Origin of the sequence: Paraburkholderia bryophila, from assembly GCF_013409255.1 — a bacterium.
Classification (GTDB): Bacteria; Pseudomonadota; Gammaproteobacteria; order Burkholderiales; family Burkholderiaceae; genus Paraburkholderia.
The window spans coordinates 2,070,324-2,127,994 of sequence record NZ_JACCAS010000001.1; the positions used below are offsets into that span (position 1 = coordinate 2,070,324).

Annotated in this window: 43 protein-coding genes and 2 pseudogenes (2 of these 45 cut by a window edge); 18 read left to right on the forward strand and 27 right to left on the reverse strand. The window is 63.1% G+C overall.

Annotated elements, in window-relative coordinates:
* On the forward strand, positions 1 to 578 hold the 3' end of the coding sequence (locus GGD40_RS09210) for a glycosyltransferase (protein ID WP_179743442.1). Its footprint begins 643 nt before the window's first position; the window shows 578 of its 1,221 coding nt (coding positions 644–1,221); its start codon lies off the left edge, out of view; it ends in the stop codon at positions 576 to 578.
* Positions 579 to 678: 100 nt separating this feature from the next.
* Here the strand turns inward: GGD40_RS09210 and GGD40_RS09215 are convergent, their stop codons facing one another.
* Positions 679 to 2,421 carry an FAD-dependent oxidoreductase gene (locus tag GGD40_RS09215; protein WP_179743443.1) on the reverse strand — a complete coding sequence of 581 codons (1,743 nt, stop codon included), beginning with the start codon at positions 2,419 to 2,421 and terminating at the stop codon, positions 679 to 681.
* Positions 2,422 to 2,650: 229 nt separating this feature from the next.
* Entirely contained in the window at positions 2,651 to 3,271 is a 621-nt protein-coding gene (locus tag GGD40_RS09220; RefSeq protein ID WP_179743444.1) for a DapH/DapD/GlmU-related protein, read from the reverse strand.
* Positions 3,272 to 3,456: 185 nt separating this feature from the next.
* Here GGD40_RS09220 and GGD40_RS09225 point away from each other — a divergent pair, with 185 nt between their 5' ends.
* Complete coding sequence (locus tag GGD40_RS09225) at positions 3,457 to 3,957, forward strand: hypothetical protein (RefSeq protein ID WP_179743445.1); 501 nt, start codon at positions 3,457 to 3,459, stop codon at positions 3,955 to 3,957.
* Positions 3,958 to 3,989: 32 nt separating this feature from the next.
* Here GGD40_RS09225 and GGD40_RS09230 read toward each other — a convergent pair whose 3' ends face one another.
* The 9 genes from GGD40_RS09230 to GGD40_RS09270 form a co-directional block, all read right to left on the reverse strand.
* Positions 3,990 to 5,333 (reverse strand): glycosyltransferase WbuB, encoded by a 1,344-nt coding sequence (locus GGD40_RS09230; RefSeq protein ID WP_179706638.1) that lies wholly within the window; start codon positions 5,331 to 5,333, stop codon positions 3,990 to 3,992.
* 55 nt (positions 5,334 to 5,388) lie between these two features.
* A complete protein-coding gene (locus GGD40_RS09235; protein WP_179706640.1) occupies positions 5,389 to 6,531 on the reverse strand; it encodes a glycosyltransferase family 4 protein in 1,143 nt (380 codons plus the stop codon).
* Positions 6,532 to 6,625: 94 nt separating this feature from the next.
* Positions 6,626 to 7,582: a GDP-L-fucose synthase family protein gene (locus GGD40_RS09240; RefSeq protein ID WP_179706642.1), complete on the reverse strand. Its 957-nt coding sequence runs from the start codon at positions 7,580 to 7,582 to the stop codon at positions 6,626 to 6,628.
* Positions 7,583 to 7,587: 5 nt separating this feature from the next.
* Positions 7,588 to 8,706 (reverse strand): GDP-mannose 4,6-dehydratase, encoded by a 1,119-nt coding sequence (gene gmd / locus GGD40_RS09245; protein WP_179706644.1) that lies wholly within the window; start codon positions 8,704 to 8,706, stop codon positions 7,588 to 7,590.
* 81 nt (positions 8,707 to 8,787) lie between these two features.
* Positions 8,788 to 11,022 (reverse strand): polysaccharide biosynthesis tyrosine autokinase, encoded by a 2,235-nt coding sequence (locus GGD40_RS09250; protein WP_179706646.1) that lies wholly within the window; start codon positions 11,020 to 11,022, stop codon positions 8,788 to 8,790.
* A 49-nt stretch (positions 11,023 to 11,071) separates the two neighbouring features.
* Positions 11,072 to 12,211 (reverse strand): polysaccharide biosynthesis/export family protein, encoded by a 1,140-nt coding sequence (locus GGD40_RS09255; RefSeq protein ID WP_179743446.1) that lies wholly within the window; start codon positions 12,209 to 12,211, stop codon positions 11,072 to 11,074.
* Between the two features lie 71 nt (positions 12,212 to 12,282).
* Entirely contained in the window at positions 12,283 to 13,668 is a 1,386-nt protein-coding gene (locus tag GGD40_RS09260; RefSeq protein ID WP_179706650.1) for an undecaprenyl-phosphate glucose phosphotransferase, read from the reverse strand.
* Positions 13,669 to 13,800: 132 nt separating this feature from the next.
* Positions 13,801 to 15,405 (reverse strand): sugar phosphate nucleotidyltransferase, encoded by a 1,605-nt coding sequence (locus GGD40_RS09265; RefSeq protein WP_179743447.1) that lies wholly within the window; start codon positions 15,403 to 15,405, stop codon positions 13,801 to 13,803.
* Positions 15,406 to 15,493: 88 nt separating this feature from the next.
* The gene (locus GGD40_RS09270; protein WP_179743448.1) at positions 15,494 to 16,507 is read right to left on the reverse strand and encodes a helix-turn-helix domain-containing protein; all 1,014 of its coding nucleotides are present in this window, start codon (positions 16,505 to 16,507) and stop codon (positions 15,494 to 15,496) included.
* A gap of 789 nt (positions 16,508 to 17,296) precedes the next feature.
* On the opposite strand from GGD40_RS09270, the gene GGD40_RS09275 reads away from it, so the two are divergent.
* The 4 genes from GGD40_RS09275 (at position 17,297) to GGD40_RS09290 (ending at position 22,971) form a co-directional block, all read left to right on the forward strand.
* Positions 17,297 to 19,603, forward strand: coding sequence for a hypothetical protein (locus GGD40_RS09275; protein WP_179743449.1), 2,307 nt, complete (start codon positions 17,297 to 17,299; stop codon positions 19,601 to 19,603).
* A gap of 119 nt (positions 19,604 to 19,722) precedes the next feature.
* Positions 19,723 to 19,869 carry a hypothetical protein gene (locus GGD40_RS09280; RefSeq protein ID WP_179706655.1) on the forward strand — a complete coding sequence of 49 codons (147 nt, stop codon included), beginning with the start codon at positions 19,723 to 19,725 and terminating at the stop codon, positions 19,867 to 19,869.
* A gap of 99 nt (positions 19,870 to 19,968) precedes the next feature.
* A complete protein-coding gene (locus GGD40_RS09285) occupies positions 19,969 to 20,421 on the forward strand; it encodes a GDP-mannose mannosyl hydrolase (protein WP_179706656.1) in 453 nt (150 codons plus the stop codon).
* A gap of 168 nt (positions 20,422 to 20,589) precedes the next feature.
* Positions 20,590 to 22,971: a PIG-L family deacetylase gene (locus GGD40_RS09290; RefSeq protein WP_179743450.1), complete on the forward strand. Its 2,382-nt coding sequence runs from the start codon at positions 20,590 to 20,592 to the stop codon at positions 22,969 to 22,971.
* Positions 22,972 to 23,030: 59 nt separating this feature from the next.
* On the opposite strand, the gene GGD40_RS09295 is transcribed toward GGD40_RS09290, so the two are convergent.
* Positions 23,031 to 24,116: a glycosyltransferase family 4 protein gene (locus GGD40_RS09295; protein ID WP_179706659.1), complete on the reverse strand. Its 1,086-nt coding sequence runs from the start codon at positions 24,114 to 24,116 to the stop codon at positions 23,031 to 23,033.
* A gap of 853 nt (positions 24,117 to 24,969) precedes the next feature.
* Here GGD40_RS09295 and GGD40_RS09300 point away from each other — a divergent pair.
* Complete coding sequence (locus GGD40_RS09300) at positions 24,970 to 26,913, forward strand: hypothetical protein (RefSeq protein ID WP_179743451.1); 1,944 nt, start codon at positions 24,970 to 24,972, stop codon at positions 26,911 to 26,913.
* Between the two features lie 52 nt (positions 26,914 to 26,965).
* On the opposite strand, the gene GGD40_RS09305 is transcribed toward GGD40_RS09300, so the two are convergent.
* A complete protein-coding gene (locus GGD40_RS09305) occupies positions 26,966 to 28,504 on the reverse strand; it encodes an amino acid permease (RefSeq protein ID WP_179743452.1) in 1,539 nt (512 codons plus the stop codon).
* 68 nt (positions 28,505 to 28,572) lie between these two features.
* A complete protein-coding gene (locus GGD40_RS09310; RefSeq protein WP_179743453.1) occupies positions 28,573 to 29,349 on the reverse strand; it encodes an SDR family NAD(P)-dependent oxidoreductase in 777 nt (258 codons plus the stop codon).
* Between GGD40_RS09310 and GGD40_RS09315 the strand changes: the two genes are divergently transcribed.
* Together GGD40_RS09315 and GGD40_RS09320 are read left to right on the forward strand one after the other, a co-directional pair.
* Positions 29,348 to 29,503, forward strand: a complete 156-nt coding sequence (locus GGD40_RS09315) for a hypothetical protein (RefSeq protein ID WP_179743454.1) — start codon at positions 29,348 to 29,350, stop codon at positions 29,501 to 29,503. The two genes, GGD40_RS09310 and GGD40_RS09315, sit on opposite strands and share 2 nt — an antisense overlap.
* 107 nt (positions 29,504 to 29,610) lie before the next feature.
* Positions 29,611 to 30,594 carry a helix-turn-helix domain-containing protein gene (locus GGD40_RS09320; protein WP_179743455.1) on the forward strand — a complete coding sequence of 328 codons (984 nt, stop codon included), beginning with the start codon at positions 29,611 to 29,613 and terminating at the stop codon, positions 30,592 to 30,594.
* Between the two features lie 464 nt (positions 30,595 to 31,058).
* Here GGD40_RS09320 and GGD40_RS09325 read toward each other — a convergent pair.
* The 3 genes and pseudogenes from GGD40_RS09325 to GGD40_RS09335 form a co-directional block, all read right to left on the reverse strand.
* A pseudogene (locus GGD40_RS09325) lies at positions 31,059 to 32,188 on the reverse strand (IS110 family transposase).
* Positions 32,189 to 32,602: 414 nt separating this feature from the next.
* Positions 32,603 to 32,959, reverse strand: coding sequence for a hypothetical protein (locus GGD40_RS09330; protein ID WP_179706676.1), 357 nt, complete (start codon positions 32,957 to 32,959; stop codon positions 32,603 to 32,605).
* Positions 32,960 to 32,966: 7 nt separating this feature from the next.
* Positions 32,967 to 35,390, reverse strand: coding sequence for a colicin E5-related ribonuclease (locus tag GGD40_RS09335; protein ID WP_179743456.1), 2,424 nt, complete (start codon positions 35,388 to 35,390; stop codon positions 32,967 to 32,969).
* An 834-nt stretch (positions 35,391 to 36,224) separates the two neighbouring features.
* Here GGD40_RS09335 and GGD40_RS09340 point away from each other — a divergent pair.
* The 3 genes and pseudogenes from GGD40_RS09340 (at position 36,225) to GGD40_RS09350 (ending at position 38,035) form a co-directional block, all read left to right on the forward strand.
* On the forward strand, positions 36,225 to 36,566 hold the full coding sequence (locus GGD40_RS09340; protein WP_257030384.1) for a hypothetical protein: 342 nt from the start codon (positions 36,225 to 36,227) through the stop codon (positions 36,564 to 36,566).
* A 287-nt stretch (positions 36,567 to 36,853) separates the two neighbouring features.
* Positions 36,854 to 37,330, forward strand: a pseudogene (locus GGD40_RS09345) (transposase); the annotation flags it as partial.
* A 567-nt stretch (positions 37,331 to 37,897) separates the two neighbouring features.
* The gene (locus tag GGD40_RS09350) at positions 37,898 to 38,035 is read left to right on the forward strand and encodes a hypothetical protein (RefSeq protein WP_179706682.1); all 138 of its coding nucleotides are present in this window, start codon (positions 37,898 to 37,900) and stop codon (positions 38,033 to 38,035) included.
* A 65-nt stretch (positions 38,036 to 38,100) separates the two neighbouring features.
* On the opposite strand, the gene GGD40_RS09355 is transcribed toward GGD40_RS09350, so the two are convergent.
* The 4 genes from GGD40_RS09355 to GGD40_RS09370 all read right to left on the reverse strand — a co-directional run bounded on the left by GGD40_RS09355 (position 38,101) and on the right by GGD40_RS09370 (position 43,278).
* Positions 38,101 to 39,585, reverse strand: a complete 1,485-nt coding sequence (locus tag GGD40_RS09355) for an MFS transporter (protein ID WP_179706684.1) — start codon at positions 39,583 to 39,585, stop codon at positions 38,101 to 38,103.
* Positions 39,586 to 39,736: 151 nt separating this feature from the next.
* Positions 39,737 to 40,981, reverse strand: a complete 1,245-nt coding sequence (locus tag GGD40_RS09360) for a CaiB/BaiF CoA transferase family protein (protein ID WP_179743457.1) — start codon at positions 40,979 to 40,981, stop codon at positions 39,737 to 39,739.
* On the reverse strand, positions 40,978 to 42,030 hold the full coding sequence (locus tag GGD40_RS09365; RefSeq protein WP_179743458.1) for a hydroxymethylglutaryl-CoA lyase: 1,053 nt from the start codon (positions 42,028 to 42,030) through the stop codon (positions 40,978 to 40,980). Before GGD40_RS09365 ends, GGD40_RS09360 begins: the two co-directional genes overlap by 4 nt.
* A gap of 357 nt (positions 42,031 to 42,387) precedes the next feature.
* Positions 42,388 to 43,278: a LysR substrate-binding domain-containing protein gene (locus GGD40_RS09370; protein ID WP_179743459.1), complete on the reverse strand. Its 891-nt coding sequence runs from the start codon at positions 43,276 to 43,278 to the stop codon at positions 42,388 to 42,390.
* A 282-nt stretch (positions 43,279 to 43,560) separates the two neighbouring features.
* Here GGD40_RS09370 and GGD40_RS09375 point away from each other — a divergent pair, with 282 nt between their 5' ends.
* Positions 43,561 to 44,202, forward strand: a complete 642-nt coding sequence (locus GGD40_RS09375; protein ID WP_179743460.1) for a LysE family translocator — start codon at positions 43,561 to 43,563, stop codon at positions 44,200 to 44,202.
* A 244-nt stretch (positions 44,203 to 44,446) separates the two neighbouring features.
* Positions 44,447 to 45,235, forward strand: coding sequence for a sulfite exporter TauE/SafE family protein (locus GGD40_RS09380; RefSeq protein ID WP_179743461.1), 789 nt, complete (start codon positions 44,447 to 44,449; stop codon positions 45,233 to 45,235).
* 36 nt (positions 45,236 to 45,271) lie between these two features.
* Here the strand turns inward: GGD40_RS09380 and GGD40_RS09385 are convergent, their stop codons facing one another.
* The gene (locus GGD40_RS09385) at positions 45,272 to 45,520 is read right to left on the reverse strand and encodes a hypothetical protein (RefSeq protein ID WP_179706694.1); all 249 of its coding nucleotides are present in this window, start codon (positions 45,518 to 45,520) and stop codon (positions 45,272 to 45,274) included.
* Positions 45,521 to 45,846: 326 nt separating this feature from the next.
* On the reverse strand, positions 45,847 to 46,194 hold the full coding sequence (locus GGD40_RS09390) for a BON domain-containing protein (protein ID WP_179706698.1): 348 nt from the start codon (positions 46,192 to 46,194) through the stop codon (positions 45,847 to 45,849).
* A 646-nt stretch (positions 46,195 to 46,840) separates the two neighbouring features.
* Between GGD40_RS09390 and GGD40_RS09395 the strand changes: the two genes are divergently transcribed.
* The 3 genes from GGD40_RS09395 (at position 46,841) to GGD40_RS09405 (ending at position 50,342) form a co-directional block, all read left to right on the forward strand.
* A complete protein-coding gene (locus GGD40_RS09395) occupies positions 46,841 to 48,334 on the forward strand; it encodes a TAXI family TRAP transporter solute-binding subunit (RefSeq protein WP_179743462.1) in 1,494 nt (497 codons plus the stop codon).
* Positions 48,335 to 48,430: 96 nt separating this feature from the next.
* Positions 48,431 to 49,108, forward strand: coding sequence for a 2-hydroxychromene-2-carboxylate isomerase (locus tag GGD40_RS09400; RefSeq protein ID WP_179706702.1), 678 nt, complete (start codon positions 48,431 to 48,433; stop codon positions 49,106 to 49,108).
* A 259-nt stretch (positions 49,109 to 49,367) separates the two neighbouring features.
* Positions 49,368 to 50,342, forward strand: a complete 975-nt coding sequence (locus GGD40_RS09405; protein WP_179743463.1) for a LysR substrate-binding domain-containing protein — start codon at positions 49,368 to 49,370, stop codon at positions 50,340 to 50,342.
* A 72-nt stretch (positions 50,343 to 50,414) separates the two neighbouring features.
* Here GGD40_RS09405 and xdhC read toward each other — a convergent pair whose 3' ends face one another.
* The 3 genes from xdhC to xdhA form a co-directional block, all read right to left on the reverse strand.
* Positions 50,415 to 50,981, reverse strand: a complete 567-nt coding sequence (xdhC, locus tag GGD40_RS09410) for a xanthine dehydrogenase accessory protein XdhC (RefSeq protein ID WP_257030385.1) — start codon at positions 50,979 to 50,981, stop codon at positions 50,415 to 50,417.
* Positions 50,982 to 51,032: 51 nt separating this feature from the next.
* On the reverse strand, positions 51,033 to 53,399 hold the full coding sequence (xdhB, locus tag GGD40_RS09415) for a xanthine dehydrogenase molybdopterin binding subunit (protein WP_179743464.1): 2,367 nt from the start codon (positions 53,397 to 53,399) through the stop codon (positions 51,033 to 51,035).
* A 67-nt stretch (positions 53,400 to 53,466) separates the two neighbouring features.
* Complete coding sequence (gene xdhA, locus GGD40_RS09420) at positions 53,467 to 54,996, reverse strand: xanthine dehydrogenase small subunit (protein WP_179706708.1); 1,530 nt, start codon at positions 54,994 to 54,996, stop codon at positions 53,467 to 53,469.
* Positions 54,997 to 55,385: 389 nt separating this feature from the next.
* Between xdhA and GGD40_RS09425 the strand changes: the two genes are divergently transcribed.
* Entirely contained in the window at positions 55,386 to 56,597 is a 1,212-nt protein-coding gene (locus GGD40_RS09425) for an MFS transporter (RefSeq protein ID WP_176059949.1), read from the forward strand.
* An 83-nt stretch (positions 56,598 to 56,680) separates the two neighbouring features.
* On the opposite strand, the gene GGD40_RS09430 is transcribed toward GGD40_RS09425, so the two are convergent.
* Positions 56,681 to 57,671, reverse strand: partial view of a pyridoxal-phosphate-dependent aminotransferase family protein gene (locus tag GGD40_RS09430; RefSeq protein ID WP_179743465.1) — the 3' portion only. It continues 248 nt past the right edge of the window; only the last 991 of its 1,239 coding nucleotides appear in the window; its start codon lies off the right edge, out of view; it ends in the stop codon at positions 56,681 to 56,683.

A 57,671-nucleotide genomic window follows, 5' to 3' on the forward strand; every position in this document is an offset into this window, starting at 1 on the left:
AGAAAGGCTGCGATCTGCTGATCGACGCATTCGCGCGCGTCGCCGGCCGCGACCCGGCGCTGCATCTGGTGATCGCCGGTCCCGACGAAACCGGTTGGGGCGCGACGCTGCGTGCGCGGGCCCAGGCGGCCGGCATTGCGCATCGGCTAAGTTTGCCCGGCATGTTGCAGGGCGATCTCAAGTGGGGCGCATTCCATGCGAGCGACGTGTTCGCGCTGCCCTCGCATCAGGAAAACTTTGGCGTGGCGGTGGCCGAAGCGCTCGGTTGCGGACTGCCCGCGCTGATCTCCGACAAGGTCAACGTGTGGCGCGAAATCGAAGCGGACGGCGCGGGCCTGGTGGCGCCCGACACCGTCGACGGTACCGAGAAGAATCTGTTGCGCTGGCTCGATCTCGACGACGCCGCGCGCGAACAGATGCGTGCGCAAGCGGCTCGCACGTTCAACGCGCGCTTCCGGATCGAGACGATGGTGAGCGCGCTGACGGCGCTGCTGGAAACGAAGGGCGCGCCTGTCGATGAGCGGGACGACTCGACGCCGCTCGCCACGCTGTGCGAAGCGACACAGCAAAGCCGCTGAATCGGCTTATAAAAAACACGGCCGAAAAAAAGATGGCGCGCTCAATGCGCACCATCTTCGTTTCCACCCTCACCCGACCCCACTCAACGTCACGAAGGCGTCACTGCTCCTTCATCAACGACGTCAGCGTCGACGCCGCGAGCGGCAGCGCCTCGACCTGCGGCGGCGTCGCCTGAATCGACATCATTGCGCTGTTGGCCGCGTCCGCCCGCATGTTGCCGACGATATCCGGAATATCGAGCTGACGCACCAGATGACCGGCCAGCCGCAACGACAACGCGGCGATCGTGATGGTCGGGAAGTTCGCGCCGACCGTCGGAAACACCGAACTACCGCCCACGTACAGATTGCTGATCCCATGCACCTTGCAATCGCGATCCACCACGCCTTCGCGTGGCGAATCGTGCATGCGCGTGGTGCCCATGTGGTGCCACGTGCCCTCCAGCTTCGTCGGCCATGCGCGGCCTTCGAGCGGCGTGTCGAGTTGCACGTCGGCGACACCGGCCAGTTGCAGCTCTTGCGCGAGCAGCGCAAAGGTTTTGTCGAACGTGCGTCGCACCTGGTCGCCCAGATGCCATTCGACCCGCACGCGCGGCATGCCGAAGCGATCGCGTTTATCGGCCGACAGCGTGACGCGACTATCCGGATCGGGCACGGCTTCGACGATCGCCTGCAGCGTCACGTCGGTGATCAACGCCGGCCATTGCAGCAAGCGCGTCAATCCGTACCCGACGGTATCCAGCGGATGCGCGATCATCGTCTCGATGTCCCGCTTCAAACTGCGCCCGGGCTGATCCTTCTGCAACAACGCTTCCTTGCAATGGATCAGCGCTTCCGAACCCGCGCTGCCTTCGCCGTACCATTTCGAATAGAGCCACACGCGGGAATTCAGCAGCTTCTCGCGCGCCATCCATTCCTGCTTCGGCGCGAACTGCGACGAGATCTTCGTGCCGTGCGCCGACACCGCGGCGTTCTGGTAGTGATACTTGATGTCGTACAGCTTGTTGCGCGCGTTGCCCGGCCGGAAGCGGACCTTGCCCGACATCATGCGCGGATGATCCATGAAGTAGCGGCCCACCAGATCGTTTGCATTGCCGAGGCCAGCCGCCTGCACGTCGTTCGACGCGAGCAGCAGACGCGCGTTTTCGATCCCGCCGGTCGCCAGCACGAAAATCTTCGCCTGCATCGTGAGGCGGCGGCCGCTGATCGTGCCGACTTTCACGCCGGTAATCGTGGTGCCGTCGGCGTTGGCGTCGATGTTCAACACGTTCGCATGCAGATACACGCGCACCCGCGACGATTGCGACAGCTCGTCGCGATACACCTTGCCGAAGCGCACCGGCGGGCTGAACTGCGCGACCGTGTCGCGCATGTCGCCGGTCGAGAGCGGCAAGCGGCGCACGTCGGGACGGCCGATCTCGCGTTCCCAGTAAGCGGGGTCGAAATTCTGCGGGCCGAGCTTCAGCAGTTCGTGCGTGCGCGCGTAGTACGGCGCGAGTTCGTCGAGACCGAACGGCCAGCCGCTGTGCGCGATCCAGTCGCGCTTTTCGAAGTCCCACGGATCGAGCGGACGGCACCAGCCACCCCAACAGTTGCTGCTGCCGCCGAAGTAACGGCTGCGCGAGCCATCCGCGAACGAGTACGGCAAGCCCGCGTTCTCGCCGCGATAGAGGTCGCGCGTTTCGTCGTCGGGTCCGAAGCCGCCGCTCTCGAGCATGCAGGCGTCCACGCCCGCCCTCGACAGTTCGAGCGCCAGCGTAATGCCGGCTACGCCCCCACCGATAATGCAGACCGTCGTCTCTATGACCGTGTTCTGAGCAACCGTACGAGTGTCGATGAACATCCCCTGCTCCCGTCTTCTTCATGCATTTCCGGCGTGCGTCCCTGGCGCTTGCCGACCCGCCCGGATCGGCCAAGCAGACTCACGCGCGCGTCGCGCCCCGGTGCCCGTCAGCTTCGCCGCGGGCGTCGACCGGACGGCATCGGCGTTCCCATGGCGGCGCCCGGTATGTTCCGGACAACACGACTTCGGCCTCCTCAGCGTAAAAACGCTGCGGTTCTATGTCTGTGGTTCAGGTCACGGAAGTAAACCGTTTCCGAATGAACCGGCACGGATTGCCGCCATACACGCCCTCGGCTTCGAGCGAACGATGCACGACCGACAACGGCGTCACCACCGCCGAACGGCCGATCGTCACGCCCATCTGCACGACGCACTTCGAGGTGATCCACACCCCGTCTTCAATGACGATCGGCGCGACCTGCAAATCCATCGTAGTGCTCATATCGTGCGAGCCGGCGGTCAGGAACGTGCCTTGAGAAATGCAGACGTTCGAACCGATGCGGATCGGCGCCTGGTTGTAGATCCAGACGTCCACACCGAACCAGCACTTGTCGCCCACTTCGAGATTCCACGGCGCCTTCACGCGGATCGGATGCACGAACCGGCAACCGTTGCCGATCTTCGCGCCGAACAGGCGTAACAGCGCGACGCGCACCGCCGACAGCGGCAGCAGTTTGTTGTTGATCACGCACGCTTCGAGCACGAACCAGATCAGTTCGATCAGCGGGCCGCGCGCCGCGCGATAGTTGCCTTTTCCGGCCAGACTCAGGTCGATGACACGGCCTGTTTCGTGCGCCTCTTCGGCTTGCGGAGCACATCCGATCTGCGGATCGTCGGCAACGTTACCCATCAGCTTTCTCCGAACCACGAACGGTGGTAAACAGATTGCAGGCCACACTGCAATTTCCTTACATTATGTTGCGGCGCCTTGCGCGACTTGGTGGCGTGGCCGTGTGGGCAAGCGTTTTGGCGGCTACGCGCGGCATGGATGGCGCACGATAGCTGTACCGTGACCGCATCACCCGGGGAACCACAATGAACAACTCGCTTCGGCATCCCGCCACCTGGCTGTTTCTCGCTCTCGCCGCGAGCGCCGTGCCGGCACTCGCGCTCGCGCAGAATAATGCCGCCCCGCCCGCGCCGGCCGCTAACGCGGGCACGGCGTACGGCACGCTCCCGCAGGCGCCCGTCGATCGCCGCGCCAAACAGCGCACCAGCGAACAAACCCTGCTCGGCGCACCGCGTCCGTACGGCACCGCCGACATGCAGCAAGGCGATACGGACGACGCTCAACGCACCGCGCTGCTCAACGAACAACGCATGACCGTGCTGGGTGGCGGCCAAGGCGCGCAACCCGCACTTGGCAAGGGCAACGGCAAGGCGCCCGCGCCCGGCGCCGCGCAACTGCGAGTGGCCGACCAGGCGGGACCGCAACTCAAGGCAGCCGACGGGCTGACGCCCGAAGGCGCCGTGAAGAACACGTACGCCGATCCGTACGCAACGGGCAAGCACGCCGTCTATCGTTCCCCGTGGTAAGTGCGCATTCATGACGTGGGCCGCTTGCCGGATCAATCCGGCGCGGCTTCCTCCGCCGTGGCCGGTTTGCGCCGGCGCCGCGCCGCAGCGGTCGAATGCCGCGCGTTGAAAAACGACACCTCGGCCTTGACCCGTCCGCGTGGTGCGTCTTCACGTACCCGCATGACTCCACCTAAGCGCTCCTCGAACGTGCGGATCGTCGCGTCCGGCGAGAGCGCGCGCTCCGCGTAGCTGCGCGCGGCCTTGCCGAGTGCCGCGCGTCGTTCGGCATCGCCCGCGAGCATGATGAGTGCCGCCGCCAGCGCCTTAGCCTTGTCCGGCGGCACCACGACACCGCGCGGCGCAACCGCTTCGTAGAGCGCCGTGCCACGGCGCGCCATGGCCACGGTCGCACGGCCGCTCGCGAACATGCCGGTGAGCTTGGACGGCATCACCAGATCCGCCGCGTCGCCGCGTTGCGGCAGCACGTGAATGTCGGCGAGATTGAGCAATTCGTTCAGACGTTCGGTGGGCTGCAACGGCATGAAAATGCAGTTGCTCAAGCCCGCGCAACGTTCGAGCAGACTTTCGCGCGCCGCGCCGCTGCCGCAAAAAACGAACGTGAGATCGGTCCGCTCGGCCAGCATCACGGCGGCGTCGGCAAGCGTTTCGATCCCCTGCTTCGCGCCCATGTTGCCGGAGTACAGCACCACCTTCTGCCCGGCGGGAATACCCAGTTCACGACGATAGTCGCTGGCGCGCGAGAGCGGAAAAATCGCCGACACGTCGACCCAGTTCGGCAGGCACACAATGCGCGAGGGCGCCACGCCCTTCGCCGCCGCGCGCGCGCTCATCTGCCGCGTGATCGACGACACCGCATCGAACCGCCGCAGCAGCGCACTTTCGATCCAGCGCGCGAAACGCGCGCCAAGCGAGCTCTTCAGCAGGCCCAGTTCGAATGCCGCGTCGACCTCGTAGTCCTGAATGTGCAGCCACGCACGCGCGCCGGTGACGCGGGCAAGCGTCAACGCGGCGGGCGCGCACATCAAGGTGGGGGCGATCAGCATGACCGCGTCGGGACGCCATACGGCCTGCCAGGCGATCAACGGAAACGAACTCAGCGCGAAGCTCGCGAGGTGCACCATGCGCTTCAGGCCGCTCGGCCGCGACGGCACCCACAGCGGCGCGCGCCACAGCGATACGCCGTCGCGCATTTCGCGCTGATAGCGCCACGCCGCGTAGCCCGCCGTCACGCGCCACTCCGGGTAATAAGGCGGTGCGCACACCACGCGCACCTCGTGCCCCCTGCGGGCCAGCAACACGGCCATTTCCGCCGTGTACTTGCCTGTCCCCGTCAGTTCCGGCGCGTAGTTGATGCCGTAGATCAGGATCTTCATTATGACTGCCAGAACAAGTTAGGGCTTCACAGGCGCGACGCCGCAACAGCGCGCGTCAATCGCTCAACATCAGGGCACAGCCTCGGGCAATATTGGCGGCGGCCGAAGGCGGATCGAAACGGCGGATCACATCCATGCAGCGGTGCGCCGTGCCGCCGGCGTCGGCGAAGGCTTCCATGGCCTTGAGCATGGTGCGCTGCAAGCCGGCCACGTCGCCCGCCGTAAACGCATAGCCGCTCACGCCGTCGATCACCAGTTCCGGCACGCAACCGCAACTCTCGCTGACCACCGCCGGGCAACCGTGCGCAAGCGCCTCGTTCACCACCAGCCCCCACGGTTCGCTATAGCTCGGCAACACCATGCAGGTCGCGCCGTAGTACTCGCGCGTGAGCGGCTCGTCCTGCAGACTGCCGGCGAACGTCACCGCGTCGTCGAGCGCGAGCTCGGCCACCTTCGCATGCAACACCTCGGCCATCGGTCCGGTGCCGACAATGCGCAGCTTCGCTGCAGGAATACGCCGCCGCAAACCGGCGAACGCTTCGATCAGCGTGCCGATACCCTTCTCTTCCGAGAGCCGCCCTACGTACAGAAACACCGGCGGATTACCGGCACGCGCGGCGACCCGCTCGACTAGCGCACGCTCCGGCGAAAACGAGCCGGGCAGCGCGGCGGCCTGGCACGGCACGAAGATCTTGTCGCGCTTCGCGCCGAGCGACAGCAGATACTCGCGACTGCGTTCGCCGAAACCGAAATAGCCGTCGCACAGCGAGAAGAACACCCGCTTGGGGATCGACGTGAGTAGCTTCTTGGGCCGGTCGCGCGCGGTGGAATCGCAGAAGACCGCGCGCCGCTTGCCGGTCACGATGCACGCCGCCAGCATCGCCCAGTATTCCGGACGGTGATAACCGGGCAGCACGATCAGATCCGACTTGGTGCGCAACACTTCCCACGTGAGCCGGGCGATCAGCTTCATCCTCGGCACGTCTTCGTAGCAACCGTCGAAGAGTTTCTGCATCGGATAACGATGGAACGAGTAGTCCACGTCGGAGAAGCCGATCCGGTCATGCTCGGTATCGGCGATCTGCACCATCGAATAGCGGATCGCACCCGACGCCGAGATGTTATGCAAGGCGGAGAACACCACACCCTTATGGCGCGACCATACGACGTTGTGAAAGATCGTGACTGACGCGGTCATGTGTATGCCACTCCAAAAAAGTCGTCCATGCGTGCGTGGCGCGGTCCGCGCACGCACTGCGTTTGAGGCATTGCCAGAAGCCGCTGTCGCGCGGCTATGCCTGCAACGCAGCGGCGCTGGAGCCGGCGTGCAGTTCGACGAATTCCCGATAAGTGGCCGCGATACCTTCCTCAAGCCCGATCGTTGCATGCCAACCCATCTGCGCGAGCCGCGAGACGTCGAGCAGCTTGCGCGGCGTGCCGTCGGGTTTCGACGCGTCGAACACCAGTTCGCCTTCGAAGCCCACCACCTTGCAGATGCATTCGGCCAGCTCGCGAATCGACAGATCCTCGCCGACGCCGACGTTGAACAGCCCTTCCGTGACGTTGTGTTCGAGCATGAACAGCGTCGCGGCGGCCAGATCGTCGACATGCAGAAACTCGCGGCGCGGCGTGCCCGAGCCCCACACCGTCAAGCTCGCCGCGCCGCCCAGGCGCGCTTCGTGCGCCTTACGCAGCAGCGCCGGCAACACGTGGCTGCTGGTCAGGTCGTAGTTGTCGTTGGGGCCGTAGAGATTGGTCGGCATCAACGCGACGTACTGCGTGTTGTACTGGCGGTTGTAGGCGTCGCACAGCTTGACGCCGGCAATCTTGGCGATCGCGTACGCGTCGTTGGTCGGCTCCAGCGGCGAGGTCAGCAGATACTCCTCGCGGATCGGCTGCGGACATTGCTTCGGGTAAATGCACGACGACCCGAAGAACACCAGCCGTTCCACCTGCGCGCGATACGCCGCGTGGATCACGTTGGCTTCGATCACCAGGTTTTGATAGATGAACTCGGCCGGCCGCGTCGCGTTGGCGAGAATCCCGCCCACGCGCGCGGCGGCCAGCAGCACCACATCGATCCGCTCGGTTTCGAAAAAGCGCTGCACGGCGGCCTGATCCGTGAGATCGAGCTCCGCGTGCGAACGGGTGACCACGTTCGGATAGCCTGCGGCGGTGAGCTGCCTGACCAGCGCGGAGCCGACCATGCCGCGATGGCCCGCGACGAAAATGCGTGCTTGTTGGTTCATGGCCGTTACTCGTGATGTTCCAGCGCCGTGAATCCGGCCAGCGTGACGAGCGCGTCACGTCTCGCGATCTGATAGTCCGAGCGCACCATCTCCTTGACGAGCGACTCGAACGAGGTGGTCGGCTTCCAGCCGAGCTTCGCATGCGCCTTCGACGGATCGCCGAGCAGCGTCTCGACTTCGGCGGGCCGGAAGTAGCGCGGATCGACGCGCACGATCACGTCGCCGGGCGACATCTTGATCTCGCGCCCTTCGACCTTTTCGACGATGCCGACTTCATCCACGCCGCTGCCTTCGAAGCGTACGGTCACACCCAACTCCGCCGCCGCGTGCTGCACGAACTGCCGCACGCTGTACTGCACGCCGGTGGCGATGACGTAGTCCTCCGGCATTTCCTGTTGCAGCATGCGCCACTGCATCTCCACGTAGTCGCGCGCATGGCCCCAGTCGCGCAGCGCGGACAGATTGCCGAGATAGAGCGTCTTCTGCATGCCGACCGCGATCCGCGCGACCGCGCGCGTGATCTTGCGCGTCACGAAGGTCTCGCCCCGCACCGGCGATTCGTGATTGAACAGAATCCCATTGCACGCGTAGAGCCCATAGGCTTCGCGGTAATTGATGGTGGTCCAGTACGCGAACAGCTTGGCGACCGCATAAGGGCTGCGCGGATAGAACGGCGTGGTCTCCGACTGCGGCACCTGCTGCACGAGGCCGTACAGTTCCGAGGTCGAGGCCTGATAGAAACGGGTTTTCTTTTCCATCCCGAGAATCCGGATCGCTTCGAGAATCCGTAGCGCGCCGAGGCCGTCCGCGTTGGCGGTGTATTCCGGTTCCTCGAACGACACCGCGACATGGCTCTGCGCCGCGAGGTTATAGATCTCGTCGGGCTCCACGCGTTGAATCACGCGCAGCAGGCTGGTGGAGTCGGTCAGATCCGCGTGGTGCAGAAAGAGCCGTTGGTCCGGATCGTGGGGATCGCGGTAAAGGTGATCGATACGGTCTGTATTGAACAGAGACGACCTGCGTTTGATGCCATGCACGTCGTAGTTCTTGGCGAGCAGCAGCTCCGCCAGATACGACCCGTCCTGTCCGGTGATGCCGGTGATCAGCGCGACCTTGCGTTCCATGGAGCAACTCCTCGTGTGAGCTTTTAGATTTAAGTACCGGCACCCGCCGCCTGGTTGAAAGGTCCGCGGCGGGCTCCGTTGTCAACCTGCAATGCTGTCGTACCCGTAATACCCGCCCTGATAGCCCGAACCGAGGAACGCGCCTTCCTGCGGCACGTCGGTCAGCAGCACACCCCTGAGCGACACCCCGCCATTGCGCAGCCGCTTGGCCGTCTCGGCGATCTCGTTGAGCGGATGGCGGCCATGGCGCACCACCAGCAGCGTCGTGCCCGCGTACTTGCCGATCAGCGTCGAGTCGGTCACCGCCAGCACCGGCGGCGTGTCGACGATCACCAGGTCGTAGTGCGACTTCAGTTCTTCCAGCATCGTCTCGAAGCGCTTGCTCATCAGCAGTTCGGACGGATGCGACGGCAGCGTGCCTTTGGCGAGCACGTCGAGGCCGGGCAGCACGTCGCGCTGCACCATCGACATCAGATCGCCGCCGCTCAGCACGTCGGACAAACCGGGTTGATGCCCGATACCGAAGTGCGAGTGCACGTCGCCGCGCCGCATATCGCCGTCGATAATCAGCACCCGCTTGTTCGCCGACGCCACCAGCGCCGCCAGATTCACGGAGAGGAACGACTTGCCGGTATCGGGCCGCGAGCCGGTGATCATCACGATGTTGTTCTCGGCGTGATCGAGCGAGAGCTGCAACGAGGTGCGCAGATTGCGCACGCCTTCCACCGCGATGTCTTCCGGCGCCTGTTGCGCGAGCACATGCAGACCACGGCGGCGCAGCATGACGTTTTCCTGCAGACGCAACTGGGTCTGGCTGCGCGGCACGACCGCGAACACCGGCACGCCGAGCACCGCTTCGAGTTCGTCCGGACGTTCCACGCCGCCGTACATCGCGCGCTTGAAGAAGGTCAGCAGAATGCCGATCAGCAGGCCACCGCCGAGCGCGATCAGAATCGCGATCACGCGCTTCGGCCGCACCGGTTCGTCGGGCGCTTCCGCGAAGTCCACCACGCGCACGCTGCCCACCTGGCCGGCCTTGGCCACACGCAATTGCTGCGCGCTGTTCAGCAGATTCGTGTACAGCTCGGTGTCGACATGCACGTCGCGCAACAGACGCAATGCGGTCTGCTCCGTGTCCGGCATGACCGCCACGCTGCGGTTCATGTTGGCGGCTGCGCCTTGCAACGCGGCGATCTGTGCGTCGAGCGCGGCCACCGCCGGGTGATTCGCGGTGAAGCGTTGCGACATCTCCGCGCGTTGCTGTTGCAGATCCATCAGCTTGGTCTTGTTGTCGACGATCTGCTGCAGCAGCAGACGGCTTTCTTCGCCGAGGTCGACCGTGCCGTGCGTGTTACGGAACTTGTTGTAGCGTTGCTCGGCGTCGTCGAGTTCCTTGCGCAAGCCCGGCAATTGCTGATCGAGGAAGGCCAGCATATGCTCGGCTTCGGTCGAACGGCTCTCCACGTCCTGCTTGACGAACTCGCGCGCCATGCTGTTGACGATCGCCGCGGTCAGGCCGCTATCGCCGCCTTCGAGACTCGCGCGGATGATGCCGGATTGCAGCGTGGTTTCCTGCACGACCAGCGCTTTCTGCAGGCGGTCCACCGTGCTCAGCGTCGAGGCGCGCGTCAGTTCGTAACGCGATCCGGGCGCGCCGACCAGCTTGTCGACGTGCAGCGCGATCGGGCCGTCGGCGGTATCGGTCTGCACCGTTTCGCCCACCTTGCCCGACAGGATCGCAATGCCGTTCTTGTCGCGCAGCACGTACGAATTGTCGCTGCCGGCAATCAACGTGAAGGTCGTGTCGTACATGTCCTTCGAGGTGTCGAACTGCGACACCGTGATGCTCTCGTCACCCCATGCATAGCCCGACAGGTTGATGAACTGCGGCAGCTTGAACCCCCACTGCCCATTCACCAGCCCGGCGATCATGCCGCCGATCAGCGGCATGTAGCGCGGCGTGGCCGTCAGATCGAGGTGCAGCGTCTTGACGGTTTCTTCCGTGACGAGCCGCGACTTCAGCAACTCGATCTCGGCGGCGGTCGACGGTTTAGTGTCGAACATGCCCGTGAGCGGCGGCAAGGAATCCTTGCCGTTCGCGTTGTTGTTCGCCGTCTTGTCCTCGACGTGGAACAGCACATCCGCGCGATACGTCGGCGGCGCGAGGAAGGCGTACGCGCACCCCAGCGCGAGCGCGATCAGCGTCACCATCACGATCGTGCGCCAGCCGCGCACGATCGTTCGCAGATAGTCCGACAGGTGCAGCTCGTCCGGTCCGGACACGTCGGTGTAGCGATTTTCGAAGTTGATTGCCATTTTCTTCACCCAACAAAGCCCGGCGGTTCAAGGTCAATTTGTACGTTTTTTATTTCGCAAGGACAGCGCCCGTCACGGCCGCGTTGATCGCCGGCAGCAGCAGGTTCAGCACACGGTTGAAGCGGACCAGTCCGCCCTGGCCGACATACACGACGTCTTTCGGTTGCAGCTCGAACTGATTGGCGAGCAGCATCGACACCGGCGACGTGGCGTCGAGGTGATAGACCTGCGGCGAATCGCTCGTCGAATTGCGGATCACGAACAACTGGCGAGCCGCGGCCGTGTTCGAATCGAAACTGCCGCTGTCGGAAATGGCTTGCGACAGCGTCAGCGAGCCGTTGCGCATCGGCATGATGGTCGCGGGCTTGTTGACCTCGCCCATCACATACACGCCGCTGTCTTCGCGCGACGCCACGCGCAGCATGTCGCCCGCTTGCAGATAGATGTCCGACGGATTGCGACCGCGCTTGATCAGATCGTCCACGTTGATCTGATAGGTGACGCCGTTGCGGATCAGATCAACGCGGCTGCGGTCCGCATTCGGGCTGAAGCCGCCACCCTGGCTGATCGCCATGGTCAGCGACATCGGAATGTCGTTGAGCGATTGCGCGCCAGGAGTGCGCACTTCGCCGTCCACGTAGACCTGCGCGTTACGGAACGAGGCGACCCGTACCGTCACTTCCGGCTTCTGATACACGTTGCTCAGACGGCGATGCAGTTCCTTCTGGATCGCCGCGACGTCCTTGCCGGCCACATGCACGGTACCGGCGTACGGAAACTGCACGTCGCCGCTTTCGTCGATCAGAAAGCCGGGCGCGGCGTCCGTCGTCTTGGCGTTCTGCGCGGGCTGCCCGAGCGCGGCGGCCAGTTCCGGGTGATCCCACACGACGATCTGCAGCACGTCGCCAGGACCGACCTTGTAGGCCGTCGGTTTGCCGAACAGCGCGGCCGTCTGCGGCGGCAACGTCATCGACGACTGTGCCGCGTTCATCTTGCGCAGCAGCGCGAGATTGATATCGGTGATCGGGATCTGCTGTTGCGCCGATGGATCGGTGCTGTAATCCCCACCCGTGTCCTGAATGGCGGCCGGCGTGATCATCCGTTGGCCCGGAACGCTTCCGCATCCGGACAGCAGTGTTGCAGTAGCGAAAACCAGGAGACTTCCCGTGCGTATACCAAGCGAGCTCATGATGTTTCCTCCTTGCGCCACGGCGTTGGTCCTCAGAGGAGGTCGCGCCAAGCGTGCTTGTTAACTACTTCTTAGTAAGCGTTTCGATGCACCAGTCCGGCAACGATCGTCGCGCCGATGATCCGCATGTCGAGTGCGAACGACCAATGCCCCAGGTAATACAGGTCATGTTCGACGCGACGCTCCATCTTTTCGATGCGGTCCGTTTCGCCACGAAAACCATTGATCTGCGCCCAACCCGTAATGCCCGGTTTGATGCGGTAGCGATTGATGTAGCCGGCAACCACTTTCTGATAGAGGTCGTCGTGCTCGAGCGCATGGGGACGTGGTCCAACGACCGACATGTCGCCACGCAACACGTTGAAAAATTGCGGCAGTTCGTCGAGGCTCGTGCGGCGCAGGAAAGCGCCCACTCGCGTGACGCGCGCGTCGTGGCGCGTGGCCTGGCTGACCGTGCCTTTGGCCTCGGTATGCAGACGCATCGAGCGAAACTTGTAGATCGTGAAGACGCGGCCGTCGGCGCCCTTGCGCTTCTGCTTGAACAGCACCGGTCCGCGCGACGAACATTTCACCGCGAGCGCGATCGCCAGCAGAATCGGCGCGAGGCCGAGCAACGCGCTGGCCGCGAAAAAGCGGTCGAAGATTTCCTTCTTCAGCATTGAACTGGCCGACAGCGGCGACGCCACCAGATTGATCGCCGGCACGCCGAGCAGATCGATCACGCCGCTGCCTTCGAACAGCGCGAGGCTGCGCACGTCCGGCATGAAGCGGATATTCACCAGGTCGTCGCGGAACTCGCCGATCAGCGAGCAGATCAGCGGCTCTTCGGTCAGCGAGAGCATCAGCCACAGTTCGTGGACGTCGTTGGTGCGAATGTAGTCGGCGAGCGCGTCGACCTTGTCGAACACCGGCACGCGCGCGGCGGTCACGGGCGCCACGTCCGGGCGCGTGTTGTACACGGCGGTCGCGCGAAAACCGGTGGTCGGCGCGGAGTCGATACGGCGCAGAATCGCGTCGCACTGCGAGCCGCTACCCACAATCGCGACCTGATGCAGATTCATGCCGGCGCCACGCGCCCGCGCCAGCGCGGCATGGGCGATCAGCCGGTAGGCGATCATCAGGCCGCCCGTTACCGCGGTCCAGTACGAGAACCACAAACGCGACACGAAGTCCGCGCGATGCAGCGAATACATCAGCACCAGCGCCGAGGCTTGCACCATCAACCAGGCGAGCGAAACCTGACCGGCCAGTTGAAGCTTGGAGCGGCCGCGCCAAGATTCATACACCCCAAAGGCTGGAAAAATGGCCAGCGCGAACGCGGCGCAAAACATCACGAGCGCCCAGTAGAACCCGGTTTGAGCGAGGTAATCGAAGCGGATCTGCGACGCGACCGCCGCCCCCGCCAACACCAACGCGACATCGAAAACTCGCGCGAGCAAATCCTGAAACTTGCGCATTTTGCTTACCTCGTTCTTGCCGTTCTTGTTCGCAAATGAGTCCTGGCCTTGCTGCTGACGAACGCTGCCGGATCGGGCGCTGGCCCACCCGATTCCCCTGCGATGAGAAGACGCGGAACGACCCGCGTTTTCTCACGGGCAGCGGCCGTAGTTGTCGTTGAACCTCACAATGTCGTCCTCACCGAGGTAGGTGCCGGACTGGACTTCAATGATTTCGAGCGGCACCTTGCCCGGGTTTTCGAGCCGGTGGCGGGTGCCGAGTGGAATGAAGGTCGATTCGTTTTCGCTCAGCAGGAACGTCTCTTCGCCGCGCGTGACGAGCGCCGTGCCGCGCACCACGACCCAGTGTTCGGCGCGGTGGTGATGCAGTTGCAGCGACAGTTGCGCGCCCGGCGAGACGACGATGCGCTTGACCTGGAAGCGCTCGCCGTGGTCGATCGAATCGTAGAAACCCCACGGGCGGCGCACCTTGCGATGCGCGTCGGCTTCGGGCGCGTGCTGCGCCTTGATGCGCGACACCAGCCCCTTGACGTCCTGCACGTGCGAGCGGTCGACCACCAGCACGGCATCGGCGGTTTCGACCACCACCACGTTGGTCGTGCCAACGCAGGCGACCAACCGGCCTTCGGAGTGCGCATAGCTCGACACCGCGCCTTCGAACGTCACGCGACCGCGCCCGGCGTTACCGTTGGCGTCTTTGTCCATTGCGGCCCAGACGGCGTCCCACGAGCCGAGGTCGGACCAGCCGGCGTCGAGTTTGACGACGACGCCGGAGGGATTCGACGGTGCGTTTGCGCTTGTGCTTGCCTCTGAATTCGCGGCGGCATCGCTCGCGTTCGTGCCGTCCGCCGATTCCGTTGCGGGCGCATCGGTCTCGGTCAGCCGCTCCATCACCGCGTAGTCGATCGAATCGGCCGGTGCGCTCAGAAACGCTTCCAGCAACGGACGGAAATACGCGCCGTCGGTCTTGCCGCCGGCGAACGCGCGCTCGCACGCCGAATGCATCTCCGGCTGCAGACGCTTCAGCGTGTCGAGCCACACGCTCGCCCGCACGATGAAGATGCCGCTGTTCCACCAGTACGTTCCCGCCGCCACGTACTGCGCCGCGATTTCTTCCGCGGGTTTCTCGACGAACCCGTCGATAACGTGGCTGCCATCGCCCAACGCCGCGCCGATACGGATATAGCCGAAGCCGGTATCGGGCCGCGTCGGCGGTACGCCCAGCGTTGCGATCGCGCCTTGCTCCGCGTAGCGCGCCGCGCATTCCAGCGCGCCCTGCAAAGCGGGGATATCCGCGATCGAATGATCCGCCGGCATCACGATCAGAATCGCGTCGTCACCCTCCGCGCACGCGAGCGAGGCCGCCATGGTCAACGCGGGCGCCGTATCGCGGCGCGCCGGTTCGACCACCAGCCGCGCCTCGACGCCGTTGGCGTGCAGTTGCTCGGCGATCACGAAGCGGTGTTCCTCGCCGCACACGATGATCGGCGCCGCGTCGACCTTCCAGCCGGACGGAAAGCCTTTCATGCGCCGCGCGGTGGCTTGCAGCAGCGAATCGGAACCGACCACGTCGATCAGCTGCTTCGGATAGTTCTCGCGCGACACGGGCCACAGGCGTGTGCCCGAACCGCCGGCGAGAATGACTGGGACGATGCGCGCACAACGCGCTCCGGCCGCTTCGGTAATTGCACCGTTCGGCCCGGCCGACGCAGCGCTCACAACTCCCTGGGTCAACATAGTTCTAATCCTTCTAGTTCTCAAAAATCGACGGAAATACTTTCCGCGGGCCACGCGACGCGCGGCCTTGTGGCTGGCCCCGTCTGCGCTATTCGCCGACCATGCGGCGGCTTTGAATCCGGAACTCGGTGGGGGAAATTCTCATCCGCTTGCGGAACACTTTCGCGAGGCGGTCACCGTTGCCCATGCCGGTGCGCCGCGCAATCTTGTCGACCGGCAATTCCGATTCGGTCAGCAGGCTGCAGGTCACCGCAAGGCGTTCGTGCAACAGAAAACTCGAGGGCGTGATGCCCATTTCCATCTTGAAGCGACGTAGAAAGTTGCGTTCGCTCATCGCGGCGAATTGCGCGGCGTCGGCGATCGAAATGGACTGCTGGCAGTTTTCCTGCAGCCAGCGCGCCGCCGCGCGGACTTTGTCGCCGGGGCTCAGACCGCCGTCTTCGCCGAGCAGCGGCGCGAGGTTCGAGCAGGAATCGGCGAGCAGTCGCTCGGCCACCGTGCGCGCCGCGCCGCCGCCGAGATCGCGTTTGATCATGGCGAGTGCGCTGCGCATCGATTCGAGGCGGTCGCCGGCGTCGGCGCTGGCGCCTGCGTTGGCACCCGCGTTCGTGCCGGGTTCGGTTGGACGCGCAGCGGCCGGATGCTGGCCGAATTCGCCGCTCTCTCTGCCGTCGGGCAGGTAGGCGGCGTCGAGTAACGCGCGCCCTTCGGCGATCGGGCGGATCATGCCGGTGTTGCGGCGCACCCGGCGCAGCCAGGCGATCAGGCGTTCGTCGCCGGCGGCGGCGAAGGCGCCTTTGCCACCCGCCACATACAGCGCATCGAAGCCGCCGTAATGCCTGGCGTCGAGCCCGTCGGTCCAGACCCGCAGCGCGGACGACGAGGTCACCATGCCGCCGTCAGCCGACAGGAACGACACGTCGTACAGCCAACCGCCGGAGCCGGACGAAGCCAGTTCGTTCGCCACCTGAAACACCTCGGCAACGACACCCGCGCCTTGCAGCGAACAGTCGTTGAACATCAGTATCGCGATGCGACGCATCCCCTTGTTCGGAGCGTGCACCCAGCGCAGCATTGCAGACTCGAGACTCGCGCAGGTCATAGTCATCCTCGTCAGAAAACGGATCTACTTTTCACCTTGAACGGCCACACAGAGAGGCCGGCTCTGTGCAGTGCATCATAGTCACCGTAAATCAAGCATTTAGCCGCCATGACCGATAGAGCAGACATGTTGGCGTGCGAATGGGGTGACCAGCCAGTGATTTTCGGAACAATTCTTCCCGGTCCGAATTTTCAGCGAATTAATTGCCGATTCGACATATGAAAGAATTGGCGTTCTGCGAATGTTAATGCAAATAAAAAGCCGATTTCGTTCGCCAGCACACATACGGCAACTGCTCGAAATACCGAAGTTACAATTTGTTTTCAACCGGCATCTGACGTCTTTTAAGCAATTTTTTCTTGTTATGTCCATCTGTCGAGTACAATTTTCTTTGCCACTCCAGCATTCACCTGCCTGACGCTAATTCGACTTTCTTCTGACGATACAAACAGGGAACCGCATTAACGAAAAGCATCGCCTAATATAAGCACTTCATAGCGCCGCCAAATTATTTAATTGGTTGTTATTGGATCGGGAGAATATAAAGGCGACGATTAATGTTTCAAACGTGAAACACGGTTAAAAGCCTGCTTTAACGAACCCGGCAATAGACGGGCCAATGGCGGAATGTGTCGGCTGCAAGACGGTACATTTCCGCCAGGGGATTGCGGAAATACACTATGTTGTTTGCGCAACACCTTGGCGCGCGAGTCGGGTCGAGGCGGGTTCGACCTGGTGCGCTAGCCGTCCACCGACGAATTCGCGCACAAAGAACCAGACGGGGAACACATGTCGAACGGATGCGAAGATCGCGCGCGGCGAACGCTCGCCGGCGCCTGGGGCACTCACGGACGGGCCTTGCGTGCGGCGACCTCGATGGCGGCTGTGATGCTGTCTGTGTTCTGCGCCGGCCAGCGCAGCGCGTCCGGCGCAGCGCCGGACGCGAACGTCGCGAAGGCCTCCGAGAAAGCGGAGTTCAGCGCCGACGGCAGGAAGTGGGCCACCTGCGCGGCCGAAAACGGCGTCTGCCGGTTTAGCGGCACGCGCGACGTGCTGTACGGCACGCCCGAACAGCACGTGGTGAAAAATTTCTCAGGCAGTGCCGACTGCAATAACGGTGTGTTCGGCGATCCGGCGCCCGGCGCGGACAAACGCTGCGCAGTCGCGCTCACGGAGCGTCGCGCGGACGCGGCGGGCAGCAATGCGTCTGCATCGGCAAGCGACCGGAGCACGACGCTGGCCAGTTCGCCCGCCGTCGCGGCAACCGAACTGAAAGCGCCGCCCGGCCAGGGCATGCGCTGTTCCGCGCCCACCTCGCAAGTCAGCACGACAGCCGACGGCGCATTGCTCGAAGCCGACACACCGAGCGACGGCACGCGCCTGTTCGCCTCCGCCCGGCCGTTTGCGCTGGTGTTCGTCACGCGCCCCACGCAAGCCGACACGCTTGTCTGGCAAATGCGCGATAGCTGGAACGCCGTGCGCGCCAGCGGACGCTTCGCCGTACCGGCGGGCGCGACGCTCTCCACACTCAGTTGCGCGTCCACGGTAGCCGGCTACTTTGCGGTCTCCGCGTCGCTGGAACGCGCGCATGGGCAGCTTGAATCGCGCGGCACACGCCCCGCCGGTATCGCTACATTCGGCGTGCTGCCGGACACCGCTTCTGCCTTGCCCGCGGTGCGCTTTCCTTCTGAAGATCTGCATCGCTTCGGCGGCCAGGGCACCGCCTATCTCGCGCCGGGACAGCATTGCTGCGACGGCGACGGCTACCGTCCGGTCTATACCGCGCTCGGTTTGTCGTGGGTCAACGACAACCGCAACTGGTACGTCGAAGAGCCGAAGCAAAGCGGCACGTTCAATGCCGCGACGAAACAGCTCACGCCCTTCTTTCAGCGCGGCGACATCATGCGGCTGATCCAGCTCGACGGCATTCCGGCCTGGGCGAGTCCGACCGGCAAAGAAACGCACAGCTACGCGCCGACGTCGCTCGCGCAAATGAAGGAATACATGACGCGCGTCGGCACCGAATCGAACCGCGTACGCACGACGTATTTCCCGCAGCAACGCGACAATTACTATCAGGTGACGTGGGAGCCGGACGCCGACGGTGGCTTGCCGTGGCGCGACAGCGACGCGAATTTCATTGCCATGTACAAGGCCGTGTGGGAAGGCATCCATCAGACCGATCCGCATGCGGTGGTGATGGGACTGACGTATTCGTCGGTGCAGGGCAACGTCAAGTGGATGCGCCGTCTCGGACCGCAAGGCATCGGCCGCTATATGGACGGCATGTCGATTCATGGCTATTACGACATCGGCACGTCGCCGTCGCATCCGCCCGAACGCGTCGCCGACACCGGCAATCGGGGCACCGTGTCCGGCGCGCTGCCTGCTTCGATGCGCGCGCTGCGCCACGAGATGCGTTTGTATCTGAAGCCTGGCGCGCCGCTGTTCGTGACGGAGACCGGCATCAGCTACGACATCGGCGAGTCGTACGGCAAGAACACGCCCAGCGCGAACGTTTTGTACGCGCAAGCCGCGGTGGTGGCGCGCACGCATCTGATCCTGCTCGGCGAAGGCGCGGACATGACCTATATCTTCTACCTCGCGGATATGCCGGACGCCGCGCCCGGCTACGGGGTTTTCTTCGAACTCGATCATCCCTCCGGCGCCTACGGCCCGGCGCGGATCAGCCCGAAACCCGCCGCGCTCGCGGTGGCCGCGATGACGCGAATCATCGACGGCACCAGCACGCTCGGACCGCTCAACGCCTTGCCCGAGGGCGTCTATGCGTATGCGTTCCAGCGGCTCGGCGGCGGCAAGATCGTGACCGCCCTCTGGACCCATGACAACGACGCCTGGAGCGCCAGGTCCGGGTTCGACGCGAACCGCAGCGTGGACTACCGGCTGCGGGTCGACGCGCCCGGCACCGCGGGCAACGTGAGCGCGTTCGACATGATGGGCAACGCGACCAGCTTGCCTTACCGCGACGGCGTGGTGAGTCTGAAACTGTCGCCCGCGCCGCTCTATGTCGTGTCCGGCAACGCGAGCGTATTCAAGGACGCGGTCACTACGCCGGAGGGTTACGTGGCGCGCTAGCGGCGCGATCCGATGGTAGTTCGTCGTGATATGACAGGGCTGATGATGATTGGCGCACACAGCATTCGCGCGGCCACGGGTTAGCATGAATCTCGATACGCAGGAGCCGACGTCTCGCCATGAACGGCCTTGCATGGACCTTGCTGGTGCTAGCTGCGATGGTCGGCGCGTTTTTGTTCGCGACGATCGGCGCGGTGTTGCTCGCGCTGTTTCTGGCGAGCGTGACGAGCCGGCTGACTAAAGACGACGAGGATCGCGACTATTAGTGCTGGTGTGGCTGTGGCTGTGGCGACACGTGGACGACACCTCGCGCCTGAGCCGTACTTAAGCGATGCCCCAACACCGCCCGTTTTGCCGGAGATCACATGCTGACCGAGATGGACTTCCTGGACATCGTCCGCCTGACGCCGCTGATCGCGATCGATCTGATCGTCAGCGATCACGAGGGCCGCGTGCTGATCGGTCATCGGCGCAACCGGCCGGCGCGCGGTACATGGTTCGTGCCCGGCGGACGCATCCATAAAGACGAAACGCTCGACACCGCGTTCGCACGAATCGCCGATGCTGAACTGGGCATCGCCAGATTGAAGCGGTCGAGCGCGCGCTTCGAGGGCGTGTTCGAGCATCACTACAGCGACAACTTCGCCGACGAGCCCGACGTGTCGACTCACTACATCGTGCTCGCGTATGCGCTGACGCTTGCCAGTAGCGCGTCAATCGGGCGGCCCGACCAGCACAGCGGTTATCTCTGGCTCACGCCAGCGGAATTGCTCGCGCGTGCCGACGTCCACGAGAACACCAAGGCTTACTTCCGTTAGCCGATTGGCTGATTAGCCGATTCCCCGCGCAAGCTTTCATCAAGCTGCGCGGTTCGACACCCGCGCTCGCCCACCCGCTCGCAAACTCCTCCCTACTGTGAGTTCGCCAACGCGCCACGCCATTCCGCTGAAGTATGATTGAGCCCTCCTTCAGGGCATCGAATCATTATGCGATCAACGGCAGCCAGGCTCGTTCGCGTTTCATCCTTTGCTTTGCTTGTGATTGTGTGGCTCGCCGCGTTGCCGGGCGTCGCACGCGCGGCCGGTTGTAGCGCCGGCACGCTGGTCACCGTGGTGGCCCATCTCGACGACGATCTGCTGTTCGTCGACCCCGCCATTGCCGAGCATCTCGATGCCGGCTGGTGCGTCACCACCGTGCATCTGATCGGCGGCGCCAACGGCGGCAACTTCGCTTATGTGCAAACGCGCGAACGCGCGTCGCGGCTCGCCTATGCGCGCATGGCCGGCGTGCCGAACGACTGGATCGAGTCGAACGTGACGATCGCCGGCAAGCTCGTGCATCAGATGGTGCTGAAGGCGAAGCCTCAACTGCGTTTGCTCGAATTGCGCCTGCCCGGCGGCGGCGTGCGCGGCGGCCGCGTGCCGCTCGGTCTGTTGTGGGAGCAGCACGCCACACTCTCCACCTACCCCATGAACGACAACGGTACCGTGCGCGTGCAATACGATCGCGACGGCTTGTCGGCCACACTGCAAGCGATCCTCGCGCAGGCGACGCTCATCTACACGCTCAACCCGGACACCGTGCCGTTCATCGAGCATCCCGATCATATTTACGCCGCGCGTATTACGCGGCACGTCGCGCAGACGCTCGGCAAAAGCGTGCCGATCGTCTATCACGTGACCTATCCCACGGGCGGCTGGCCCGCCAATCTCCCCAGCGCGGAAGTGCAGCGCAAGCGCGATATCGTCGCCAGCTATTTTTCGATCGACGGCAGCGAGTCGTCGCATGTGTTCGGCGAGTTTCAATGGGACGGCAACTGGATCGCGCGCCGCTATGCATTCGCCGATCGCAGCGATCGTCGCGTGGCGGATTTTCAGTCGCATCCGATCCAGCTTTTCAATGCGGCCGCAAGCGAATGCCTGACCTCGACGGGACCCGGCCGCACGCCGATACTTGCGGCCTGTAACGGCTCAGCCGATCAGCAATGGCGATGGGACCCGCTCAGCGCGTATCCCGGCAATTCACGCAATGCCGCGCTCGTCAGCGTGGCGACGTCGCAATGCATTGCGGAACGCGACGGCTATCTGACCAGCGAGACCTGCGATCAGTGGGACATCGCGCAACGCTGGACGCCGTGGGACTTCGGCCTCGTCTATACGCCCATGCGGCATTGCCTCGGCGAGACCGGTGGCAAGCTCACCATGCGCGGTTGCGCGGCGCTGACCACACGGTTTCGCTGGGCGGCTACACAGCACACACAAGCGAACGATCTGCGGCTCGCCGGCGCAATGGCGGGCGATGTGAGCGGCACCGGCGAGCAATCCGCCGTGTATGTGCAGCGCCAACACGACGGCCCCGGCTTCAATGTCTATGCCGCATCGCTCGCGAAAAGCGCACCGCCTGCGCTGTGGTACGCGAGCGCCGTGCCGTTCGATCCGCAAGCCACCGCGCCGAGTTGCGCGGGCAACGCGTTTTGCTTCGACAGCGTGCGCTTTCTGCTCGGCGATTTCGACGGTGACGGACGCGCGGATCTGATGGTGATCACCGCGCGTCAAGGCGGCACCGCATTCTGGTTGCTGCGCAGTAACGGCAATCGCTTCGAAGCGCCGCGCCTGTGGCTACAAACAGGGCCCGAGTTCAAGCCGGAACTGACGCAGCAATATGTGGCCGCGGATTTCACCGGAACCGGTCGCGCCAGTGTGCTGATCGCGCAGAAGCGGGCCGATAGCGGACTCGATCTTTGGGTCGCCGCATCGCAACGCGCCACCGGGTCCGCACCGACGCTTTTCGCTCAGGCGAAAAACCTCGCGCAGAACGCCGATCTGCTAGCGCTCAAGACTTCGGGTTCACGTGCGTCGCTCGCTGCGATAGAGGAGCGAGACGGACGGCTTGCCGTCACGCCGATCGCCAACGACGGCACGCGCATGAACCTCGGTGAACGCAAACTATTGCCCGCGAGTTTCGTCCCCGGCTTCGTGAAGGTTACGACCGGCGCAGTGCAGGGACCGGACAGCAACACGTTGATTCTGCTGACACCACATCTCGACGGCTCGAACGACGACGCGTTGATCGACGTCGCCACACTCGACATGACGCAACCTGCAAGCGCACCGATTCACGCGGCAGCGTTGCACGGCATGTCGTGGTCGGATGTGTTGCCGGTGTTCGTACGCGACCGGCATCATGCGGCGCTCGTGCTGTATCGGCGAGTTGACGCGACGCTGGGGAATTTCTATTTCACCGGCGGCGCACCGGCGCTGACCCTCTATCCGGCGGGACAGAATCTCGCGCTCGGCGCCGCGCAGGAATTGGGCGAATTGCCGGGGCTGTTTTCGGAGACGCTGCGAATCGACCGCCTCGCGCAATAGCACGGGCGGAACGATTCGACAGGATTCGGACGGGGACTAAAGCGGAGTACAGGCAGGGGTCAAGCGGAGACTTGCAACGGCTGCACGAATTTACGCGCGATCGTCATATAGCGGTCTGCGGTGTCGTGCAGCGTGTAGCCCGACAGTTGCCGGTCGGCGCGCGGCATGTCGAGCGCGTGCAGCAAGGCGCTGCCGTAGGCATCGGGATCGGCGGTATCGACCAGACTCACGCTGCCGAATGCAGTCGCGAACCCGAACGAAGCAATCCGGTTCGCGACGACAGGAATACCCGAGGCCAGCGCTTCGAGAAAACCAATGCTCTGCGCCTCGAAACGCGACGGCATCGCAAAGACGCGCGACGAACGCAGAATCGCGGCCACATCGGAGCGCGGCCCGCACACCTGCACCTTGTCCTGCAAGCCGAGTTGCTCGACGAGCGACACGACCGCCGCGTGATAGCCGACATCTTCGACCACACCGCACAACAGCAGACGCGCGGCCGGCTCGGTTTGCAGCACGCGTTCGAACGCGCGCACCGTGTGCAGTTGGCTCTTGCAATCCATATAGCGGCCAAGCTGGACGATCTGTTTGGCCGGCACCTGCAAAGCGGGCGCCGGCGCGTCGCCGTATTCGGCGAACTGCGAGGCATCCACACCGTTGGGAATCACCACCATCGACGGATGCCGGCCGATCTCGCGCAGGTAGTCGTCGATATTTTGTTGCGACACGCCGATGATCGCCTGCGCGCGACGTGACAGCAGACGCTCGGCGCGCTTCAACGCGCCGTTCTCGAAGTCGTTGACGCCCGAATGCATCACCCACGCGATCGGCGTATGAACCGGCAGCAGGCGCACGTACATCGCGGCGAGCGTGGCATGCGCGACGATGAAGTCCGGGCGGAAACGGCGCACCACGCGATACAGGTGCAGCAGCTTGCCGACCCGCCCATAGCGAACCTCGGGAAACATGCAGGTGACACCCGCCGCCTGCAGTTCGGCGCGGATATCCGCGAAGTCGGTCTGCTGCGGCAGCAGCGACGTCATACAGACTTCATGCCCGCCGCGCTGATGATGAATGGCGAGCCCTTTGACGAGTACTTCTGCCCCGGACAACCGCGGTGCGTGAACCAGTTGAAGAATTCTCACGATTGATCTCTCTGGATAACCGCCTTTTGCGCAACGGATGAAGAAGCCGATCCCGCCAGGTTCGGGCCCCAAATGGCGCCTGCTTCCCACCATCTTTTATCTGGCGCGTTGCCGGTACGGAACGCGTCATGGTCTCGGTAAAACAGCGACAGGTTCACTACACAATCCGTGTCGCGATGAAACCTTACACCGAAGGTACAGCGCTTCTCCGCCATCTCCAAGGCTTTGCCCGCTAAGCAATGAGCGCTAACGCCCATTTCTCTGCGGATTGGGGCCACTCACTTAGTTAGGTATCCGTTCCTTAGTTTTTCGACCCCATTTCAACATGGCGGAAAAGCACTAGTTTCTCCTTACATAAGTTTTGATTGGATCAATGCAATTAGTACCGCGTATTTGTTCATACGTAACGACTCGTTACTTCTTTTAAACAGACGAGTCGGTATGGTGACGGTCGATTCTTCCCAATCGCTGCTTTATGTTACTTACAGAACAGTAAAAGCTTCACTGATCAGCGCAGCGAGTTCGCAAGCTGCGATCAATTGCGCTGTTCTGCGAAATGTCGGTTGTTTTCGTCGTACCTTCCCCCGGTCGTTCGATTCCGCCAGGTCAGACGTGACTCACGTCACGGTGGATTCGTACGACTTGAAATTCACTGAAGAGAAACGTGTTCGGGGCCGACAACCCGGGAAGGCATCACCCTGGCGCAACCGGACAGTTGCGCACATCCGATGGCCAGTGCCGACCCTTCGTTGATCGGCCGGTCTGCAAATGAACCCCGTTGTTCGCCCGGACTCCCCACGCGCCTTGCGCGATGAGCAGGGCGAATCATCAGCAACGCAAGGCTGACAGATCGATGAAATCTCAACTACTCGTACTCTCGACCCTATCGCTCGCGCTCGCAGCCTGTGGCGGCGGTGGCGGTGGCGGCAGCAGCGGCGCCACCAGCACGGCGGCGACCCAGGCCAACGGCGGCACCACCGCCAACGGCACAGGCGGCTCGACCGGCAGCGGCGGTACCACGCTGAACGCCGCGGGCACCTCGAACGCGGCCATGAGCTGCGCGGCGCCCGCCAACTCGTCGGGTTCGGGCAGCGCCACGATTTCCGCCGACACACCCAGCGCCGACGGCACTCGCATCTTCCCGTCGGGCAGCACGTTCCAGCTCGCGTTCAGCACCAACGTGCCGGGCGCCGACACGCTGAACTGGGCCGTCACGGACACGCTCGGCAACGTCGCCGCTAGCGGCAGCGCGCCGGTGCCGAACGGCTCCACCACGATCACGCTGAATTGCTCGTCGACACTCGCCGGCTATTTCGCCGCGACCGGCACACTGGCGAAGAACGGCGGCCAGTTGCCGCAAGCCGGCACGCGGCCGGTGGGTATCGCGACCTTCGGCGTGCTGGCGAATCTGTCCGGCGTCGTGCCGGCGGTCACCTATGCGCGCCAGGAACAGCATCGCTTCGGCATGCAGGGCGCGAACGACAACGGCCCGCTGCTTGCCGACCTCGGCATCTCGTCGACGATCGACGACCGCCAGATGTCGACCATGGAGCCGAACGGCGCCAACACGTTCAACCCGGCAACCAGCACGCTCGATCCGTTCTACAAGTCCGGCAACGTGATGCGCCTGATCCGCCTCGACGGGATTCCCGCGTGGGCGAGCAGCACCGGCGCGTTCCAGGACGACGTCAGCGCGCCGACGAGCCTGTCGTATTACCAGAACTACATGAGCCGCGTGGGCACCGAATCCAACACGATTCGCTCGACCTACTTCCCGAGCCAGTCGGCCAACTACTACCAGGTGACGTGGGAGCCGAACGAGTTCTGGACCGACACCGACGCCAATTTCGTCGCGCTGTACCAGTCCGTCTATCAGGGCCTGCACTCGACCGATCCGCACGCGGTGGTGATGGGCCCGACCGACGCGTTCCCGAGCCTGACCACGACGCGCCTGAAGCGCCTCGCGCCGCTCGGCTTCGGTCAGTACATCGACGCGGTCGCCACGCACGGTTACTACGACGCCGGCACCTCGCCGTCGCATCCGCCGGAGCGTTACGACAGCGATCCGTCCACCGCGTCGGGTTCGCTGCGCGGCCAGATGCAGGCGCTGCGCGCCGAAATGGCCACCGACTACCGTCCGGGCATGAAGCTGTTCTCGACCGAGGCCGGCATCAGCTACGACCTCGGCAGCGCGTACGGCCCGAACTATCCGACCGCCAACGTGCTGTATGCACAAGCGGCTGTCGCGGCACGCATGCACATCATCACGCTGGGTGAAGGCGCGAATCAGACCTACGTGTTCTACGGCGCGGATTATCCGGGCGAAGTCGGCTACGGCACGTTCTTCGATCTGAGCGACGCGCAAGGCGCATTCGGCGCGACCAACCTCAGCCCGAAGCCGGTTGCCATGGCGCTCAGCGCGATGACGCACACGCTCGACGGCACCACGACGCTCGGTCCGGTGAACGGCGCGCCGAACGGCGTGTATGCGTACGCGTTCCAGCAACTAAACAACGGCGCGGTGATCACGGCTTTGTGGACGCACAGCAATAACGCGTGGAGCGCGAGCAGCGGTTTCAGCTCGACCTATAGCGTGCCGTACACCCTCACCGTCGATGCGCCGGGCACGAGCGGTACGGTGAAGCTGATCGACATGATGGGCAATGCGTCGACCGTGAACTACAGCAACGGTGCATTGACGCTGAACCTGACCGAATCGCCGGTGTATGTGGTGTCGAACAATGCGTCGATTGCTCAGGCGAACTCGACGGTGCCGGTGGGTTACGTCGGTATGTAAGTGGTGGGATGGGCGCGAGTACCTTGGTTGCTCGAAGGTACTCGCTACTCGCTCAACTTTCTCCCAACTGCCCTTCCAAACCGCTCAGTTCCTGTTCGCGCTCTTTCGACAGCTTGCCGACCGGCGGCCCCGCGAAACTCTTGCGCACGCCCGCGCCGTACCAGATCGTCAGCAGCACCGCGAGCAAACCGACGATCACGTACACCACCTTCTGATTCGGCGGCTGCATGCCGACATAGGCGAGCACCAGCGCACCGAACACTGCCGCCACCGCGAACGGCTTCGACAACATGCCCAACTGGAACGGCCCCTTCTCGGTCCACGTACGGCCTTCGGCAAGCACGCCAGCGGCAATCGGCATCGCGTACGAGATGAACAGGAACACCGCGCTGCCCGCGCTCAACACCGTGAATGCATCGCCGTAGAGCGTCACCACGATCGCCAGCACAGCCGACGTCCAGATCGCCGCGCCCGGCGTGCGATGCGTCGCGTTCACTTTACGCAGCCACTTCGAGGCCGGCAAACCACCGTCGCGGGCAAACGCGAACATCATCCGCGAGGTCGATGTCACGGCCGCGAGACCGCACACGTAGTTGATGAAGAACATCAGCAGTTCGATCACGATGCGCAGCGGCCCTGGAATCGGCGCGAGAATCGCTTCGAAGAAGCCCGTGCCCTGCTTCACTGCCGCGCCGATATCCGGCATCACCAGCACGAACGCGCAGACCATCACGTAGCCGAAGGTCGTCGACCAGAACACCGAACCGACGATACCGCGCGGCACGTTGCGCGCCGCTTCATGCGTCTCCTCCGAGGTATGCGCGGAAGCGTCGAAGCCGGTGATCGTATAGGCGGTCAGCAGCAGACCCGACAGAAACGCCACGACCATGGTCTGCTTCGGCCACGCGCCGCCGTCCACACCCGTGAAGTTGGTGAACGTATAGAGCCGCGACAGATCGATCTTCACCGGCGAATACACCAGCAGCGAGCCCACCAGCAGAATCGTCACCACGAAGATCAGATAGCCCGACAGGTCGGTGATCTTGCTGGTGATGCGAATGCCGCGATGGTTAAGGAACGCTTGCGACGCGGTGATCACGGTGAGAAACAGCGTCTGCTGCCACCAGCCCAACGAATCGGGATTCACGCCGAACATCGGCGCGATCAGCGTACGGAAGAACGGATCGTAGGTGCCGTAGTTGATCGCCGCGACCACGAACACGAGGCCGAGCAGATTGAGCCACGCGGTGAGCCAGCCCCACGTCTTGCCGCCCAGAATCGAACTCCAGTGATAGAGCCCGCCCGCGGTCGGATACGACGACGCGATCTGCGCCATTGCCGCGGCCACCACCAGTGCGAACAGCGAACCGAGCGGCCAGCCGAGTCCGATCGACGCGCCGCCCGCCGCCGACAAGCCCATCTGGAACGACGTGATACCGCCCGACAGAATGCAGATCAGCGAGAACGACACCGCGAAGTTCGAGAACGCGCCCATGCGGCGGGACAGTTCCTGCGCGTAGCCCATCTTGTGCAACAGCTTGACGTCGTTGTCGGCGGAATCCGTCGACGGCACGGCCGGGTTGATGTCCATGACGCGATCCTTTGAACAGGGTGAAAACGAAGCGTCGGTGCGGCCGGGCCGCGCGACGCGCTAGCAGCTCACGCGGCCGTGAAGCAGTTATCGACGTACAGGTGTGCGCCGTTGACGAAACTGGCGTCGTCGCTGGCGAGGAACAGTGCGGCGCGCGCCACTTCGTCCGGCGCGCAGAGACGGCCTTGTTGCGCGGACAAGGCCGCTTCGCTCGCATCGAAACCGTATTTCGCGAGCGCGCTGATTTCGCGGCGGCCGTGCGGCGTGTCGATGAAGCCGGGACACACCGCGTTGCAGCGAATGCCGCGATCGCGATACTCGACCGCGATGGAACGCGCGAACATCGCGCATGCGCCTTTGGTGGTGCAATACAGCACTTCGAGCGGCGTCGCCGCCACCGACGAGATCGACGCCGTGCAGACAATCGAGCCGCCGCCTGCCGCGAGCATGTGCGGCAGCACGGCGCGCGTCATCATGAACATGCTCTTCACGTTGACGTTCATGAGCCAGTCGTAGTCGTCGTCGGTCGTGTCGATGAACGGCTTCACGACGATGCTGCCGGCGTGATTGAACAGCACGTCGATGCGTCCGAAACGCGCGACGATGTTCGCGACCGCGGCGTCCACGGCGTCGCGCTTCGAGACGTCGGCGGCGAATAGCTCGGCGGTGCCGCCTGCGGCGCGAATTCGCGTCACGACTTCTAAGCCCGCGTCGGTGTTGATATCGACGACCGCGACCTGTGCGCCTTCGCGTGCGAACAGCAGCGATGCCGCGCCGCCCGCGCCCGTTGCGCCGCCTGAGACGATGGCGATCTTGCCGTCCAGCCTGCCTGCCGATTGGGTCATGCGTGACTCCTTCCTGGTGCATTGCGTTGTGCACAAAGTAGGCGCGGCAAAAAGCGACGACTATCCAAAATTGGCAAAAAGTAAAAATGCCGTAAAAATCCGCGTTGCTGACGAATGCATTACGGCCGGCTTGAAACGCTTGCCGGGTTGGTAGCGAAGGTCCGCCGGGTCACGCCGGACGCCTTGACGGTGCGGTTTTTTTTTCGCATACACTGGGCGGCACGAGGCTTTCGGGGAGTGCCCACGAATCGGGAGAAGCATATGCAGCCGGTCAATCGGACCAACAGTGCAGTCGAGATTCGCCGTTGCCGCAACATCGACGAACAGGCGATGTTGCTCGATGCATGGAACCAGAGCTATTGCCAGATTTCGCGCGGCACGTTCGATGGCTCGGTGAGTTCATTTTTTGCCGGCGGCGTGCGGGTGCTGGTGGAGCGGTTGAATCGCACGGTGTATCAGCGTGGGCAGGTGGCTGGCTCGCGGGTCGCCGTGGGGATTCCGTTTCAGTTGGAAGGGCATGCGCTGCTATGCGGGCAGACGAGTCATCGCGATGGTTTGCATGTTTTTTCCGGCGATGGCGGGTTTGAGTTTTTGTCGCCGGATAAGCATGTGGTGGTCAATCTTGAGATTGAGCCGGAGGCGGTTGAGGATGCTTTGGTGCGGGCGCAGCTTGAGGAGATTGCGGTGCGGTTGGGGGCCCGGCCCGGGGTGCTGAATGTCGATCCTGCCAGGTTGCAGGGGTTTCGGGAGGTGCTGAAGCAGTTGCTTGATGCGGTTGCTGCTACGCCTACTCTGCTTGATGATGCTGGCGTGGCTGCGGCGTTTGAGAAGTCGGTGGTTTTTGGGCTTGCTGAGGTGGTGCCGCCGATGCGGGTTGGTGAGGCGCATGCGCATTTGCAGGGTGAGGCTCGGACTGCGCGGAATTGGCAGCTAGTGCGGCAGGTTCGCGGGCTGGTCGAAGAGTCGCCGGATTGTCCGCTTTCTGTTGCTGAACTCTGTGCCCGGTTTCGGGCTAGTCGCAGGACTCTGCAGTATGCGTTTGAAGATACTGTTGGGGTCAATCCTTCGGCTTATATTCGGGCTGTTCGGTTGGATCATGTTCGGCGTGGGCTTCGGGGGGCTCAGTCTGTTACCGAAGTCGCTACACGGTGGGGGTTTTGGCATTTTGGAAACTTCTCGAATGAGTATCGTGGGCAGTTTGGGGAGTTGCCTTCGGAGACCTGGAGGAGGGCTCGGGGGGTGTGACGGTTGGTGGTGGTTTTGCCTGCGCGGCGCTTTGGGTGTTCTCTGAGGGTGTTGGCCTTTCCTTGCTTTCTTAGTGGTCTATTTGCGTCGCCTGTGCGGGGGGCACCTACTTTTCTTTGCCTGCCGTGCCGCAAAGCAAAGTAGGCAAAAGAAAGCGGCTCACACCGCTGATATGACTCCCGGTGTCAATCGAGATCGGTTTTCAGTTTCTTCTGTTCATGCTTGTCCGAATTTCCTGAGGGCGACGTAGCAGTACATCTCGACGGTGGATCACGCTGATATCCGCGGGTTGGATACCGCATTACAGAGGTCCGCCCAATGAGCCTGCCGCAGTCCAGAGCCGCAAGTCGGATGCAATCCGTTGCGTAGCGGTGTCGCGGGTTACTCGTGTGCCGGGCTACGCCGCCTTCAGGAAACTCTCCTCCAGTGGTCAGGGTGGGGCAAGGGGTTGATCGGACGTTGCGTCATGCAGAGGACGTCTCGCGCGATACGGCGAGCGACATCGCAAGTCTGCTGACGTCCCAGATGAAACCCGCCAGTTCGCGGGCGATGGCGACCACCGCGATGTTCTTCTGTTTGCCGCGCGCGACGAGCTTGCGATAGCGCCGGCACAGGCGCAGCTGTGCGTCCCAGGCACGATCGACGATCGGCTTCGGGATCCCTTCGTGGCGACGCTGGATGTCTGGACTGACGCGGGCCGGATGTCTGTAGCTCCAGGCGGCTTCGACGAGTAGCTTTCTCGCGTAGCTGTTGCCATTCTTCGTGATGCTGCCCTGACGGCGTTTCTCGCCTGACGAGTGTTCCGAGGGAGTCACGCCCAGCCAGGCCATCAACTGTCGCGGATGGGTAAAACGTGACAGGTCGCCCAGTCCGGCAAGCATGCCCACTGCCGTAGTGAACTGTACGCCGCGCATGCTCTGCAGGCCCAGCACGGCCGGATAGAGGCGCCAGTTGGGAACCGCCTCGCGCAATGCGGCTTCCAGACGCGCGCATTGCGCGAGGCGGTCCTCGATGGTGCGCCGATGTTCCTCGAAGGCCAGTTGCTGCCATGCACTGTCGAATGCATGCGCAGCCAGCCAGCGCCGGTGCGCGGCTCCCCAGTCGGCACGGCCCGTATAGCGCACCCGTGCGAGAGCAGGAAAGCCTTCAGCCGTTGCCGCGCACGCTTCAGGTCATCCTTGGCGCTTACCCACGTGCGGGCCAGATCGCGGAACGCTTCGTCGTTCACGCTGGGCACGTACACCGCTGACAGGTCGCTGGCACGCAGTGAACGCGCGAGTTTGATCGCATCACGCCGATCAGTCTTGACCCGCTCGCCTGGCTTATTGGGAATCAGCGACGGTGCGCATACCATGCAGTCGAAACCCTTGTTTACGAGCTGACGGTAGAGCCCGTAGCCGCAGGGGCCGGCCTCGTAGACGAAGCGGATGCGTCGGGCCTTTGACTGCAGCCGCTTGCACAGGCGATCAATATCGGCCTGCGTCGTGCCGGTCTTGCCGAGTAGCTCGACGTCGCCCGCATCAAGCGCATAGGCAACCGTGATCGAGTCCTTGTGAACGTCGCAACCGACGTACAGCGTGCTATCGTGTTCCATGCTGGCCTCCGTGCCGGAAATCGCCGGGTGCGGCCCTGTCCGCACCGTGCGGCTCTGGTAGCAATGCTAACCCGCGTTTGATTCCTCACGCCAGGCCAGCCCTTGCCTCACGGGAGTCATACTGACTAGCTCATAAGCGGGCCCCTCGCGCAGTTCCGGTAGTGGTGCATCCGGAATCTGGGTTCTCGCGCATTCCGCGTTCGTGACACAGCAGTCATTCTTCCGGCGGCGCTGCGCGCGCCGCGGCGGTCCCCGCATGAATTTCCGTGCGTCGTTATGGCACTCCCGCCAGCGTCCCATGGCCGTGGATGCCTTGGCGAATAGTCGAAAATTCCGTCGTCCTCGACACTGGCACGCGTTTACCTTTGGCATCATTCCCACCGGTCTTGCAACATCGAATAAATGCAGTCCAGGTTATCCGGGCTCATTCTCGTACTCACTGGAGTCGATGATCACAAACGAAAAGTACGTGTTTCTACCTTTCTGCACGAGCATCTCTTGCATGAACTCATGTGCACTTTTATTGCAACGCCGCCGATACTCGCCCCAAGTTCGTTGAACGCTCGGAGAGTAGTCCGCAATGCCGTCAAGGTGCGAATAAGTGGACCCCGGTGTGATGGTAAAAGTCTCTACCCCGATGATCGCCGCATCAGCGTCTTCGCAGTCTGCAGGAATGCGCAGCGCAACCTCGCTCTCAATGTACATCTCGCCACCAGTCGGGCCGACTGATTGCGACCTGTACTTCTCTAAAAGTCTGTCTTGAGTTGTCATGTCTTCCTCAGAAGTGAGATTTCCAGTCAGCGTCACGGCGGTCCGATACTTGTACGACCGTGCCGTCAACGTCATTTCTGACGACATAATGTCCATCTTCGCGAATATACGCGGTGGCTGGGTCGTCGCGTCGCGCACCGTTCCCGCTCTCAAGTGCTCTGGTATCACGCGCTGGGATTGTCCTGTATGGATTTGCAATCGTTGACTCAACTTCCTCTGCTGTCCAGCCACGTTTTTTCATTTGCCCGACGATCTTTTTCTCGAAAACGCTATGAAGCTGATTTGCCGTCGGCTTGCACAGCTTTGCAACGGCATCAAGACCGCTACGAACCCCTCCCGCCATACCGATAATTCCAAACGGATCGGTATTGTCACTAGTGAGAGCCCATCCCCAACTCAACGCGGGATTGAACATGCATTCGATACAAAGCCGCACCACCCCCGGCTCGGGCGGCGCTCCAAGCATTGAGCGAAGCAAACCACCTCGATTAACCGGAGGTCCGGCGAGGATCGCTCCGTCTTCGAGATTATTGAGCCACTGATTCAGTTCGTCGCTGCTGGCGGGCTGAGCGACGCCTAGCGAAGTCGATCCGCCATTGTTCTGCCTGACCGTACCGGTTCGCGACGTAACCTGCCCGTCAGCCGAGTAGCGATAATCCACCGTCAATATGCGGTACAGACTCCCGTTCAATGCAGTTGGATACTCGTTGTAAATGAACTGAGTTATCCAGCCTCGCGAGTTATAGGTGACCAGTGCTTCCCGGTTGTCACCTGCCAGGTAAGTGGCGCGGTGTGCCGCGTCCCTGCGCATCGCGCCGAGGGTCCATCCCGACAGATTGTCATTCGCAACGCGCAGATTGCCGGTCTCGTCGTACGCGTAGAACCAGTCAGAGGTTTGGGTCCCGTTGAGATATTCGAGGGCTGCCACGATACGATTCGACCCGTCGTAGCGGATACCGACCGTTCTTTGCGTGCCCGATGGCTTGGCATCAAATCCCCGCTCGCCGGTAGGATCGTTCGTGGCGAACTCACTGACCCCTGTGACATTGCCCTTTGCGTCATAGGCAAATGCACGCACCTTGCCGGGTGACGCAACCATCGATGCACTCAAGCTCGTCGCATCGGCATATCTGACAGTCGTGACGGTCGCACTGGATGCGTTGCGCACCACCAATCGAACGGTGCGGCCGGAGGAGTCATAGCTAAATTCATTAGTGCCCCCGGTTGGGTTTGTCTCGCTTAGCACATTGCCGAATGCGTCCCACGAGGTATTGGTCACGCGTGACAAGGAACTCGTCCCCGTGGGTCGCAGCAAACCTGCCACGGGGGCAAACTTCACCGTTGTCGTGCGTTGACTATCTGTGACCGTGGTCTGGTTGCCGCTGTACGCAAACCGGACGTTACGTGTCATGTCAGGATGGTTGACAGCACTTGCGCGTCCTTGCGCGTCGTAGGTCCATGTCGCGACACGAGCGCCGGTTTCGTCCACCTCGCCGGTGATCGCATTCCTGAACCGTACGTCGTCGTAGATGTAGCGCCGCACATAGCCGTCCGGCCAGGTGACCGAGACAAGGTTGCTATTGCTGTCGTACGCGTACTGCGTCATGCCTCCGACTGGCTCGATCAACCGGGAAATGCGATGCTTGTCGTCGTATTCCAGCCGCAAAGCCAGATCGTTGCTAGCGCTAGTTCCGGCTGCGTGCTGATTAACCTCTGTAAGCAATCCGCTACTGCCATAGATAAGCGTCCGAATAAATCCCGCCCGTGTACTTTCCGAGAGGAGGAGGCCCTGCGCGGAGTATTTTTCCGTCGTACCGCTCGCCTGATTGACCAGCGTCCATCCGGATGCGTCTTGCGCCAAACCCAGCCCCACGTTTCCACTCACGCGCCAGGTTCCTGCTGACCAGTTAAATGTCACCGGCTCACCGTCCTCCCGATAGGCGACAACTTTTGATGAGCTCCCGTTGTTCGCATTGGCCAGCCCCAGTTGGCGCTGCCCGCCATGAAACCAGGCTGATCCCAAGGTGGCGGCGGAAGCGCCGATTGAGCGGGATCGATAGGTACGTACGAAACGCATCGGGTTGTCGTCACCGCTAACGAAGTCGTTCTCGCTTAGTGTCACTGAGCCATTGCCGGGATACACCGGATCAGCGACCGGACAACTTGATTCTGGTAGTTCGACGGCTGGAGTCGAGCACCACTGGTCAATCAGGGCAAGGTCGTTGATGCAGGCGTAATTACCCATTCCGCCTGGCGTATTGCTAACCACATCGAGACGGCAGGTCTTGGTGCCTGGCGTTGCACCAGACTTCGAGTAAAGCGTGAGACAGTCGTCTGCGTTCGCGCCGAACGCGACCACTAGCAGGACAAACGCAGTGAGTAGACGAATCACTTCGTCCATCGGCTTGCGAGAAAGGATATTTCTTCCCATACATCTCCCTTTTTAATTGTCGTTAGAAATCCGTAGTGAAACGACACTGCACCAAGATGGAGAGAGGATCAAAATAGGAAAGGTACGAAATCGCTCACTACGGCACACATCTTCACAATGCAGCTTATGTTGATGGCAGCGTCGTGAGCCTGGCGTTAGGCAGTGCGCTAACAGTGGCTTGATCGGCGTGTCTCAATGAGATGCGGAAAGCATGAGAATGCAGATTTCACGGAGCGAGCGTTGGCCACGTCGTTGAAGAACGCTACGTGTTATTTCCGATCGGGCCGAGGTTTGTCATCCAATTCAGGGCGCCGAGTGGGAATTAAAAATCTGTGTTCGTGAGACAGCAGTCAGTCCTCGCGCTTCGCGCTCGCCGGAACGGCCGGCGTCGAGACGACGTCAGAGTTTTCAGGCAGCGGCAAGCACGCTGTCGCAAACTCTCAAGCAATCACCATCGCGTCCAAGTAGCGCAGATTCAATCTGCATCGCTGATTACTTTTTACTCTGACAGGATCGTAGGGAAATTTCGGAATGAGGCCATTGCGCTTTATTTAGCCTGCGTGGGTGATCACTCATCGGGCCGTAGGTTTTAGACTCGTTTTGTCGTGCATGTCACGACAAACAGGTTTCGAAGCCTGCTAGGCGCGATCCGCCGCACGTACAAGTGCGGCCGCCTTTGAACGTCCATGTTCCAATGGGCGGGCCTTGGCGGGGGAGCTCCACGGCTCGCCGGTTCCTGGCATCGCGCACCGGTCTTCGAATCCCGTCAATGTGCCCGCTCACCCGCATTGGAAGTTAGTGTAGGGAGATCCATGTCAGCATTGGAGATCGCACATGAGTAAATCCCCCAAGAGTTCTCGAACCGCTTCTCGGCCGTGTGTTGACGCTATTCAGTACGAGAAACTGGCGTTATCTGCTTTTCGGCTTATTGAGCGGCAAATAGCGCAACTGAACACACTGTCGACGCTAGCGACTTCGATTTACCAGAACCCGGCCATCACGCCCGACGAAAGAGCTCGCCAACGAACGCTACTCGGACTTTGGGTCGAAACCGCCGAGGAATACCGTCAGGAGGTCGAGGTGGATCGTGAGTTGTACGGCATCATCGCGCTTGATCCGAAGGGTGTTCCTCAAATGCATCTTACGGCACGCCACGCCACGCAACGGAGCTCCTAACAAAAGCCGCGCAGGATGCATCAGAGAATAGCGAGAGTACTTCTGCATCCGGGTCGATGCCAACCAAGCGAGCGCGCTCGAAAACATCATCGCTGCGTCCGGCAGTAACGCACTGACAGTGACCCGCGGCACGTTTGTCGCGACGGAAAAAACGCGATCATGAACCGCACTCGAAAACACAGACGGGCACGCCTTTTGGGGTGCCCGATTTGCTGAATGTGCATTGTCGCTTTCGGAATTAATGCAACGCGATCCAATCGCGGACGATTGGCCGCTTCGATGGCTTCTATCCGGCCGTGCTGGGCCTGCAGAGCATGCGCGGCGTACAGTTCACTACGGCAGTGGGCATGCTTGCCGGACTGGGCGACCTGTCACGTTTTACCCATCCGCGACAGTTGATGGCCTGGCTGGGCGTGACTCCCTCGGAACACTCGTCAGGCGAGAAACGCCGTCAGGGCAGCATCACGAAGAATGGCAACAGCTACGCGAGAAAGCTACTCGTCGAAGCCGCCTGGAGCTACAGACATCCGGCCCGCGTCAGTCCAGACATCCAGCGTCGCCACGAAGGGATCCCGAAGCCGATCGTCGATCGTGCCTGGGACGCACAGCTGCGCCTGTGCCGGCGCTATCGCAAGCTCGTCGCGCGCGGCAAACAGAAGAACATCGCGGTGGTCGCCATCGCCCGCGAACTGGCGGGTTTCATCTGGGACGTCAGCAGACTTGCGATGTCGCTCGCCGTATCGCGCGAGACGTCCTCTGCATGACGCAACGTCCGATCAACCCCTTGCCCCACCCTGACCACTGGAGGAGAGTTTCCTGAAGGCGGCGTAGCCCGGCACACGAGTAACCCGCGACACCGCTACGCAACGGATTGCATCCGACTTGCGGCTCTGGACTGCGGCAGGCTCATTGGGCGGACCTCTGTAATGCGGTATCCAACCCGCGGATATCAGCGTGATCCACCGTCGAGATGTACTGCTACGTCGCCCTCAGGAAATTCGGACAAGCATGAACAGAAGAAACTGAAAAACTGAAAACCGATCTCGATTGACACCGGGAGTCATATCAGCGGTGTGAGCCGCTTTCTTTTGCCTACTTTGCTTTGCGGCACGGCAGGCAAAGAAAAGTAGGTGCCCCCCCGCACAGGCGACGCTAATAGACCACCGTGATCACAAGGAAAGGCCAACACCGCAAGACAACAACCAAAAAAGCCCACCGCAGGCAAATAAAGCCCACCGCAGGCAAATAAACCCCACCAACCACCCAAAACAAGCGCACACTACCTCCCAGCTCCAGGAAGGAGCATAAACCGCCAAACTGGGGAGTCCATCATGGCAAAAGGTCAAATGCGCAGCAACCGTGAAGTAAAGAAGCCTAAGCAGGACAAGAAGCCGCAGCCGGCGACATCGCCATCGGGCGGCACGCCGATCCGGACGCCGAGCGCATCGACGCCTGCGAAGAAGAATTAACGATTAAGGTGAGCGCCCGCCACACCACTGGCGGGCACGCCTGACCAGCACAAAGCGACCAGCAGCTACCCGGAAATATCCTCCAACGCAACATCCCGCGTCTTGGGCCCCAGCAGCCCAATCGCCACCATCACCACCGCCATCGCCCCGGAGATAAAAACAAACACCCCATTAACCCCAAACCGGCTCAAGCATCCGGCAATAACAAACGCAGAGAACATCGCCGAAATCCGGCTCCACGAATAAACGAAGCCAACGGCCCGTGCCCGAATACTCGTAGGAAAAAGCTCCGCCTGATACGCGTGATAGCTATACGAAATGATATTGCCCGCCAGCACAAGACACACGCCCAAACTCACCAGCAACACCGTCTCCCGCGCCTGACTAAAGGCCAACCCACACACCACATTCACCGCCGCCATAAAAATAATCACCGTCTTACGTTCGAAGCGGTCGGCAATCAACAACCCCAACAACGGTCCAAGCGGCGCAGCAATCGCGATAATGCTCGCGTACATCAAGCTGGTCGTCACCGTAATCCCCTGCTTGATCAGCAACGTCGGAATCCAGTTAGCAAAGCCGTAATACCCCATCGTCTGAAACACGTGAAAGATGATCAGCATCAGCGTGCGCTTGCGATACGGCGGCACCAACAGATCACGAAATGCTGCCCGCGCACGCACCGGCTCCGGCATCGCAGGCTCAGGCAACGGCCGGCCATATTCGCGCTCCACACGCGCTTCGAGACGCGTCATCACCGCATCCGCTTCATCGATCCGGCCTTTCTGCGCGAGCCAGCGCGGGCTCTCCGGCAGACGTCGGCGGATCCACCACACCACGATCGCGCCGACCACGCCAGTCAGCACGACGAGGCGCCAGCCATCGATTCCGAAATAACGGTGCGGCACCAGCAGATACGACAGAAACGCGACGATCGGCACCGCGCAAAAGCCCACCGCCTGCGAACACGCCGACGCCCGTCCACGCACATGCTTCGGCACCAGCTCGGAGATATACGTGCCGATCGTCACGATCTCCACGCCAATACCGATCCCGGCAATGAAGCGCCAAAGATTGAGCCCGCCCGCCGTGTCCTGAAACGCCATGACGATATTGGCCGCCGTGTACCACAGCAGCGACCACGTGAAGATCGCGCGTCGGCCAAAGCGGTCGGCGAGAAATCCACACGCCGCCGTGCCGATGAACAGACCCGCGAACAATGAAGCGATAAAACTCGCCACGCCGCTGGTGCCGAACAGCCCACGCGTGGTCGCGGTGAGAATGCCGCTGCGCACGAGTCCCGGCGCGATATAGCCGGAGAACATCAGGTCGTAGAGTTCGAAGAATAGCCCGAGGCTCAGTAGCATCACCAGCTTCCAGATCGAGAGCGTCGCCGGTAGACGGTCGAGCCGCGCGGAAATACGCGCGCCGTCCAGCGCAATACCATCGGCGCGGCCGCCGCTCGACACATCCGTGCCCGAAGGCACACCGCCCAACGCGCCGGCATCGCCGACCGCTGTCGCATATACCGCATGATTCGACGACTTCATCGCCTGTCTCCTTGGTTGCGGTCGGTCAGAGTTGACGCTTTCGCTCTTACTCCGATCCCATGCAACGTGTTGCTGAGTTCCGGTCTTACCGCCGGGTGAGATTGATTGACCACATTCAACGCATCTCGCGATGCATCCACTTCAAGCCGCTTCAAGCCGCTTCGCGCGGCGCCTGCGTCGAACCACCACCCAGCGCTGCGATTTGCGCATCGTCATAACCCAAACTGCGCAGCACATCGACGGTATGCTCGCCGATCTTCGCGATCGGCTGACGCGGCTGCAAGCGCGCTCCATCGAGCGAAATGGGCAGCAGCGGCATCGCCGTCTCAGTACCATCGTCGAGCGTCAAACGCGCGAGGCCGCCGCTCTCGTTCAGATGCGGATCGTCGAACAACTCTTCGGGTTTCGTGATCGACGCGAACGGAATGTGGTCGCGCTCGAACTGCGGCACGAGCGTCGCGCCATCGCATTCCCGCAAGGTCTCGCCGAGCGTCTTCAGCAGCCACTCGCGCGCCAGCACACGATCGTTGTTGGTCGTGAGGCGCGGGTCGGCCAGCAGGTCCGCGCGGCCGAGAATCGCGCACAGCGCGCGCCATTGACCGTCGCCGGTCGCGGCGATAAACATCTGCTCGTCATGGGCCAACGTGAACACGTCGTACACGGCCCAGGCGCTGATTCGTTCAGGCATCGGCGCGGCCGGCACACCCGTCGCGGCGTACTGCTGCATGTGCTGCGCGGACAGCAGCACGCAGTTCTCGAACAACGCGCTCTGTACTTCCTTGCCGCGTCCGCTCACGTGTCGTTCGTGCAGCGCGGCGAGCACGCCGATCGCGCCGAACATGCCGCCCATGATGTCGTTGACCGAACTGCCCGCACGCAACGGACGACCCACCGGACCCGTCATGTACGCGAGACCGGCCATCATCTGCACGACTTCATCGAGCGCGAGGCGGTGTTCGTAAGGGCCGTTCAGAAAGCCCTTGTGCGACACATAGATCAGCTTCGGATTGCGCTCGCGCAGCGACGCGTAATCGAGACCGAGACTCGCCATTCGACCGGGCTTGAAGTTTTCGACGAACACATCGGCGGTATCGACGAGCTTGTGCAGCGCGGCCAGTCCCGCTTCGCTATCGAGGTCGAGCGCGACACTCTTCTTGTTGCGATTGAAGGTACGAAAGAACCCCGCGCCGGTACCGAGCAGACGACGCGTGCCGTCGCCGCGCGGCGGTTCGACCTTGATCACTTCGGCGCCGAGGTCGCCGAGAATCATCCCGCAGGTTGGACCCATCACCATATGCGACAACTCGATCACGCGAATGCCGGCGAGCGGCAAGGCGCCCGCTTGCTGCGGCGCGGCCTGAGCAGAAGAAGAAGCAGAAGACGAATGCGTAGTCATTGCAGCACCTGTGATTCGGTAGAGTCGAAAGAGGAACCCGAAGAAGGACCAGCAGCGGCGAACTGCTTCGGCAAACCGGCGCGTGCCAGATAGCCGTACAGCGGTTCGCCGGGCAATGCGTCGGCGAGCACGGCGCGCGACGCGAGCAATCGCGTGAGGTCGATGCCGGTGTCGTAGCCCATGCTGTCGAGCATGAACACGAGGTCTTCGGTGTTGACGTTGCCGGTCGCGCCCGGCGCATGCGGACAGCCGCCGAGACCCGCTAGCGACGCGTCGAATTCGCGAATGCCGTGCTGCAACGCGATCAGCGTGTTGGCGAGACCGAGGCCGCGCGTGTCGTGGAAATGCAGCGAGCGCAGCGTGTTGCCCACCGCGTCGCGGACCAGTTCGATGATTTCGCCGACCTGGCGCGGCGTCGCTTCGCCCGTGGTGTCGCCGAGCGCGATCACATCGGCGCCGGCCTGCGCGGCGGCCCGCGCGATCGCGGCGATGTCGGCGTACGGCACCGCGCCTTGCAGCGTGCAGCCGAACACCGTCGACAATCCTGCGATCAGTTCGACGCGGTGTCCGCGTGTTCCGACACGAACGTGACCGCTGGCAGTTGCCGCGGCGCCTGCGCTAGCGTCTGCACCTGCATCGCTCGCCGCACTATCGATCAACTCGCGCATCGCCGCGAACGCGTCGATCATCTCCGCGGGCGTCTTGCGCACATTCGCGAGACTATGCGCGGCGCTCACCGAGATCGGCGCGACGATGCGATGCACGCCGGCTTCGAGCGCCCGTTGCGCGCCCTTCAGATTCGGCACCAGCGCGGTCACGGTCAGGTCGTCGTAGGTGAGCGCGTGGGCGATGACAGCATCGGCATCGGCCATTTGCGGCAACAGCTTCGCGGGCACGAACGACGCGACTTCCATGTGCCGCACGCCGGCGGCATAGGCGGCGTCGATCCAGCGACGTTTGAATTCCGTGGGCATCGTGCGGGCGATGCTTTGCAGACCGTCGCGCATGCCGACTTCGGTCACGACGACGCGCTCCCTGGTATCACTCATGATGTCGAATCCCGATCTTGAAGGTCGCGCTGAATGCGAGGAATGAAGCAACTGAGTGACAGCGTGCGCGCGCCGGGTCGCGCGTAAAAGTCTGCGTTGACGACGCACTCCATCGCCGCTCGCGATGGCCGCGCAGGCATGCGGGACGGGCATAAGCCGTCGCAAAGGGGAAACCCTTAAGGGCTTTTCAGGGGCATGGGAAGGGCGATTCGCGCGTGTGTTTGCTTCGGAGCGCTTTGTTTCGGGGCGTGCTTTGCCTCGTGCACGCTTTCCCGAGGACGCGCTTTGCTCAAGGCACGCTTCGCACGCAGATCAAACCAGGCGGCAACGCTCGCTCACGAAACGACGCCGCCTCACCTACCCGCGCAGCAAATGCTCAAGCAAATTCGCCGCCGCCAGCGTCAACGCCTGACGATCGCGCACGCAAATCACAAAGCGCCGCTCGGCCCACGCCTCGCGCAACGGCACGGCGACGATGCCGTATTCATCCGCAGCATGACGGGGCAGCGCTTCTCGCGGCAAGATCGCCACCGCGAGACCCGCCTGAATGAAACGATAAGCCGCATCGAACGTCGACACGTACGTTCGATAATTCAACTCGTGGCCCTTCTCCACCGCGATACGCTGCATCAGCGCATTCACCGACGCATTCGACGCGAGCCCGAGATGATCGAACGCCAGTGTCTGCTCGAAGCCGACAGCGGCCTCTCCCGCGAGCGGATGCGCGCGCGGCACGATCAGCGCGAGATGATCGGCGCGGTACGGCAAGACATCGAGATTGCCCATCGCCACGACGTCGCGGCAGATGCCGAGATCGGCGACACCTTCCTCCAGACCGCGCACGATCTCCGCGCTCACGCGTTCCTCGACGTCCACGCGAATTTGCGGATTGCTCTTCAGAAACGACGACAGCGCCTCGGGCAAAAACTCCACCATCGACGACACGTTCGCCAGCACCCGCACATGCCCGCGCGCACCGGCGGCGTATTCGCTGAGTTCGGCCTGCAAGCGCTCATGACCGCGCATGATGAGCTTCGCGTGCCGCAACAGCGCTTCGCCGGCCGCAGTCGCGCGCACGCCGCGCTGGCTGCGCGACAGCAACGCGACGTCGACCAGCGCCTCCAGATCGGCGAGCCGCTTGCTGACCGCCGACGGCGCGATGAACTCGCGTTCGGCCGCGCGCGCGATCGTGCCTTCCTCGCAGACGGCGATGAACAGGCGCAAGGTCACCTGATCGATTTGCCACATGAGCGGGCCCGCTCCCAGAAGGTGAAGTGAGAAAATTATGCACGAGGAAAGCGCGGTTAAAGTTGGCCCCAGGGTATCCACGGCCGTCGGACGCGTGTGCTGCAGCGAGTCGTACCTAATAACCATGCTCGCTTGCAGCGAAGAACAAGCAGCGAACAACCTTGCCCGGTTTTTTAAGTCTGGCTATGCTGGGATGCTCTTCATTTTCAGCGTGCCGCCATGCAGTGCTGAAACGAAACACGACAACCCGTAACGAACCACAACAATCAACCAGGGGTTTTGATGTCCACCACCAGTCTCTTCCTCACCTCCGCCGGCGTCGGTCTCGCGATTGCCGCGCCGGTCGGCCCGATGGGCATGCTGTGCATCCGCCGCACGTTGACCGGCGGTCCGCGCGCGGGCCTTGCGATCGGCTTTGGCATTGCGAGCGGCGACGCCGTCTACGGTTTGATCGCGGCACTTGGCCTTGTCGGCATTTCGCAGTTCATGCTGGCGTATGACCGTCCGTTGCATCTGCTCGCCGGTCTGTTCCTGCTGTATCTGGGCGTGCGCGCGCTGCTGCAAAAAGCCCCCGCCGACGACACCAACGGCGCAGGCAACGGCAAGCTCGCGCAAGTCGGCCGTGCCGGCGCGCTGCGTGCCTATGCGAGTTCGTTTCTGCTCACGCTGACCAATCCGCAGACGGTGATCATGTTCGCCGCGCTGTTCACCACGCTCGCGCCGCGTGGCGCGTTTTCGTCGGGCGTTGCGCTGACCACGGTCGGCGGCGTGTTTTGCGGATCGATCGCGTGGTGGTGTTTCCTCGTGACGGTGGTGTCGCTCGCGCGTCACGCGATCGGCAGCAAGCTGCGCGTCGCGATTGACCGGATGGTGGGGATCACGCTGGCGGTATTCGGCATCGTCGAAATTCGCCGCGCGCTTTGAGCGTAAGCGGCGGCAACACGCCAGCGTGACGGCGCGCGGGAGCGGCTTCGAGCCGCTGTCCCTGCGCGCGTTAGGGCGTTCCGTACGCGGACGCGGCAGTTTTGCGACAATAGCGCCTTTCGCCGCACGCCGGCGCGTCGGTAGCGGCGCCATCGCCGGACTGCAGACGCGCGGCTCAAGCCGCGCGCGTGCCGACCTCGTCACCTAACCTGTTCACCCCATCCGACCGTCAGCGGTCCGCTCAATGGCTCTTCCCCACATCGATCTGCTGTACTCCGTCTCCGGCCTGTTCGTCGGCTTTCTGGTCGGCTTGACGGGCGTCGGCGGCGGTTCGCTGATGACGCCGATCCTCGTCCTGCTGTTCAACGTACATCCGGCTACCGCGGTCGGCACCGACCTGCTTTACGCGGCCGCCACCAAGGCGACCGGTACGCTCGTGCACGGCCTGAAGGGCTCGGTCGACTGGCAGATCACGCTGCGGCTCGCCGCAGGCAGCGTGCCGGCGGCCACGCTCACGCTGATCCTGCTGCATCGCTATGGGATGGACACGCCGGGCGCCAGCCGGGTGATTCAGATCGTGCTGGGCGTCGCGTTGCTGGTGACCGCAGTGGCGCTGGTATTCCGCCCGCAACTCGCGGCGCTCGGCGCGCGCCGTCAACGCCCGCCGCGCCAGAGTCGCACGCTCGTGCTGACGATGCTGACCGGCGCGGTGCTCGGCGTGCTGGTGTCGTTGACGTCGGTGGGGGCGGGCGCGATCGGCGTGACGGTGTTGCTGCTGCTGTATCCGTTGCTGCCGACCACGCGGATCGTCGGTTCCGATATCGCGCATGCGGTGCCGCTCACGCTGCTGGCGGGCGCCGGCCATTGGCTGCTGGGTTCGATCGACTGGTCGATGCTGCTGTCGCTGCTGGTGGGATCGTTGCCGGGTATCGCGATCGGCAGTTTTCTGTCGTCGCGCGCGCCGGACAAGCTGTTGCGCAATCTGCTCGCCGCCACGCTGACGCTGGTCGGTGTGCGGCTCGTGCTGGCCTGAGGCGCAAGCCGTCAGGCGTCCGCTCTCAGCTGATCTTCACTTGAAGAACCTGCACGTCAGATCGGATTCGAACTGCCGGATCCACTGACCGTGTCGGTCGTGATAAGACTGCGCCCAGCCGCCACGGCGTACCGTGACCAGACGCTCCGGCGCGGCATCGCCCGGATTCACGCACGCGCTGATGTCGAAATGCGCCGGCGCAAAGCCGTGCCGCGCGCAAACCAGTTCGAAAGCCGCCCGATCGCCGATCGGCAGATCCGTGTAGCGCAATAGCGTGGTTTCCATGGCATCGACTCCGGTTTCCCATGCATCACAGTACGCTCCGGCCTACGGCAATTGTGTGTCGCAGCACACAGACCGGCGGTAGCGTTCGCTCGCGGCTCGGGCCGCAACGGCGATGCCCCATCTTCACCGCACAAAAAATCCTCGCGCCGAGAAATAAAGCGAAAAAAAAGCCCCGGCTGAACCCGGGGCTTTTTTGCACTGACATGCATTCGGAAGGCGCAAGGCGGCGCTGGGCCACTGATCTGATTCCCAGGCGCGTACAGCGCCAATCGGCACCGTACGCGTGGCTGCAGCTTGCGACCTACCGTCCGCTGCCGGCCGCCTGCTTACTGCTGCACGACGGTCAGCTTGTTCGTCACCGACGTCACGCCCGCGACGCCCTTGGCGGCATCGCCGGCAGCGTCGATCTGGCCTTGGTTGGGCACCGAGCCCGTCAGGGTCACCGCGCCGCCACGGGCACGCACAGCGATGTTCGATACGTCGATGCCTTGCGACTTGGCCAGCACGCCACGCACCTTGCGGCCGAGTTGGCTGTTGGCCTTCTTGGTCGCCTTGGCGCTTGCAGCCGGCGCTGCCATCGTGCTCGGTGCATCGCTTGCCTGAGCGTACACATTGCACGCCACTACCATTGCCACCACCGAGCCCAGCGTTTTCAGAAAACCGACCGATTTCATATTTCTCTTCTCCTTAGCTACACATTGGACCGCCTATCAAAGCGGCTTCGTTACGACTACCCGCGGCCGCGCCGCGCGCGCGACAAGGCGCGGCTGGGCGAGGCCGACTAAGGCTGCAACACGATGTGCGAGAGGCGAGAGAGACCGGGTGCCGTATGCGCATGCAGGCAGGCGCCACGGTACAAAACCGGCAAGCCGCGAAGTCCGCCGACGCGCCCGGTTCTTGTCAGTCATGCCGGGTCGCGCCGCGCAAACATCGGTTCGCGGCAGCGATGCACAATTTAATCTAGCCGAGCCAGAAGCGCAAAGGGTTTAGTCAATCGGCGCAGTGTTTGACGGTTCGGGTTTAGCGCCCTTTCACCAGGGTATTCACGCTCTATTCATCGCGCATTCGCGGCGCACTCACGCTGCGTTCACGCTGCATTCACGATTTGTTACGGGTTTGTCGGCGCGGGCAGCCGCCGCGCGTTTCGCCGTCGCCGGAATCTCAGGTACCATCGGCGCGACACACGCTGCCACGCGGCCCAGCTGAAATCCGCGCGACTCGCCACCGTGCCGGCCTGGCCAGGCGCCAGCGCCGCATGCCGGTTCACGCGCCGCCCAGCCGCGCCCCGTTCACCTTCGACCGTCGCCGTCACGTCATCCGATGAAGCCTGCCACCGGCCGCAAAGGCCCTCCCCGTCTCGTCGCCCGTTTCGTCGCGATCTCCTGGCGCGACCTCGCGGTCTCGTTCGGCCCGATCCTGCTGATCGCCGTGGCGGCGGTCTGGGTCGCCGTGCGGCTGATCCAGCCCGCGCCGCCCAGCACGCTGACCATCAGCGCCGGTCCCGAGGGCAGCACCTTCTGGGATGCAGCGCAGAAGTACAAAACGATTCTCGCGCGCAACCGCATCACCCTGAACGTGCTGGCCTCCGAAGGCTCGCTGCAGAACCTCAAGCGGCTCTCGGACCCGAAGTCGAACGTCGACGTCGGCTTCGTGCAGGACGGCGTCGCGCCCGGCCCCGCCAGCGAAGGCCTGATGTCGCTCGGCAGCGTCGCCTATGTGCCGCTGGCGATCTTCTATCACGGCCCGACCGTCACGCGGCTCTCCGAATTCAAAGGCCTGCGCCTCGCGGTCGGCGCCGAGGGCAGCGGCACGCGCGAACTGGCGCTCGCGCTGCTCAAGGCCAACGGCATCGTGCCGGGCGGCGCGACCAAACTGCTGCCTCTGTCGGGCGACGACGCCGCCGACGCGCTCGTTTCCGGCAAGGTCGACGCGGCGTTCCTCGCCGGCGACTCGGCGCAGCCGGCGGTGATGGGCAAGCTCTACCGCACACCGAACGTGCAGTTCTACGACTTCACGCAGGCCGAAGCGTACACCCGCCGCTTCCCCTATCTGACGCAACTCGAAATGCCGATGGGCGCATTCGACCTCGGCAAGAACCTGCCGTCCGCGCCGATTCACATGGTGGCGCCCACCGCCGAACTGGTGGCGCGCGACTCGCTGCATCCCGCGCTTTCCGATCTGCTGATCGAAGCCGCGCGCGAGGTGCATGGCAAGGCGAACATCCTGCAGCGCGCGGGCGAATTCCCCGCGCCGCTCGCGCATGACTTCCCGATCAGCGACGACGCCGCGCGTTACTACAAGTCGGGCAAGAGCTTCCTGTACCGGGTGCTGCCGTTCTGGCTCGCGAGCCTCGCCGACCGGCTGCTGGTGGTCGTGGTGCCGCTGATCGTGCTGCTGGTGCCGGCGTTGCGGCTGGTGCCGTCGCTGTATGCGTGGCGGGTGAAGTCGCGAATCTACCGTTGGTATGGTGCGTTGATCGCGATCGAACGCAGCGCGCTCAGCGAGTATTCGGCGACGGAACGCGCGTCGCTGATCGAACGTCTCGACGCGATCGAGGAGTCGGTCAACGGTCTGAAAATGCCGCTGGCCTACGCGGATCAGTTCTATGTGTTGCGCGAGCATATCGGCTTCGTGCGTCAGCGGCTCACGCAGGCTCGCGACACCCAGCGCGACGACACGACCGATGAATCGGACGACGCCCCCGAGACCCAGACCAACGCCGCTGACGAAGCCCCCGCCGCGGACAAAACCGCCGCCAACGAAGCCGCCGAGATCGGCGAGACGCCAGGCAGCGCCGGCCGCAAACCATATTGATCGAGGGTGCAAGCGGCCGCCGCACCGCGTAAGATCATTACAATTCCGACGGTCCAGCAGAGGCGCCGTGCGGACCAGGCAATCCGGGAGACACTTATGACCGTTGGCATCGACGCCAGGCAACCGCTTTGGTTTTACGACTTTGTCTCGCCGTTCACGTACCTGTTGCTCGAGCAACACGACAAATGGCCGGGCTTCGACTTCGCATTCACACCGGTCGTCCTGAACGATCTGTATAGCCACTGGGGACAACGGCCGGCCTACAGCGTGCCCGCCAAGCGCACCTTCCTGTACCGGCACGCGCTGTTTCGCGCGGAGCAACTCGGCATTCCGTACAAGATGCCGCCGGCTCATCCGTTCGATTCGATGAAGCCGCTGCTGCTCGCCACCGCGGCGAAGGGCGACGTGCAGTTCGTGCGCGAGATTTTCCGCTTCATCTGGCGCGAAGGCCGCGATCCGTCGAGTGAAACGGCGTTTGCCGAACTGTGCGAACGCGTCGGCATGCCCGACGGTCCCGAGCTGATCAAAAGCCCCGACGTGAGCGCGCAATTGCAGCGCAACACCGCGGACGCGATCGGTCTCGGCGTCTACGGCGTGCCAACCTTCCGGCTCAACGATCAACTGTTCTGGGGCGAAGACGCCTTGCCGATGGTGCTGTATTGCGCGCGCACGCCGAACTGGCTCGAGTCGAAAGAAGTGAAGCGGATCAGCGCGCTGGCTTCGGGTGTCGTGGACATACCGACGAATTCGGCGAACCCCGCGAACCCGACGTAAGGCAAGCGCAAGCTTCGCGCGATCCGGATCGGCGCGCGTGACGATGCGAGCGTCGGCAGAGGTCTTAAAGCATTCGAAAACAGCCACGATAGCGCCGAAAAGGCCGTGCTGATGCCGGCCATACCGCGCCCGCTATGCTACTGCTCCGCAAACGGCCTAAGGTTATAACCTTTGCGCCCAGAGCGCGGGCAAGTTCGCGGGCGGGCTCCGTCCGACGCTTCATTGCGGCCCGAACCGCCTGCCTCGTTTAGCCTTGAACATGGACGACACCGCCGCCTCCCTCGATATCTGGCTCGTGCGCGTATTGCGTACGCTGCTAGTCGAGCGCAGCGTCACGCAGACCGCGCTGCGTCTGAATCAAACTCAACCTGCCATTAGCACCGCGCTGCGTAAACTGCGCGAGACGCTGAACGACCCGATCCTCGTGCGCGGCAAGTCGGGCATGGTGCCCACCGAATACGGCGAGTCGCTGCTGGCTTCCGCACAACGCGTGCTGCGCGAAGTGGATTTCGTCGCGACGCCGCATGGCGATTTCGATGCCAGCCGTTCGCGCCGTACCTTTCGCGTCGCCGCGCCGGATTATCTGAACGACTTCTTCATGCCGACCGTGATCGCGCAATTCCGCGAAGCGGCCCCGCATGCACGGCTCGAAATCGATTCGTTGAGTCCGATGCTCGATCACTCCGCCGCGCTCGATGCCGGCGAACTCGATCTGGTGATCGGCAACTGGCCGAAGCCCGACCCGCGTTTCGAACGTAGCGATCTGTTTTCCGACACGGTGGTGTGCCTGATGCGCGCCGACCATCCGCTCACGCGCATGCCGATGACGCGCGAAGCGTATCTCGCCGCGCCGCATCTCGCGCCGACGCCGTATAGCGGCGCGCGCGGCGGTGCGATCGACATCGGCTTCGCGCGGGCGCGCGCCGACCGGCGCATCGTCGCCACGCTGCCGTACTTTGGGCTGGTGCCGCAAACGCTGCTGCAATCGGATCTGATCTTCACGACCACGCGCCGCTTCGCGATGCACTACGCGAGCATCCTGCCGCTCGCGGTGGTCGACGTGCCGATTCCGTTTCCGCGCATCAAGTGCTATCAGTTATGGCATCCGCAGCCGGATCGCCCGAGCGATGTCGGCTGGCTGCGCACGCTGATGTCGCAAGTGTCGGATGGATTGGTCGCGCAGAAAATGCGCCGCGCGAAGCGGCCGCAGAAAAAAGAAACGTCAACCGCGTAGGGCTGACGTTGTTGTCGTTGAAGCGGGCGCGTCGCGCTCCGCTGCGTCTTAGTCGTTCACGCGCTCACACTTTCAAACGCTCGCGCAAAGCTTCTGCATCGCGGCCTGCGCCGCAACCTGCCGCGAACGGATCTGCAGCAACTCCGCACACACCGCCACGGCGATCGCCGGGGGCGCCTTGTCGACGATACCCGCCACACCGATCGGACACGTCATCTCGACCAGCCGGTCCAGATCCACGCCACGATCGATCAATCTGCGCTCGAACTTCACGCGCTTGGTCTTCGAACCGATCATGCCGAAGTACGTGAAATCGCGCCGCCGCATGATGCGCGCGGCCAGCGAAAAATCGAGCGCATGGTTGTGCGTCATCACCAGAAAATACGCACCGGGCGGCGCCGTGTCGACGATCGCATCCGGCGTATCGGTCGCTTCGACCTGCACGTTGGCGGGCGTTTCGTCGGGGAACAGTTCGTCGCGTTCGTCGACCCACTGGACTACGCACGGCAAGCTGCCGAGCAACTTGACGAGCGCATGCCCGACGTGTCCCGCGCCGAACAGCACGATGTGCATCGGCGCCGGACGCGGCGCTTCAACCGTGCTGCGCCGGCCGATCTGAACGGAAGAAGAAGCGTTCATGGCGATCATTCCAGTGAGTGAGTGATTCACGCGTCAGCGATGCCGCGACGTTTATTGACGGGCGGCGGCAGTCGCCGCCCGCACCGCGCCGACCGCCTTGAGGATTTCCTCGCTGGTGGCCGGGGCGTTCAGCGGCGGGTTGACCTTGTGGTCGCCCACGGCCGACACCGCGTCGCGCACCGCGAAGAACACCGAGAACGGCAGCAGCAGCGGCGGCTCGCCGGTCGCCTTCGAACGATGAATGCTGTCCTCCGCATTGCGGTTCTTGAACAGGCGCACGCGGAAATCCGGCGGCGTGTCGTTGACGGTCGGAATCTTGTAGGTGGACGGCGCGTGCGTCATCAGCTTGCCGCCTGCGTTCCACCACAGTTCTTCGGTCGTGAGCCAGCCCATGCCCTGAATGAACGCGCCTTCCACCTGCCCGACGTCGAGCGCCGGATTCAGCGACGCGCCCACGTCATGCAACGCATCCGCACGCAGCACGCGCATTTCGCCGGTCAGCGTGTCGATCACCACTTCCGACACGGCCGCGCCGTACGAGTAGTAGTAGAACGGCCGGCCTTGCAGCTTCGACTGATCCCAGTAGAGCTTCGGCGTCGCGTAGAAGCCATCCGACCAGAGCTGAACACGCGCGACGTAGGCCTTCGCGATCACTTCCTCGAACGGCACGATCATCTCGCCGACCACCACGCGATCGTGCAGGAAGCGCACTTCCGACGCGCTCACCTGGCCCGCGCCGAAACGTTCGGCGGCGAACGCCGACAGACGTTCGCGCAACTGCCGCGCGGCATCCTGCGCGGCCTTGCCGTTCAGGTCCGAACCGGTCGATGCGGCAGTCGCCGACGTATTGGCGATCTTGCTGGTATCGGTCGCGGTCACGCGAATGCGGTTGAAGCCGATCCCCAGTTCATGCGCGACGACCTGTGCAACCTTCGTATTCAAGCCTTGACCCATTTCGGTGCCGCCGTGGTTCACCAGCACCGAACCATCGGTGTAGATGTGCACCAGCGCGCCAGCCTGGTTGAAGTGGGTCACGTTGAACGCAATGCCGAACTTGACCGGCGTCAGCGCCATGCCCTTCTTCAGCACTTCGTTGTTCGCGTTGAATTCGTTGATCGACGCGCGACGTGCGCGATATTCGCTGGTCGCTTCGAGTTCGTCGATCAACTCGTGAATCACGTTGTCTTCAACCACTTGCCCGTACGGCGTCTGATTGCGCTCGGTCTTGCCGTACAGATTGCGACGGCGCACGTCGAGCGAATCTTCGCCGACCGAACGCGCGACGTTGTCCATGATGTATTCGATCGCGAACGCGCCTTGCGGACCGCCGAAGCCACGAAACGCCGTGTTGGACTGCGTGTTGGTCTTGCCGCAGAAGCCGTCGATCGTCACGTCCGAAAGCCAGTACGCGTTGTCGAAGTGGCACAGCGCGCGCGTCATCACCGGACCGGACAGGTCGGCGGAGAAACCGCAGCGCGAGGTCATGTCGACCGTCACGCCGTCGATCACGCCTTGCTCGTCGTACCCGACTTCATACGTGTAGTGGAAATCGTGGCGCTTGCCGGTGACCATCATGTCATCGTCGCGGTCCGGACGCAGCTTTACCGGGCACAGCAGCTTCCATGCAGCCAAAGCCGCGCAGCACGCGAACAGGCCCGATTGAGATTCCTTGCCGCCGAAGCCGCCGCCCATCCGGCGGCATTCGATCAGCACGTTGTGCGACGCCACGCCCAACGCATGCGCGACCATGTGCTGCATTTCGGTCGGGTGCTGCGTCGAACAGTAGACGTGCATGCCGTCGTCGTCCTTCGGCACCGCGTACGAAATCTGGCCTTCCAGATAGAACTGTTCCTGGCCGCCGAGCAGCATCTCGCCGGCTTCGCGACGCGCGGCGCGAGCAATCTTCGTGTCGGCTTCGCCGCGCGCGAGTTTCATCGGCGGCAGCACGTGCTGGTTCGCGGCGCGCGCTTGCTGCGCGGTCAGAATCGCCGGCAGTTCTTCGTAGACGACTTCGGCGCGGCGCGCGGCGAGCCGCGCGGTGTCATGCGACGTCGCGACCACGATGAACATCGGCTGGCCGACGTATTGCACGAGACCATCGGCGAGAATCGGATCGTCGCCGTGGATGATCGGGCCGACGTCGTTCACGCCGGGGAAATCTTCGGCGGTGAAGATCGCGACCACACCCGGCGTGGCGCGCACTTTATCGAGCGACATCGAGACGATCTTCGCGTGCGCTTTCGGCGACAGGCCGAGCGCGGCGTGCAGCGTGCCGGCGAGCGTCGGAATGTCGTCGGTGTAGGTCGCGCGGCCGCTCACGTGCAGATGCGCGGACTCATGCGGCCGCGAAATATGGACCTGGGTGAAGTCGTCGAGCTCCTTCAGGTCTTTCAGGAACGGTTCGGCTTGCTGATTCATTGTGTGTTCTCCGTGTGCTTCTCTTGCTTCCTGTACTTACCGCGCACTGATCGCGTACTTACCGCGTTCAGACATTCGCGCCGGCTGGGGCGCACGCCGCGGCCACTGCGCGGACGTCGAGCGCGCTCTTCGGCAGCGGATTGTTCGGACGCGTTTCGAGCCAGAAACGGTACAGCGTGTTTTTCGCGGCTTCGAGCCGGTAATTGCTGGTGGCCCGCATGTCGGACAGCGGCGCGTAGTCGTTGCCGAGCGCGATCATCGCGGCCTGTGCGGTGGCTTCGTGCCATTCGGCGTCGCGCAGCACGGCTTCGGCGTGCGTCGCGCGCTTCGAGGTGGCGGCCATGCCGCCGAACGCGATGCGCGGCTCGCGGATCACGTCGCCGTCGGCGATGAACGAGAACGCGGCGCACACGGCCGAGATATCGGAGTCGAAACGCTTCGACAGTTTGTACGTGCGGAACTGGAAGTTCTTGCGCACGCCGGTGCGCGTCGGCACCTTCAGGCCAACGACAAACTCGTGTTCGGCCATGTCCTTCTTCTGATACGCGAGGTACAGATCTTCCAGCGGCATTTCACGTTCGATCTCGCCGCCGCGCACGATCACATGCGCGCCGAGCGCGATCAGGCCGGGCATCGAATCGCCGATCGGCGAACCGTTGGCGATATTGCCGCCGAGCGTGCCGGCGTTACGAATGGGCAGCGACGCGAAGCGCTGCTGCATTTCGAACAGTTCCGGATACTGCTTGATGATTTCCGTGTAGGCCTTTTCGACGCTCACGCCCGCGCCGATCTCGATCCAGTCGTCGTTCGTTTCGAGCTTCTGGAATTCGGCGATCTGCCCGATATAAACGATGTTGCCGAGCTCGCGCATCATCTTGGTGACCCACAGGCCGATGTCCGTGCTGCCGGCGAGAATCCGCGTGGCCGGTTCGGCTTCCTTGATCTTCGCGAGCGCTGCGACCGTGCGCGGCGCGTCGAACTGCTGGCCGGCGTGCTGGTAGTGGAACGTGTCCGTGCGCTCGAGCTTGGCGAGCGTGGCAGCGAGCGCTTCGACATTGACCGGCGCTTTGGGCGGCGGCGCTTCGAACATGCGCACGGCCGCGTCGACGATCGGGCGATAGCCCGTGCAGCGGCACAGGTTGCCGGTCAGCGCATTGCTGATCGTGTCGCGCGACGGCACCGTCTTGTTCGCGCAGCTATGTTCGTGGCCGTGTTTTTCGTAAAGCGACCACATCGACATGACGAAACCCGGCGTGCAGAAACCGCACTGCGAGCCGTGGCATTCGACCATCGCTTCCTGGACCGGATGCAACGAGCCGTCCGGCTGGCGCAAATCTTCGACGGTGAAGAGCGCCTTGCCGTCGAGCGTCGGCACGAACTGGATGCAGGCATTGACCGTCTTGAAGTCGACGCCGCCCGCCGCGTTGCGCTCGCCGAGCACGACCGTGCATGCGCCGCAGTCGCCTTCGGCACAACCTTCCTTGGTGCCGGTGCAGTGCACGTCTTCGCGCAGATACTGCAGGACGGTACGGGTGACGGGCGCGTCCTTGATCTCACGGATCGCGTTGCGGTGGTAGAAGCGAATCGGCTCAGTCATGTCTCTTTACTCTCGAATGTTCTGTGTCCGTGGGGACGTGCTGCGTGATGGTTCGAAAACTATCATTCCCAATAAAACCAACCCATAGCTCGGACCGCATGCGGGACATATCCGCGAGGCGATAACGAGATAGGTTTGAGGGTCGGTCGACTTATGTTGTACTGGCAATTTAACTTGGTTTTATTATTTTTCAAGTCAATACAGACATATCGAGACGAGTCAAGCCGACCGGCACGGAGGCCAAAACCGGCGCTTATGGAGCAAAACCGGACCACTATATGCATCCGGCACCGTTTTTTAATGGGCCAATTTATTAAGCAACTCCTGCAAGAGAATCGGTTCCATGGGAAAATCACGGCTTCCCGCCGTTTTCAAGTCTCGTTTTCCCCATGTCCACCGATTCAGCGACACCTCGCAGTGAATTTGCGACGACCTTACAGATCATTCCGGTCGTCTTTTTCACGTTTCTTTGCTATCTGACGATCGGTATTCCGCTCGCGGTGCTGCCCGGCTACGTCCACGACGACCTCGGCTACAGCGCCGTGCTGGCCGGCGCGGCAATCAGCGTGCAATACCTGGCGACGCTGGCGTCGCGGCCGCTGGCCGGCCGTTCGGCGGATACGCTGGGGCCGAAGCGCACGGTGTCGATCGGTTTGCTGGGGTGCGGCGCGAGCGGCATTCTGTTGCTGCTGGCGGTGCTGTGCGGCCGCTGGCCCGTGCTGAGCCTCGGTCTGCTGGTGTGCAGCCGTCTGGTGCTCGGGTTCGGTGAAAGCCTGTGCGGCACCGGCGCGATTCTGTGGGGCATCGGCCGGGTCGGCACCAGCAACAACGCGCGGGTGATTTCGTGGAACGGCATCGCCACTTACGGCGCGCTGGCCGTCGGCGCGCCGCTCGGTGTCGCAATCGCGCACACGGTGGGGTTTGCGGCGCTGGGCATTCTGGTGATCTTCCTCGCGGCACTCGGCTTCTATCTGGCCAGGCCGATCGCGCCGGTGCCGATCGTCCACGGCGAGCGGATGTCGTATGGCAGCGTGCTCACGCGCGTGCTGCCGCACGGTATCGGCCTCGCGCTCGGCTCCGCCGGGTTCGGCTCGATCGCCACCTTCATCACGCTGTTTTATGCCGCGAAGCATTGGCCGAATGCGGCCTTGTCGCTGACGGTGTTCGGCACGCTGTTCATCGGCGCGCGCCTGTTGTTCGCCAACACGATCAAGAGCTACGGCGGATTCCGCGTCGCGATCGTGTCGTTCTCGTTCGAATGCGCCGGGCTGTTGATGCTGTGGCTCGCGCCCGAGCCGCATATCGCGCTCGCCGGCGCGGCGTTGACCGGCTTCGGTTTCGCGCTGGTGTTCCCCGCGCTCGGCGTCGAAGCGGTCGGCCTCGTGCCGCCGGCCAGTCGTGGCGCGGCGTTGTCGGCTTACTCGGTGTTTCTCGATCTGTCGCTCGGCATCACCGGGCCGCTGGCCGGCTACATTGCCGGCGAGTTCGGCTACGCCTCCGTGTTTCTGTTCGCGGCCGTGGCGTCGGCCGCTGCCGTGGTGCTGTCGACGGTGCTGTACCTGCGCAATGCGCGGGCACCGATTGCGCCCGCAACGACCTGATCGTTCGACACGGCTCGCTATCGGCTATCCAGCGCGGCACACCGCGCTGGATACGCCAAGCCTGCCGCAGCAGCAGCGCCAGGCTACCGCGCCAACGCGCGCGCCCCACCCGACAACGATTTTTCCAGCGCCGCCACGCCCGCCGGCAGATCCACTGCCGCGCCGAGATCCAGCATCGTGCGACCCAACGCGTGCAGCGTTCTGAACAGATTGTGTTCGCGGCATTGCTCGCCCATCTGCCCGATCCGCACGATCGGCAAACCGAACGAGCCGGAAATCTCGACCTGATGCTGCCGCGAGATATGGCCGCAGATATCGCCGGGACTCAAGCCTTGCGGCACCTCGATACCGACCACCGAATTCAGCCGGCACGCCGGCGGCGCATACAGATTCAGCCCCAACGCGGCGATCCCTTCCTGCAAGGCCAGTGAACATTTCAGATGCCGTGCGAAGCGCTTCTCCAGCGTCTCGGCGCACACGAGCCGCAACGCCTCGTGCAAAGCCAGCACGCCCGACACCGGCGCGGTGTAGTGATAGCCCGCGTTATGCCAGAAGTTCTCCGCGAGCGACGCATCCAGGCACCAATGCGCATTCGGCGCCGTACGTCCTTTGACGCGCGCCCAGGCCGCGTCGGAAAACGCGATCAGCGAGACGCCCGGAATCGACGACAAGCCCTTCTGCCCACCGGTAATCACCGCGTCGATACCCCATGCGTCCATCTCCAGCGGCATCGTGCTCAACGTACAAACTGCGTCGACGATCACCAGCGCACCCGCGGCTTTCGCCAGCGCGGCGATGTCCTTCAGGTGGTAATTCCACACCGTGTTCGACGTCTCGCCCTGCACCACCGTCACGATCTCGGGACGCTCGCGGCGAATCGCCTCGGCCACCTGTTCGAGACTCGCAACCGCGCCATCGTCGACGTCGAGCGTACTCACGCGCGCCCCGACACGGCGACCCATCTCCGCCATCCGTTCGCTGAAGAAACCGTTCTTGATACTCAGCACGCGCGTGCCTTCCCACGCGAGGTTGGAGATCGCCATTTCCATCGCGGCCGATCCCGGTCCCGCGACA

Excerpts from the sequence above, each read along its gene's own strand:
- xdhA (WP_179706708.1), bottom strand. The coding sequence starts at position 54,996 with ATGACTGAGCCGATTCGCTTCTACCACCGCAACGCGATCCGTGAGATC.
- GGD40_RS09270 (WP_179743448.1), bottom strand. The coding sequence starts at position 16,507 with ATGACCTGCGCGAGTCTCGAGTCTGCAATGCTGCGCTGGGTGCACGCT.
- GGD40_RS09235 (WP_179706640.1), bottom strand. The coding sequence starts at position 6,531 with ATGACCGCGTCAGTCACGATCTTTCACAACGTCGTATGGTCGCGCCAT.
- xdhB (WP_179743464.1), bottom strand. The coding sequence starts at position 53,399 with ATGAATCAGCAAGCCGAACCGTTCCTGAAAGACCTGAAGGAGCTCGAC.
- GGD40_RS09370 (WP_179743459.1), bottom strand. The coding sequence starts at position 43,278 with ATGTGGCAAATCGATCAGGTGACCTTGCGCCTGTTCATCGCCGTCTGC.
- GGD40_RS09335 (WP_179743456.1), bottom strand. The coding sequence starts at position 35,390 with ATGGGAAGAAATATCCTTTCTCGCAAGCCGATGGACGAAGTGATTCGT.
- GGD40_RS09290 (WP_179743450.1), top strand. The coding sequence starts at position 20,590 with ATGCGATCAACGGCAGCCAGGCTCGTTCGCGTTTCATCCTTTGCTTTG.
- GGD40_RS09310 (WP_179743453.1), bottom strand. The coding sequence starts at position 29,349 with ATGACCCAATCGGCAGGCAGGCTGGACGGCAAGATCGCCATCGTCTCA.
- GGD40_RS09385 (WP_179706694.1), bottom strand. The coding sequence starts at position 45,520 with ATGGAAACCACGCTATTGCGCTACACGGATCTGCCGATCGGCGATCGG.
- GGD40_RS09380 (WP_179743461.1), top strand. The coding sequence starts at position 44,447 with ATGGCTCTTCCCCACATCGATCTGCTGTACTCCGTCTCCGGCCTGTTC.
- xdhC (WP_257030385.1), bottom strand. The coding sequence starts at position 50,981 with ATGAACGCTTCTTCTTCCGTTCAGATCGGCCGGCGCAGCACGGTTGAA.
- GGD40_RS09375 (WP_179743460.1), top strand. The coding sequence starts at position 43,561 with ATGTCCACCACCAGTCTCTTCCTCACCTCCGCCGGCGTCGGTCTCGCG.
- GGD40_RS09280 (WP_179706655.1), top strand. The coding sequence starts at position 19,723 with ATGAACGGCCTTGCATGGACCTTGCTGGTGCTAGCTGCGATGGTCGGC.
- GGD40_RS09360 (WP_179743457.1), bottom strand. The coding sequence starts at position 40,981 with ATGACTACGCATTCGTCTTCTGCTTCTTCTTCTGCTCAGGCCGCGCCG.
- GGD40_RS09285 (WP_179706656.1), top strand. The coding sequence starts at position 19,969 with ATGCTGACCGAGATGGACTTCCTGGACATCGTCCGCCTGACGCCGCTG.
- GGD40_RS09250 (WP_179706646.1), bottom strand. The coding sequence starts at position 11,022 with ATGGCAATCAACTTCGAAAATCGCTACACCGACGTGTCCGGACCGGAC.
- GGD40_RS09330 (WP_179706676.1), bottom strand. The coding sequence starts at position 32,959 with ATGACAACTCAAGACAGACTTTTAGAGAAGTACAGGTCGCAATCAGTC.
- GGD40_RS09225 (WP_179743445.1), top strand. The coding sequence starts at position 3,457 with ATGAACAACTCGCTTCGGCATCCCGCCACCTGGCTGTTTCTCGCTCTC.
- GGD40_RS09320 (WP_179743455.1), top strand. The coding sequence starts at position 29,611 with ATGCAGCCGGTCAATCGGACCAACAGTGCAGTCGAGATTCGCCGTTGC.
- GGD40_RS09240 (WP_179706642.1), bottom strand. The coding sequence starts at position 7,582 with ATGAACCAACAAGCACGCATTTTCGTCGCGGGCCATCGCGGCATGGTC.
- GGD40_RS09275 (WP_179743449.1), top strand. The coding sequence starts at position 17,297 with ATGTCGAACGGATGCGAAGATCGCGCGCGGCGAACGCTCGCCGGCGCC.
- GGD40_RS09425 (WP_176059949.1), top strand. The coding sequence starts at position 55,386 with ATGTCCACCGATTCAGCGACACCTCGCAGTGAATTTGCGACGACCTTA.
- GGD40_RS09395 (WP_179743462.1), top strand. The coding sequence starts at position 46,841 with ATGAAGCCTGCCACCGGCCGCAAAGGCCCTCCCCGTCTCGTCGCCCGT.
- GGD40_RS09350 (WP_179706682.1), top strand. The coding sequence starts at position 37,898 with ATGGCAAAAGGTCAAATGCGCAGCAACCGTGAAGTAAAGAAGCCTAAG.
- GGD40_RS09355 (WP_179706684.1), bottom strand. The coding sequence starts at position 39,585 with ATGAAGTCGTCGAATCATGCGGTATATGCGACAGCGGTCGGCGATGCC.
- gmd (WP_179706644.1), bottom strand. The coding sequence starts at position 8,706 with ATGGAACGCAAGGTCGCGCTGATCACCGGCATCACCGGACAGGACGGG.
- GGD40_RS09305 (WP_179743452.1), bottom strand. The coding sequence starts at position 28,504 with ATGGACATCAACCCGGCCGTGCCGTCGACGGATTCCGCCGACAACGAC.
- GGD40_RS09260 (WP_179706650.1), bottom strand. The coding sequence starts at position 13,668 with ATGCGCAAGTTTCAGGATTTGCTCGCGCGAGTTTTCGATGTCGCGTTG.
- GGD40_RS09265 (WP_179743447.1), bottom strand. The coding sequence starts at position 15,405 with ATGTTGACCCAGGGAGTTGTGAGCGCTGCGTCGGCCGGGCCGAACGGT.
- GGD40_RS09300 (WP_179743451.1), top strand. The coding sequence starts at position 24,970 with ATGAAATCTCAACTACTCGTACTCTCGACCCTATCGCTCGCGCTCGCA.
- GGD40_RS09220 (WP_179743444.1), bottom strand. The coding sequence starts at position 3,271 with ATGGGTAACGTTGCCGACGATCCGCAGATCGGATGTGCTCCGCAAGCC.
- GGD40_RS09215 (WP_179743443.1), bottom strand. The coding sequence starts at position 2,421 with ATGTTCATCGACACTCGTACGGTTGCTCAGAACACGGTCATAGAGACG.
- GGD40_RS09315 (WP_179743454.1), top strand. The coding sequence starts at position 29,348 with ATGCGTGACTCCTTCCTGGTGCATTGCGTTGTGCACAAAGTAGGCGCG.
- GGD40_RS09405 (WP_179743463.1), top strand. The coding sequence starts at position 49,368 with ATGGACGACACCGCCGCCTCCCTCGATATCTGGCTCGTGCGCGTATTG.
- GGD40_RS09400 (WP_179706702.1), top strand. The coding sequence starts at position 48,431 with ATGACCGTTGGCATCGACGCCAGGCAACCGCTTTGGTTTTACGACTTT.
- GGD40_RS09365 (WP_179743458.1), bottom strand. The coding sequence starts at position 42,030 with ATGAGTGATACCAGGGAGCGCGTCGTCGTGACCGAAGTCGGCATGCGC.
- GGD40_RS09230 (WP_179706638.1), bottom strand. The coding sequence starts at position 5,333 with ATGAAGATCCTGATCTACGGCATCAACTACGCGCCGGAACTGACGGGG.
- GGD40_RS09390 (WP_179706698.1), bottom strand. The coding sequence starts at position 46,194 with ATGAAATCGGTCGGTTTTCTGAAAACGCTGGGCTCGGTGGTGGCAATG.
- GGD40_RS09340 (WP_257030384.1), top strand. The coding sequence starts at position 36,225 with ATGAGTAAATCCCCCAAGAGTTCTCGAACCGCTTCTCGGCCGTGTGTT.
- GGD40_RS09255 (WP_179743446.1), bottom strand. The coding sequence starts at position 12,211 with ATGAGCTCGCTTGGTATACGCACGGGAAGTCTCCTGGTTTTCGCTACT.